Origin of the sequence: Photobacterium kishitanii (genome assembly GCF_003026355.1) — a bacterium.
GTDB lineage: Bacteria > Pseudomonadota > Gammaproteobacteria > Enterobacterales > Vibrionaceae > Photobacterium > Photobacterium kishitanii.
This window is the reverse complement of record NZ_PYON01000019.1, coordinates 1-57671: the sequence shown is the minus strand read 5'-3', so window position 1 is coordinate 57671 and position 57671 is coordinate 1. Positions and strand designations below refer to the sequence as shown.

General features: G+C 42.9%; 55 protein-coding genes and 1 riboswitch (1 of these 56 running past the window's edge). Of the genes, 18 read left to right on the top strand and 37 right to left on the bottom strand.

Annotated elements, in window-relative coordinates:
* Positions 1 to 446, bottom strand: the 5' portion of a protein-coding gene (locus tag C0W29_RS17665; protein WP_045045549.1) for a YifB family Mg chelatase-like AAA ATPase. 1087 nt of this gene lie to the left of the window's left edge; only the first 446 of its 1533 coding nucleotides appear in the window; the start codon lies at positions 444 to 446; the stop codon falls past the left edge of the window.
* Positions 447 to 839: 393 nt separating this feature from the next.
* Between C0W29_RS17665 and ilvG the strand changes: the two genes are divergently transcribed.
* The 5 genes from ilvG to ilvA all read left to right on the top strand — a co-directional run bounded on the left by ilvG (position 840) and on the right by ilvA (position 7162).
* The gene (gene ilvG, locus C0W29_RS17660) at positions 840 to 2486 is read left to right on the top strand and encodes an acetolactate synthase 2 catalytic subunit (RefSeq protein WP_045045550.1); all 1647 of its coding nucleotides are present in this window, start codon (positions 840 to 842) and stop codon (positions 2484 to 2486) included.
* Between the two features lie 2 nt (positions 2487 to 2488).
* Positions 2489 to 2737 (top strand): acetolactate synthase 2 small subunit, encoded by a 249-nt coding sequence (gene ilvM, locus C0W29_RS17655; RefSeq protein WP_036789065.1) that lies wholly within the window; start codon positions 2489 to 2491, stop codon positions 2735 to 2737.
* Positions 2738 to 2754: 17 nt separating this feature from the next.
* Positions 2755 to 3690 carry a branched-chain-amino-acid transaminase gene (gene ilvE / locus C0W29_RS17650; RefSeq protein ID WP_173425454.1) on the top strand — a complete coding sequence of 312 codons (936 nt, stop codon included), beginning with the start codon at positions 2755 to 2757 and terminating at the stop codon, positions 3688 to 3690.
* 72 nt (positions 3691 to 3762) lie between these two features.
* The gene (gene ilvD / locus C0W29_RS17645; RefSeq protein WP_045045551.1) at positions 3763 to 5604 is read left to right on the top strand and encodes a dihydroxy-acid dehydratase; all 1842 of its coding nucleotides are present in this window, start codon (positions 3763 to 3765) and stop codon (positions 5602 to 5604) included.
* Between the two features lie 4 nt (positions 5605 to 5608).
* On the top strand, positions 5609 to 7162 hold the full coding sequence (ilvA, locus tag C0W29_RS17640) for a threonine ammonia-lyase, biosynthetic (RefSeq protein ID WP_045043574.1): 1554 nt from the start codon (positions 5609 to 5611) through the stop codon (positions 7160 to 7162).
* A 50-nt stretch (positions 7163 to 7212) separates the two neighbouring features.
* On the opposite strand, the gene C0W29_RS17635 is transcribed toward ilvA, so the two are convergent.
* The 21 genes from C0W29_RS17635 to C0W29_RS17535 all read right to left on the bottom strand — a co-directional run bounded on the left by C0W29_RS17635 (position 7213) and on the right by C0W29_RS17535 (position 27693).
* Complete coding sequence (locus C0W29_RS17635; protein ID WP_045043573.1) at positions 7213 to 7587, bottom strand: helix-turn-helix transcriptional regulator; 375 nt, start codon at positions 7585 to 7587, stop codon at positions 7213 to 7215.
* 300 nt (positions 7588 to 7887) lie between these two features.
* A complete protein-coding gene (glmS, locus tag C0W29_RS17630; RefSeq protein ID WP_045045552.1) occupies positions 7888 to 9723 on the bottom strand; it encodes a glutamine--fructose-6-phosphate transaminase (isomerizing) in 1836 nt (611 codons plus the stop codon).
* Positions 9724 to 9759: 36 nt separating this feature from the next.
* Positions 9760 to 10533: a DeoR family transcriptional regulator gene (locus C0W29_RS17625; RefSeq protein WP_045043572.1), complete on the bottom strand. Its 774-nt coding sequence runs from the start codon at positions 10531 to 10533 to the stop codon at positions 9760 to 9762.
* Between the two features lie 235 nt (positions 10534 to 10768).
* Positions 10769 to 12127: a bifunctional UDP-N-acetylglucosamine diphosphorylase/glucosamine-1-phosphate N-acetyltransferase GlmU gene (gene glmU, locus C0W29_RS17620; RefSeq protein ID WP_036789079.1), complete on the bottom strand. Its 1359-nt coding sequence runs from the start codon at positions 12125 to 12127 to the stop codon at positions 10769 to 10771.
* A 246-nt stretch (positions 12128 to 12373) separates the two neighbouring features.
* Positions 12374 to 12796 carry a F0F1 ATP synthase subunit epsilon gene (locus tag C0W29_RS17615; protein ID WP_036789081.1) on the bottom strand — a complete coding sequence of 141 codons (423 nt, stop codon included), beginning with the start codon at positions 12794 to 12796 and terminating at the stop codon, positions 12374 to 12376.
* Positions 12797 to 12813: 17 nt separating this feature from the next.
* Positions 12814 to 14220, bottom strand: a complete 1407-nt coding sequence (gene atpD / locus C0W29_RS17610) for a F0F1 ATP synthase subunit beta (protein ID WP_045043571.1) — start codon at positions 14218 to 14220, stop codon at positions 12814 to 12816.
* Positions 14221 to 14252: 32 nt separating this feature from the next.
* Positions 14253 to 15119, bottom strand: a complete 867-nt coding sequence (atpG, locus tag C0W29_RS17605) for a F0F1 ATP synthase subunit gamma (protein ID WP_036789085.1) — start codon at positions 15117 to 15119, stop codon at positions 14253 to 14255.
* 45 nt (positions 15120 to 15164) lie between these two features.
* A complete protein-coding gene (gene atpA / locus C0W29_RS17600) occupies positions 15165 to 16706 on the bottom strand; it encodes a F0F1 ATP synthase subunit alpha (RefSeq protein ID WP_036789087.1) in 1542 nt (513 codons plus the stop codon).
* Between the two features lie 16 nt (positions 16707 to 16722).
* The gene (atpH, locus tag C0W29_RS17595; RefSeq protein ID WP_036789089.1) at positions 16723 to 17256 is read right to left on the bottom strand and encodes a F0F1 ATP synthase subunit delta; all 534 of its coding nucleotides are present in this window, start codon (positions 17254 to 17256) and stop codon (positions 16723 to 16725) included.
* 16 nt (positions 17257 to 17272) lie between these two features.
* Positions 17273 to 17743, bottom strand: a complete 471-nt coding sequence (gene atpF / locus C0W29_RS17590) for a F0F1 ATP synthase subunit B (protein ID WP_045043570.1) — start codon at positions 17741 to 17743, stop codon at positions 17273 to 17275.
* A gap of 82 nt (positions 17744 to 17825) precedes the next feature.
* Positions 17826 to 18083, bottom strand: a complete 258-nt coding sequence (atpE, locus tag C0W29_RS17585; RefSeq protein WP_012551447.1) for a F0F1 ATP synthase subunit C — start codon at positions 18081 to 18083, stop codon at positions 17826 to 17828.
* Positions 18084 to 18149: 66 nt separating this feature from the next.
* Positions 18150 to 18953 (bottom strand): F0F1 ATP synthase subunit A, encoded by an 804-nt coding sequence (atpB, locus tag C0W29_RS17580; protein ID WP_045072187.1) that lies wholly within the window; start codon positions 18951 to 18953, stop codon positions 18150 to 18152.
* 8 nt (positions 18954 to 18961) lie between these two features.
* On the bottom strand, positions 18962 to 19351 hold the full coding sequence (locus tag C0W29_RS17575; protein ID WP_036789097.1) for a F0F1 ATP synthase subunit I: 390 nt from the start codon (positions 19349 to 19351) through the stop codon (positions 18962 to 18964).
* A gap of 176 nt (positions 19352 to 19527) precedes the next feature.
* Positions 19528 to 20427 (bottom strand): ParB/RepB/Spo0J family partition protein, encoded by a 900-nt coding sequence (locus C0W29_RS17570; protein ID WP_045043569.1) that lies wholly within the window; start codon positions 20425 to 20427, stop codon positions 19528 to 19530.
* 9 nt (positions 20428 to 20436) lie between these two features.
* Positions 20437 to 21231 carry a ParA family protein gene (locus tag C0W29_RS17565; RefSeq protein ID WP_036789099.1) on the bottom strand — a complete coding sequence of 265 codons (795 nt, stop codon included), beginning with the start codon at positions 21229 to 21231 and terminating at the stop codon, positions 20437 to 20439.
* Positions 21232 to 21247: 16 nt separating this feature from the next.
* Entirely contained in the window at positions 21248 to 21868 is a 621-nt protein-coding gene (gene rsmG, locus C0W29_RS17560) for a 16S rRNA (guanine(527)-N(7))-methyltransferase RsmG (protein ID WP_045043568.1), read from the bottom strand.
* Positions 21869 to 21878: 10 nt separating this feature from the next.
* Positions 21879 to 23768, bottom strand: a complete 1890-nt coding sequence (gene mnmG, locus C0W29_RS17555; RefSeq protein ID WP_045043567.1) for a tRNA uridine-5-carboxymethylaminomethyl(34) synthesis enzyme MnmG — start codon at positions 23766 to 23768, stop codon at positions 21879 to 21881.
* A 426-nt stretch (positions 23769 to 24194) separates the two neighbouring features.
* Positions 24195 to 24641, bottom strand: a complete 447-nt coding sequence (mioC, locus tag C0W29_RS17550) for an FMN-binding protein MioC (protein ID WP_045043566.1) — start codon at positions 24639 to 24641, stop codon at positions 24195 to 24197.
* Positions 24642 to 24993: 352 nt separating this feature from the next.
* Positions 24994 to 25761 (bottom strand): ABC transporter ATP-binding protein, encoded by a 768-nt coding sequence (locus C0W29_RS17545; RefSeq protein WP_045043565.1) that lies wholly within the window; start codon positions 25759 to 25761, stop codon positions 24994 to 24996.
* The gene (locus C0W29_RS17540; protein ID WP_045043564.1) at positions 25758 to 26798 is read right to left on the bottom strand and encodes a FecCD family ABC transporter permease; all 1041 of its coding nucleotides are present in this window, start codon (positions 26796 to 26798) and stop codon (positions 25758 to 25760) included. Before C0W29_RS17540 ends, C0W29_RS17545 begins: the two co-directional genes overlap by 4 nt.
* Positions 26776 to 27693 carry an ABC transporter substrate-binding protein gene (locus tag C0W29_RS17535; RefSeq protein WP_052671705.1) on the bottom strand — a complete coding sequence of 306 codons (918 nt, stop codon included), beginning with the start codon at positions 27691 to 27693 and terminating at the stop codon, positions 26776 to 26778. The genes C0W29_RS17540 and C0W29_RS17535 overlap by 23 nt, the downstream gene beginning before the upstream one ends.
* 140 nt (positions 27694 to 27833) lie before the next feature.
* Here C0W29_RS17535 and C0W29_RS17530 point away from each other — a divergent pair, with 140 nt between their 5' ends.
* Complete coding sequence (locus C0W29_RS17530; RefSeq protein WP_045045553.1) at positions 27834 to 28376, top strand: ATP:cob(I)alamin adenosyltransferase; 543 nt, start codon at positions 27834 to 27836, stop codon at positions 28374 to 28376.
* 62 nt (positions 28377 to 28438) lie between these two features.
* On the opposite strand, the gene mnmE is transcribed toward C0W29_RS17530, so the two are convergent.
* The 8 genes from mnmE to C0W29_RS17490 form a co-directional block, all read right to left on the bottom strand.
* On the bottom strand, positions 28439 to 29806 hold the full coding sequence (mnmE, locus tag C0W29_RS17525) for a tRNA uridine-5-carboxymethylaminomethyl(34) synthesis GTPase MnmE (protein ID WP_045045554.1): 1368 nt from the start codon (positions 29804 to 29806) through the stop codon (positions 28439 to 28441).
* A 115-nt stretch (positions 29807 to 29921) separates the two neighbouring features.
* Positions 29922 to 31562 (bottom strand): membrane protein insertase YidC, encoded by a 1641-nt coding sequence (gene yidC / locus C0W29_RS17520; protein ID WP_045045555.1) that lies wholly within the window; start codon positions 31560 to 31562, stop codon positions 29922 to 29924.
* Positions 31563 to 31564: 2 nt separating this feature from the next.
* The gene (yidD, locus tag C0W29_RS17515) at positions 31565 to 31822 is read right to left on the bottom strand and encodes a membrane protein insertion efficiency factor YidD (RefSeq protein WP_080159046.1); all 258 of its coding nucleotides are present in this window, start codon (positions 31820 to 31822) and stop codon (positions 31565 to 31567) included.
* Positions 31789 to 32145: a ribonuclease P protein component gene (gene rnpA, locus C0W29_RS17510; RefSeq protein WP_080888925.1), complete on the bottom strand. Its 357-nt coding sequence runs from the start codon at positions 32143 to 32145 to the stop codon at positions 31789 to 31791. Before rnpA ends, yidD begins: the two co-directional genes overlap by 34 nt.
* 15 nt (positions 32146 to 32160) lie before the next feature.
* Positions 32161 to 32295, bottom strand: a complete 135-nt coding sequence (rpmH, locus tag C0W29_RS17505) for a 50S ribosomal protein L34 (RefSeq protein ID WP_006233350.1) — start codon at positions 32293 to 32295, stop codon at positions 32161 to 32163.
* Between the two features lie 183 nt (positions 32296 to 32478).
* On the bottom strand, positions 32479 to 33216 hold the full coding sequence (locus tag C0W29_RS17500; RefSeq protein WP_065190881.1) for an amino acid ABC transporter ATP-binding protein: 738 nt from the start codon (positions 33214 to 33216) through the stop codon (positions 32479 to 32481).
* Positions 33213 to 33884: an amino acid ABC transporter permease gene (locus tag C0W29_RS17495; RefSeq protein WP_045045556.1), complete on the bottom strand. Its 672-nt coding sequence runs from the start codon at positions 33882 to 33884 to the stop codon at positions 33213 to 33215. The genes C0W29_RS17500 and C0W29_RS17495 overlap by 4 nt, the downstream gene beginning before the upstream one ends.
* Before the next feature lie 79 nt (positions 33885 to 33963).
* A complete protein-coding gene (locus C0W29_RS17490; RefSeq protein ID WP_045045557.1) occupies positions 33964 to 34719 on the bottom strand; it encodes an amino acid ABC transporter substrate-binding protein in 756 nt (251 codons plus the stop codon).
* A 474-nt stretch (positions 34720 to 35193) separates the two neighbouring features.
* On the opposite strand from C0W29_RS17490, the gene dnaA reads away from it, so the two are divergent.
* The 4 genes from dnaA to gyrB are packed head-to-tail and all read left to right on the top strand — an operon-like array spanning position 35194 to position 41214.
* A complete protein-coding gene (gene dnaA / locus C0W29_RS17485; RefSeq protein WP_045045558.1) occupies positions 35194 to 36591 on the top strand; it encodes a chromosomal replication initiator protein DnaA in 1398 nt (465 codons plus the stop codon).
* Position 36592: 1 nt separating this feature from the next.
* Positions 36593 to 37693 (top strand): DNA polymerase III subunit beta, encoded by a 1101-nt coding sequence (gene dnaN, locus C0W29_RS17480; RefSeq protein ID WP_036789126.1) that lies wholly within the window; start codon positions 36593 to 36595, stop codon positions 37691 to 37693.
* A 2-nt stretch (positions 37694 to 37695) separates the two neighbouring features.
* Positions 37696 to 38778, top strand: coding sequence for a DNA replication/repair protein RecF (gene recF, locus C0W29_RS17475; protein WP_036789128.1), 1083 nt, complete (start codon positions 37696 to 37698; stop codon positions 38776 to 38778).
* Between the two features lie 15 nt (positions 38779 to 38793).
* Positions 38794 to 41214, top strand: coding sequence for a DNA topoisomerase (ATP-hydrolyzing) subunit B (gene gyrB / locus C0W29_RS17470; protein WP_045045559.1), 2421 nt, complete (start codon positions 38794 to 38796; stop codon positions 41212 to 41214).
* Between the two features lie 98 nt (positions 41215 to 41312).
* Here the strand turns inward: gyrB and C0W29_RS17465 are convergent, their stop codons facing one another.
* The 3 genes from C0W29_RS17465 to glyQ all read right to left on the bottom strand — a co-directional run bounded on the left by C0W29_RS17465 (position 41313) and on the right by glyQ (position 45790).
* On the bottom strand, positions 41313 to 42563 hold the full coding sequence (locus C0W29_RS17465; RefSeq protein ID WP_045045560.1) for a valine--pyruvate transaminase: 1251 nt from the start codon (positions 42561 to 42563) through the stop codon (positions 41313 to 41315).
* A gap of 236 nt (positions 42564 to 42799) precedes the next feature.
* The gene (glyS, locus tag C0W29_RS17460; RefSeq protein WP_036789133.1) at positions 42800 to 44869 is read right to left on the bottom strand and encodes a glycine--tRNA ligase subunit beta; all 2070 of its coding nucleotides are present in this window, start codon (positions 44867 to 44869) and stop codon (positions 42800 to 42802) included.
* Positions 44870 to 44878: 9 nt separating this feature from the next.
* The gene (glyQ, locus tag C0W29_RS17455) at positions 44879 to 45790 is read right to left on the bottom strand and encodes a glycine--tRNA ligase subunit alpha (RefSeq protein WP_036789134.1); all 912 of its coding nucleotides are present in this window, start codon (positions 45788 to 45790) and stop codon (positions 44879 to 44881) included.
* Positions 45791 to 46073: 283 nt separating this feature from the next.
* Between glyQ and C0W29_RS17450 the strand changes: the two genes are divergently transcribed.
* The 3 genes from C0W29_RS17450 (at position 46074) to C0W29_RS17440 (ending at position 48015) form a co-directional block, all read left to right on the top strand.
* The gene (locus C0W29_RS17450) at positions 46074 to 46763 is read left to right on the top strand and encodes an OmpA family protein (RefSeq protein ID WP_045043559.1); all 690 of its coding nucleotides are present in this window, start codon (positions 46074 to 46076) and stop codon (positions 46761 to 46763) included.
* A gap of 100 nt (positions 46764 to 46863) precedes the next feature.
* Positions 46864 to 46968, top strand: a riboswitch (yybP-ykoY riboswitch).
* Positions 46969 to 47055: 87 nt separating this feature from the next.
* Positions 47056 to 47613, top strand: a complete 558-nt coding sequence (locus tag C0W29_RS17445; RefSeq protein ID WP_045043587.1) for a TMEM165/GDT1 family protein — start codon at positions 47056 to 47058, stop codon at positions 47611 to 47613.
* Between the two features lie 156 nt (positions 47614 to 47769).
* The gene (locus C0W29_RS17440; RefSeq protein WP_036789135.1) at positions 47770 to 48015 is read left to right on the top strand and encodes a hypothetical protein; all 246 of its coding nucleotides are present in this window, start codon (positions 47770 to 47772) and stop codon (positions 48013 to 48015) included.
* Positions 48016 to 48082: 67 nt separating this feature from the next.
* Here C0W29_RS17440 and tusA read toward each other — a convergent pair whose 3' ends face one another.
* Positions 48083 to 48331, bottom strand: a complete 249-nt coding sequence (tusA, locus tag C0W29_RS17435) for a sulfurtransferase TusA (protein WP_036789136.1) — start codon at positions 48329 to 48331, stop codon at positions 48083 to 48085.
* A gap of 139 nt (positions 48332 to 48470) precedes the next feature.
* Here tusA and C0W29_RS17430 point away from each other — a divergent pair, with 139 nt between their 5' ends.
* Positions 48471 to 48659, top strand: coding sequence for a hypothetical protein (locus tag C0W29_RS17430; protein WP_036789137.1), 189 nt, complete (start codon positions 48471 to 48473; stop codon positions 48657 to 48659).
* Between the two features lie 117 nt (positions 48660 to 48776).
* On the top strand, positions 48777 to 49718 hold the full coding sequence (locus tag C0W29_RS17425) for a LysR family transcriptional regulator (protein WP_045043557.1): 942 nt from the start codon (positions 48777 to 48779) through the stop codon (positions 49716 to 49718).
* Between the two features lie 85 nt (positions 49719 to 49803).
* Here C0W29_RS17425 and acuI read toward each other — a convergent pair whose 3' ends face one another.
* The 3 genes from acuI to fadB form a co-directional block, all read right to left on the bottom strand.
* The gene (gene acuI / locus C0W29_RS17420) at positions 49804 to 50784 is read right to left on the bottom strand and encodes an acrylyl-CoA reductase (NADPH) (protein WP_045045561.1); all 981 of its coding nucleotides are present in this window, start codon (positions 50782 to 50784) and stop codon (positions 49804 to 49806) included.
* Between the two features lie 194 nt (positions 50785 to 50978).
* On the bottom strand, positions 50979 to 52145 hold the full coding sequence (fadA, locus tag C0W29_RS17415) for an acetyl-CoA C-acyltransferase FadA (protein ID WP_045045562.1): 1167 nt from the start codon (positions 52143 to 52145) through the stop codon (positions 50979 to 50981).
* Positions 52146 to 52156: 11 nt separating this feature from the next.
* On the bottom strand, positions 52157 to 54334 hold the full coding sequence (gene fadB / locus C0W29_RS17410) for a fatty acid oxidation complex subunit alpha FadB (protein ID WP_045045563.1): 2178 nt from the start codon (positions 54332 to 54334) through the stop codon (positions 52157 to 52159).
* Positions 54335 to 54599: 265 nt separating this feature from the next.
* On the opposite strand from fadB, the gene C0W29_RS17405 reads away from it, so the two are divergent.
* Genes C0W29_RS17405 through hemG form a run of 3 tightly spaced genes read left to right on the top strand, consistent with a single transcriptional unit; the run spans position 54600 to position 57266 of the window.
* The gene (locus C0W29_RS17405; protein ID WP_036789142.1) at positions 54600 to 55226 is read left to right on the top strand and encodes a YigZ family protein; all 627 of its coding nucleotides are present in this window, start codon (positions 54600 to 54602) and stop codon (positions 55224 to 55226) included.
* A 47-nt stretch (positions 55227 to 55273) separates the two neighbouring features.
* Entirely contained in the window at positions 55274 to 56731 is a 1458-nt protein-coding gene (locus C0W29_RS17400; RefSeq protein ID WP_036789143.1) for a TrkH family potassium uptake protein, read from the top strand.
* A 10-nt stretch (positions 56732 to 56741) separates the two neighbouring features.
* Entirely contained in the window at positions 56742 to 57266 is a 525-nt protein-coding gene (gene hemG / locus C0W29_RS17395; RefSeq protein WP_045043554.1) for a menaquinone-dependent protoporphyrinogen IX dehydrogenase, read from the top strand.
* Positions 57267 to 57671 lie beyond the last annotated feature (405 nt).

The window sequence follows — 57671 nt, the reverse complement described above, 5'->3', positions numbered from 1 at the left end:
ACTAAAGCGACCTGATCACCATTTTGATCCGGCACAATTAAACAACGCTTGGCTTTCAATGCGGCCAATGCCGCCGGTAATGCACCTTTAACCGGTCGTAAATCGCCCGATAATGCCAGTTCACCAATAAACTCGTGCAGAGCTAATCGATCAGAGGGTATTTGTCCAGACGCCGCCAAAATTCCCAGTGCTATCGGTAAATCAAATCGACCCCCTTCTTTGGGTAAATCGGCAGGGGCTAAATTAACCGTAATTCGTCGCGACGGGAATTCAAATTGGGCATTAATAATTGCACTGCGGACTCGATCTTTAGCTTCTTTTACCGTCGTTTCAGGTAAGCCAACGAGAGTAAAACTCGGCATACCATTACTTAAATGTACCTCAACAGTTACTGGTGGGGCTTCAACGCCCACACAAGCTCGACTATGAACAATAGCAAGTGTCATTGATGACTCCACATTAGCTGGCAACTCACACCAGTGGGTTAATGAAATTTATCGAAGGTGTTACATCAAAGCTCCATTAATGCAGTGAGTTTGCCAATAAAACCACATTTTCTTCTTGTCATGTGACACAGATCTGTGTTACCACTTAGGTATAGCAACAACTAAACAATAAAAGTTGGACAATCATGCGCACAACTGCAACATCCCTAATACTCATTATTAACGTCATCGTGGTGATTATCTCACCGCGCAGGGGATTTGCAGGCGTAAATTAGCGCTACCAGACACAGCAAAGCCCCCGCACTGAGAAGTTCGGGGGCTTTTTTAAATCAACAAATTTAAATACAAAATCAGGATTGGTTTTCATTTTAGCCACACACGCAAGGAGCAGCGATGACAGGGGCAGAGTTAGTCGTACAAGCGCTGCAACAGCAGGGGATAAAAACTATTTTTGGCTATCCAGGTGGAGCAATCATGCCCATCTACGATGCGCTTTATGATGGTGGCGTTGAACATATTTTATGCCGCCATGAGCAAGGGGCAGCAATGGCTGCGATTGGAATGGCACGTGCAACCCAAAGTGTTGCAGTTTGTATGGCAACATCCGGTCCAGGAGCGACCAATTTAGTTACCGGCTTAGCTGATGCCCTCATGGACTCGGTGCCATTAGTTGCCATCACAGGCCAAGTTGCCAGCTCACACATTGGCACTGATGCTTTTCAAGAAATGGATGTGATTGGAATGTCATTATCCTGTACTAAACACAGCTATTTAGTCACAGACATTGATGAGCTCGCACCGACATTAGCCGAAGCCTTTGTGGTTGCTCAAAGTGGTCGTCCAGGACCGGTTATTGTTGATATCGCCAAAGATGTGCAATTAGCAACCGCACCAACGGCACTATTACCTACCATTACGCCACCACCATTACCGATTGCTGACACTGCCGCGATCACTAACGCACAACAATTATTACGCCAATGTCAGCGACCCGTCTTGTATGTCGGTGGTGGAGTACAAATAGCGCAGGCAACCACAGCACTACGCCAATTTCTCACCAACAACCCAATGCCTTCCGTCAGCACCCTTAAAGGCTTAGGCTCTGTCGCTCGCCATGATCCGCATTATCTTGGCATGCTGGGTATGCACGGCACCAAAGCAGCGAACCTTATTGTCCAAGAATCCGATTTATTGATCGTGGTTGGGGCGCGGTTTGACGATCGAGTAACGGGAAAACTAGATACCTTTGCACCACATGCTAAAGTGATCCACATTGATATTGATGCCGCCGAGTTTAATAAACTCCGCCATGCCAATGCTCCTTTGCGCGGCGATATTAAGCTGATTCTGCCGCAACTGAAACTCCATCAGGATATTAGCCGCTGGTTAACCCACAGCGAGCATTTACGTAAAATTGGTAAATGGCGCTACGATCATCCGGGTGAATTAATTTATGCGCCATTACTGCTAAAACAGCTGTCTGACATGATGCCCAATAACAGCATGGTATCGACCGATGTCGGCCAACATCAAATGTGGGCCGCACAACACATTCAACCTCGTGAGCCACAAAACTACATTACCTCCGCTGGACTTGGCACGATGGGGTTTGGTTTACCCGCAGCAATGGGAGCCAGTGTTGCTCGCCCAAATGATCAATCTATCTTAATCTCGGGTGATGGTTCATTTATGATGAATGTGCAAGAGCTTGGCACTCTTAAACGCCGTCAAATCCCCGTAAAAATGGTCCTGATTAATAACCAACGCTTAGGCATGGTGCGTCAATGGCAATCTCTATTTTTTGATGGCCGCCATAGCGAGACAATTTTGGATGATAATCCTGATTTTGTGATGCTGGCACGCGCATTTGATATTCCCGGTAAAACGATCACCCGCAAAGATGAAGTTGCGCCAGCACTGGCTGAAATGCTTGCTAGCGATAGCGCTTATTTATTACATGTGGTGATTGATGAAGAGCAAAACGTATGGCCCTTAGTACCACCGGGTGCAGCCAATCAAGATATGCTGGAGAACACTTAATCATGGATAGATATTTACTCGACATCAAAGCGCACGATAAGCCAGTATTACTTGAACGTATTTTACGCGTGATCCGCCATCGCGGATTTGTGATCAAAAAAGTGGATGCAACCCAAAATCACCATAGCAATATCGCCACTATAGCTATTATTGTCGATAGTGATCGTCCGATTAGCATTCTCATTAATCAAATAGAAAAACTCTGGGATGTAACCACGGTTACCACCTCACAAATCGACAATCTGGATTAAATTTAAGAAGGGAAATCATCATGGCAAACACAGCCGACTATATTTGGTTTAACGGTAAAATCGTTCCTTGGGCAGAAGCTAATGTGCACGTTCTTACCCATGCAATGCACTATGGCACCTCGGTTTTTGAAGGCATTCGTTGCTATAACACCCCTAAAGGGCCTGCGGTTTTTCGCCACCCAGAGCATATGCAGCGGTTACTTAATTCTGCCAAAATTTATCGTTTCCCAATCCCTTACAGCTGCGAGCAGCTAATGGAAATCTGCCGTGAAACCATTCGCGTCAATAAACTCGATTCAGCTTATATTCGTCCATTAGGCTATGTCGGTAACGTTGGTTTAGGTGTCTGCCCACCGGTTGATACTATTATGGATCTCATTGTCGCAGCCTTCCCATGGGGATCATATTTAGGTGAAGAAGCGTTAGAAAATGGTGTTGATGCGATGATTTCAAGCTGGAACCGCGCCGCACCAAACACTATTCCAACCGCAGCAAAAGCGGGCGGAAATTATTTATCATCACTACTTGTTGGCAGTGAAGCCCGTCGTCATGGTTATGCAGAAGGGATCGCGTTAAGTGTCGATGGTTATCTTTCTGAAGGTGCCGGTGAAAATATTTTCATTGTTCGTAACGGTATCCTGTCAACGCCACCGACAACCAGTGCTATTTTGCCCGGTATCACCCGTGACACCATCATCACCTTAGCGAAAGAGCGTGGTTATGAAGTCCGTGAAGAAAATATTGCTCGTGAAGCACTTTACCTTGCTGATGAAATTTTCATGACCGGTACTGCTGCTGAAATTGTCCCAGTACGTAGTGTTGACCAAATTACCGTCGGTGCAGGTAAACGTGGCCCAATCACCCAACAATTACAAGCCGATTACTTTGGTCTATTTAACGGCGAAACCGATGATAAATGGGGTTGGTTAGATTACGTTTACCCAACGAAGTAATACTACGTTGATTCACTTATAAATGGCTTCAGTCATCCATCTGATGGCTGACCTAAAAAGGATTTTATTGTTATGCCTAAGTACCGTTCAGCAACCACAACCCACGGCCGAAATATGGCAGGCGCTCGCGCATTATGGCGTGCAACAGGGGTTAAAGATGAAGATTTTGGTAAACCGATTATTGCAGTGGTGAACTCATTTACTCAATTTGTCCCCGGCCACGTCCACTTAAAAGATCTGGGTCAATTGGTCGCTGCAGAAATTGAGCAAGCTGGTGGTATCGCCAAAGAATTTAATACTATCGCCGTGGATGATGGCATTGCGATGGGTCACGGCGGCATGCTGTATTCATTGCCATCACGTGAATTGATTGCAGACTCCGTTGAATACATGGTTAATGCCCATTGTGCTGATGCAATGGTGTGTATTTCCAACTGTGACAAAATCACCCCGGGAATGCTAATGGCATCATTGCGTTTAAACATTCCGGTGATTTTTGTTTCTGGTGGACCAATGGAAGCAGGAAAAACCAAGCTTTCAGAGCAGGTGATCAAACTTGATTTGGTTGATGCGATGATCCAAGGTGCTGATCCTAGCGTTTCTGACGAGCAAAGTGAGCAGATCGAACGCTCTGCCTGCCCAACCTGTGGTTCATGTTCAGGGATGTTTACTGCTAACTCAATGAACTGTTTAACCGAAGCCTTAGGTTTAAGCCAGCCCGGTAATGGTTCAATGCTCGCGACACACGCTGATCGTGAGCAGTTATTCATTAATGCTGGTAAACGCATCGTGGCACTCACTAAACGCTACTATGAGCAAGATGATGCCACTGCCTTACCGCGTAATATTGCCAATAAATTAGCCTTTGAAAATGCGATGGCACTTGATATTGCGATGGGCGGTTCCAGTAATACCGTATTACACTTATTAGCAGCCGCCCAAGAAGGTGAGATTGATTTCACCATGGCGGACATTGACCAAATGTCACGCCGCGTACCACAGCTGTGTAAAGTTGCCCCTTCAACCCCTAAATATCATATGGAAGATGTTCACCGAGCGGGTGGGGTTTACAGTATCTTAGGTGAACTCGATCGCGCCGGATTATTCCATAACCAATGTCATAATATTTTAGGTGAAACCTTTGCTGATAGTCTGCGCCATTACGACATTATCCAAACCCAATCACCAGCGGTAAAAGATTTCTTCCGCGCCGGTCCTGCAGGTATTCGTACCACCAAAGCATTTTCACAAAATTGTCGCTGGGATACTTTAGATGACGATCGCCAACATGGCTGTATTCGTAGCAAAGAATTTGCCTTTAGCGATGAGGGTGGACTGGCAGTATTGTCTGGCAACATGGCTATTGATGGCTGTATTGTTAAAACAGCAGGTGTTGATGAAAGTTGCTTAACCTTCACCGGACCCGCGGTAGTTTTTGAAAGCCAAGATACCGCTGTCGAAGGCATTCTCGGCGGTAAAGTCAAAGCTGGTGATGTCGTCGTAATTCGTTATGAAGGTCCAAAAGGTGGCCCTGGCATGCAAGAAATGCTCTACCCAACCACTTATTTAAAATCAATGGGACTTGGTAAAGAGTGTGCCTTGATCACCGATGGTCGTTTCTCCGGCGGTACTTCAGGATTATCAATTGGTCACGTATCACCAGAGGCGGCCAGTGGCGGTACTATCGGCTTAATCAATAATGGCGATATGATTGCGATTGATATTCCCAACCGTAGTATCAACCTACTCGTCGATGACACCACCCTTGCTTGTCGTCGTACTGATGCCGATCAACGTGGCTGGAAACCTGTCGATCGGGTGCGTCAAGTATCATTAGCCCTGAAAGCTTATGCCAACCTTGCCACCAGTGCCGATAAAGGTGCAGTGCGCGATAAATCCAAGCTAGAAGGATAATCTGATGGCCGAAGTGAAACCTGTCAGCGAGCAATACTTACTTAGCGGTGCAGACTATCTGCGCAATATTTTACGCGCGCCTGTCTATGAAGTCGCGCAAGTCACCCCACTGCAAAGCCTGACTCGCCTCAGTGCTCGCATCGGCAATCATGTGCAACTAAAGCGAGAAGATCGCCAACCAGTGCATTCGTTTAAGCTGCGTGGTGCGTACAACATGATGACCCAACTCACTGAGCCTCAACGCCAAGCAGGCGTCATTGCAGCTTCTGCAGGTAATCATGCCCAAGGATTAGCATTATCAAGCCAAAAACTGGGGGTCAATGCTACCATCGTGATGCCGCGCACCACACCCGATATTAAAGTTGATGCTGTACGTGGTTTTGGCGCTAATGTGGTATTACACGGTAATAATTTTGACGAAGCTAAAATTCATGCCGAAATGTTAGCCCAGCAACATGGCTATACTTTTATTCCACCCTTTGATCATCCGGCCATCATTGCTGGACAAGGCACCATAGGTATTGAATTGGTGCAACAAAATGGTCACCTTGAATATGTCTTTGTCCCTGTTGGCGGCGGTGGCTTAGCGGCAGGCGTCTCTGTACTGTTAAAACAACTGCTACCGGAGATTAAAGTTATCGGCGTCGAGGCTGAAGATTCAGCCTGTTTAAAAGCAGCCTTTGATGCTGGCCAACCGGTTACACTGGATCAGGTAGGAATGTTTGCTGATGGCGTCGCAGTAAAACGTATTGGCAGCGAAACCTTCCGGTTATGTGAACAATATCTCGATGATGTGATCACGGTTAGCAGTGATGAAATTTGTGCCGCAGTCAAAGATATCTTTGAAGATACGCGTGCAATTGCTGAACCATCAGGGGCGTTATCGCTTGCCGGTCTCAAGAAATATGCCGAGCAGCAACAATTACAACAGCGACAATTAGCCGCTATTTTATCTGGTGCTAACCTTAATTTTCATGGCTTACGTTATGTCTCTGAGCGGTGTGAATTAGGAGAAAAACGCGAAGGATTATTAGCAGTGACTATTCCTGAGCGTCCAGGGGCATTTCTAGAATTTTGTCATCTTATTGGTGGCCGTGCCGTGACTGAATTTAACTATCGTTATAATGATGCCAAACTAGCCAATGTGTTTGTTGGGGTACGTTTAATTCAAGGCCAGCAAGAACTTGAGCATATTATTGCGGATCTGCGCAAAGGCGGTTATCCGGTGATGGATTTATCTGATGATGAGATGGCCAAAGTTCATGTGCGTTATATGATCGGCGGCCGACCATCAAAACCATTACAAGAACGATTATATAGTTTTGAATTTCCAGAATATCCTGGCGCATTAACTAAGTTTCTATCGACCTTAGGCAGCCAATGGAATATTAGTTTATTTAACTATCGCAACCATGGCGCTGATTATGGCCGCGTATTATGTGGTTTTGAATTAGCTGATCATGATCTGCTATCGTTTACCAGTCACTTGCGTAAACTGGGTTATCATTGGCAAGATGAAACTGATAACTGTGCTTATAAGTTCTTTCTCGCTCAATAACAACATTCAACATAATAAAAATATCAAGCAGCCCTAGTGCTGCTTTTTCATTATTTGCGTTGCGTAAATGTACGAGTATATTCCGCCATAAATTGTGCTAATTGAATGCTCTGCTGTAAAATAATTTGGCGTGCTGAATGCGGTAAACAGCCAAAACACTGCACTAATTTATCGATCTCTTCTTTATATTCACTCTCAATAATGTCTACCCCTGAATCACCATAAATGAACCACGTTAATGGTCTTTCGGTTAACTCAGAAATCTCAACCAATAACCGTACCTTAGGCTCAGTTTTACCGGTTTCTAAATCTAAATAGGTTTGACGTGCCACTTTCAATTGCTGTGCCATATAAACTTGAGTTAAGCCTTTCCATTCACGGGCTTCTTTAATCCGTACTGCCATCTCTTGTTTACGATCTGCCATCATTTACTCCACAAAACCTGTTATCAGCATTAGTACTAATAACAACCCTTGCAGATGACACGCCAAGTTTTTTAACCCATGATGGCGCTAAAATCAGACAATTACCCTTTTAATTAATATCTTTTTTTTATTTTGAATTGCAGTTCGTCATTTTTGAGATCGTCATTTCTATTTCGCAAAAAAACGTTCTCAATGCCAATATAACTAGACTTAACCCGCGATCCCAATCGTACAAAAAAAGGTGCCATTGCTGGCACCTTTTTTATTAAATAAATCTACGCTAAAAAACAATCTAAACGATTATTCAACCGTTACTGCTTTAGCAAGATTACGCGGCTGATCAACATCAGTCCCTTTAATCAATGCCACGTGATATGCCAATAACTGCATCGGAATGGTATAGAAAATCGGCGCAATAATTTCATCAACTTTTGGCATAGTAATGATCTTCATACCATCACAATCGTCAAAACCAGCTTCATTATCAGCAAAGACATATAACAGTCCTCCACGAGCGCGAACTTCTTCAATGTTTGACTTTAATTTTTCAAGTAAATCATTGGTAGGGGCTACAACAATCACCGGCATTTCAGCATCAACGAGTGCTAATGGGCCATGCTTAAGCTCACCCGCGGCATACGCTTCAGCGTGAATGTAAGAAATTTCTTTAAGTTTTAATGATGCTTCAACAGCAATCGGATAAAACTCCCCACGCCCTAAAAATAGCGCATGCTGTTTATCGGCAAAATCTTCTGCTAATGCTTCAATCGGCTTATCAAACGCCAATGCTTTTTCAATTTGAGCCGGAAGCTGCTGCAATGCAGCCACAATTTGTTGTTCTTGCGCTTGATCGATTGTTGCTTGTTGTTTACCTAGCGCAGTAACTAACATCAACAATGCCACCAGCTGAGTAGTGAATGCTTTAGTCGATGCAACCCCAATTTCAGCTCCAGCACGAGTCATAAAGGCTAAATCAGATTCACGTACTAATGATGAACCCGCCACGTTACAGATGGTCATCGCGGCCATATAGCCTTTTTGTTTAGCAAGGCGGAGAGCTGCTAATGTATCGGCTGTTTCACCCGACTGCGACAAGGTAATCAATAAACTATTTGGTCGCGTAACAAACTTGCGGTAACGAAACTCTGAGGCTATTTCAACATCGCAACTGACACCGGCTATTGATTCAAACCAGTACCGTGCCACCATGCCAGCATTATATGAGGTACCACAAGCAATGATCTGAATATGTTCAACTTTATCGAGGATCTTATTGGCATCACTGCCAATTGCTTCGATGATCACACGATCATTACTGATACGGCCTTCCATGGTGTTGATCAATGCACTTGGCTGCTCAAAGATCTCTTTTTGCATATAATGCCGATATTGACCTTTATCGGCGGCATCATGCTCAACCGTCGATTCACTCACCGCTCGCTCAACGGCTTGGCCATTGTGATCAAACACTGCAATGTTACGTCGAGTGACTTCAGCCACATCACCTTCTTCTAAGAACATAAATCGGCGGGTAACGTTTAATAAAGCCAATTGATCAGAGGCAATAAAGTTTTCACCGACCCCTAATCCGATCACTAACGGGCTCCCAGAACGAGCAACCACAACCCGTTCAGGATCACGACAATCCATTACAACCGTTCCGTATGCACCTTGTAATTGCAGTACCGTTTTTTGTACTGCCGCTAACAGACTAGCTGCAGAGCGCAATTCCCAATCAACTAAATGTGCAATCACTTCAGTATCAGTTTGCGAACTAAAGACATAGCCTCGCTCTTGCAATAACTCCCGCAATTGTTGATGATTTTCAATAATACCATTATGTACTAATGCAATATGTTGGCCTGATATATGCGGATGAGCATTCGCTTCTGAAGGCTCGCCATGGGTTGCCCAACGAGTATGTGCAATACCAGTGCCGCCGCTTAAAGGCGTACTTTCAACTGCATCAGCTAAGGCTTGTACTTTGCCCAACCGACGTACACGCTGTAATGTATTGTTGCTATCCACAATCGCAATACCTGCGGAGTCATAACCGCGGTATTCTAAACGACGTAAACCTTCAATTAGAATTTCAGCTACATCACGTTGCGCTACGGCACCCACTATCCCACACATAATAATTCCTTTACCATTGCTTTGGTTATCTTGAGGTTATACTGTTACGGCAGCACGAATCACTCGTACCCCATGTTGTTCTATACTGGCTTTATCGGTATCACTTAACCCCTCATCGGTAATTAAGGTACTGATCCCTTGCCAAGCTAATTCAAGGTTAGGAATTTTACGGCCTACCTTATTTGATTCGACCATCACCACCACTTCACGTGACACTTCAGCCATGACCCGACTCAAACCCATTAATTCATTAAACGTGGTAGTACCACGCTCGACATCAATCCCATCAGCACCAATAAATAGCTGATCAAAGTCATACGACCGTAAAACTGATTCAGCGACTTGGCCTTGAAATGATTCGGAATGCGGATCCCAAGTACCACCAGTCATTAATAACGTCGGTTCATTTTCAAGTGCATTAAGGGCATTGGCGACATGTAAGGCATTGGTCATCACGATCAAGCCTTGCTTACCTCCCAATAGAGAGATTAATGCAGCAGTCGTACTGCCACTATCGATAATAATTCGATGATGATCGCGAATTTGCTGAGCAGCGGCTTGAGCAATAGCTAACTTACACACTGAAACTTGCTCAGTTTGTTCAGTTGTAACAATTTCACTCGGCATTGCAATCGCACCACCATAGCGGCGCAGCAATGAGCCAGTGATCTCTAATGCGGCAAGATCCTTACGGATAGTGACTTCTGAAGTGGAAAAGTGATGCGCTAAAACATCAACGCTAACCTCACCTTGCTCACTAACCATAACGGCAATAGCATGGCGACGTTGCTGAGTATTACGTTTCGACATGAATGTTAAACAACACAATAAGTTTCGATTTGAAACTAGTATAGCGTTAGTAAAAAGGATTCTGCAATACCATTACAATAATTTTCATCACAAAATAATCCAGTATGGGGATAATCTAATCGCAGCTAAAACTCACGACTATGACTAAAAATTAGCCATAAAAAAAGCAGAGCTTACGCTCTGCTTAACAATATTAAGGTCTTTAAACTGACATTTTTTCAGTTATAGAATAAGACTATTTTTTAGTTGGGCGTTTCCAACCTTTGATCGTACGTGCAGGCGTACGAGTGATCACTAGCTCATCTTCACCGATATTACGGTTAATGGTTGAACCTGCGCCAATCGTTGCACCAGCAGCCACTTTAACAGGCGCAATTAACTGCGTATCAGAGCCAACAAACACATTATCGCCAATTTCAGTTTTAAACTTATTAGCACCATCGTAGTTACAAGTAATGGTACCCGCGCCAATATTTACATTAGCACCAATGTCTGCATCACCTAAATAACTAAGATGTCCGGCTTTAGAGCCTAAACCTAAACGTGCTTGCTTCATTTCAACGAAATTACCCACATGCGCTTGTGCCATCAATTCAGCACCTGGACGTAAACGGGCAAATGGGCCAACAGTACAGGCTTCACCAACGGTAGCCCCTTCGATAACACTGTAAGGACTGATAATACTATTATCATCAATCTCACAGTTTTTCAGTACACAACCGGCACCGATAATAACGTTATCACCAATACTAACACTGCCTTCAATGATAACATTCACATCGATTTCAACATCGGTACCACACTGTAGTGAACCACGTAAATCAAATCGAGCAGGATCACGTAACATTACGCCTTGCTCTAATAAACGCTCAGCTTGCATACTTTGGAACGCACGCTCAAGACGCGCAAGTTGAACGCGGTTATTTACCCCTTCAACTTCAATTGCTAACGCAGGGTGAACAGCTTCAACAGCACGGCCTTCGTTATGAGCAATTTCAATAATATCTGTCAGGTAATATTCACCCTGAGCATTCTCATTTTTAAGTGAAGATAACCAACGTTTAAGATCACCACCGTTAGCAACCATCACCCCGGTATTGATTTCTTTAATTAGCTTTTGCTCTTCCGTGGCATCTTTTTGCTCAACAATCGCAACGACTGGACCATTACGGCGCACAATACGACCGTAGCCCGTTGGATCATCAAGTACCACGGTCAGTAATGCAATCCCGCCATCAGGTTGTGCATCAAGTAAGTTCTCTAACGTTTGCGCACTGATTAACGGCACATCACCGTACAAAATTAATGCTTTCTCATCATCGGCAAGATTCGGCACTGCTTGGTTAACCGCATGTCCAGTACCAAGTTGTTCCGCCTGTAGTACCCAATTAACATTTTCTTTGGCTAATACTTGCTGCATGGTATCGCCACCATGACCATAAACAAGGTTGATGCTACTTGAGCCGATATCATTACAAGTATCAATTACATGTTTAACCATTGGCTTACCAGCAAGAGTATGAAGTACCTTGGGTAAGTTAGAGTACATACGGGTGCCTTTTCCCGCGGCAAGAATCACAGCACTAAAGCTCATGATGAATATTCCTCTGAACGCATATATGGTTTGTATATCCCTATTGTACCTGTAGATGCACATAGGTTTAAGGTGAACTGTGTATTTTAACTAAAAAATAACCAAGTAAAAAACTCCGTATAAACAAGTTTTATTTATACATAATCAAAAAGCAACCATTAGACTATCTAACATATGTTATTGTTATTAATCATATAAAAAAAGCGACCCTAAGGTCGCTTTTTATAATGCAGTCATTAAATATGATTAACGTAGACGTTTGGTCAATTCAATAACGCGTAGCTGAGCAATTGCTTTTGCTAGATCACTGGCTGCTTGGGCAAAATCGATATCGCCATGCTGATTATGAATTCTTTCTTCAGCTTGGCGCTTTGCTTCTTCAGCTTTCGCAGTATCTAAATCAATACCACGAATAGCGGTGTCAGCAAGTACGGTTACGATACCAGGCTGTACTTCAAGCATGCCGCCAGAAATGTAAATAACATCTTCTTCGCCACCTTGCTTGATAATACGTACCATACCCGGAGTAATCGCACTCAACAACGGCGTGTGACCGGCATGAATACCCAGTTCACCTTCGCTACCTGTTACCTGAATACTTTCAGCGCGGCCAGAAAACAAACGTTTCTCAGCACTAACTACATCCAGATGAAAGGTTATCGCTGCCATATTGCCTCCTAATTAGCTTACAGTTTTTTGGCGTTTTCTAATACGTCTTCAATCGCACCACAGTACATAAATGCCTGCTCTGGGATATCGTCGTATTCACCGCCTAAAATACCTTTAAAGCTACGTAACGTATCTTTAAGTGATACGTAAATACCAGGCGAACCGGTAAATACTTCTGCTACATGGTAAGGCTGTGTAAGGAAACGTTCAATCTTACGCGCACGAGATACAGCTTGCTTATCTTCTTCAGATAGCTCGTCCATACCTAGAATTGCGATGATATCTTTCAGCTCTTTATAACGCTGTAGTAAACTTTGAACGCCACGCGCAATGTCGTAATGCTCTTGACCTACTACCAAAGGATCAAGCATACGTGATGTTGAGTCCAATGGGTCGATCGCAGGGTATAGACCTAGCGATGCGATTTGACGCGATAGTACAACTGTTGCATCTAAGTGAGCAAAGGTTGTTGCTGGTGATGGGTCAGTCAAGTCATCGGCAGGTACGTATACCGCCTGCACTGAGGTGATAGAACCAGACTTAGTTGATGTGATACGCTCTTGCAGCACACCCATCTCTTCAGCCAATGTTGGCTGGTAACCTACCGCAGAAGGCATACGACCCAATAGTGCTGAAACCTCGGTTCCTGCTAGGGTGTAACGGTAAATGTTATCGATAAATAACAGTACGTCACGACCTTCATCACGGAAACGCTCAGCCATAGTCAAACCAGTCAAAGCAACACGTAGACGGTTACCTGGAGGCTCGTTCATCTGACCGTAAACCATCGCTACTTTTGATTCTTCAGGCTTCTCAAGGTTAACAACCCCAGCTTCCTGCATTTCAAAGTAGAAATCGTTACCTTCACGCGTACGCTCACCCACACCGGCAAATACCGATAGGCCTGAGTGTTGTAGGGCGATGTTGTTGATAAGTTCCATCATGTTAACGGTCTTACCTACACCAGCACCACCAAATAGACCGATTTTACCACCCTTAGCAAACGGACAAATAAGGTCAATAACCTTAACGCCTGTCTCTAACAGTTCGGTTGCATTTGATTGTTCTTCGTAGCTTGGCGCTGGACGGTGAATAGCGTAACGCTCTTGCTCACCGATTTCACCACACTCATCAATGGGTTGACCTAGAACGTTCATGATACGTCCTAGTGTTGCCGTACCCACTGGTACTTCAATAGGGCGGCCTGTATTTTCTACAGACAAACCACGACGTAAGCCATCAGAAGTACCCATTGCGATACCACGCACAACACCGCCACCAAGTTGCTGCTGAACTTCCAGTACTAATGTACCTTTTTCTTTCGCATCAACATGTAGGGCATCATATACTTTGGGTACAGAGTCCTGTGGAAACTCTACGTCGACTACTGCACCAATGATCTGGACGATCTTACCTGTAGCCATCGTTAATCCTCTAAACTTATTAATTCTTTGCCTTAAACAGCAGATGCACCAGAAACGATTTCTGATAGTTCTTGTGTGATCGCCGCCTGACGGGCTTTGTTATACACAAGTTGCAAGTCATCAATCAGATCACCTGCGTTATCTGTTGCAGCTTTCATTGCTACCATTCGTGCCGCTTGCTCACTGGCAAGGTTCTCAACCACCCCTTGATACACTTGTGATTCAACATAACGAACCAATAAAGCATCAAGTAAAGGTTTTGGCTCGGGCTCATAAATATAATCCCAAGAATGGCTGCGCTGCATCTCTTCGTCTTCTGACTTAGGCAAAGGCAACAATTGATCAATCACCGGTTCTTGAACCATGGTATTTACAAACTTGTTGTATACCAGGAACAAGCGATCTAATTGACCTTCATCATATTTCTTCAGCATTACGCCAACAGTACCGATCAGCTCATCAACCGTTGGTGAATCACCAAGGCCTGATACTTGAGCCGTTACGTTGCCGCCGTAGTTATTAAAAAAGGCCGTTGCTTTCGCGCCAATTAACGCGAGATCAACGTCTGCACCTTTTTCAGACCAGGTCTGCACATCGTTAATGGCTTTTTTAAACAAGTTAATGTTCAAGCCACCACACAAACCACGATCTGTAGAAACAATGATGTAACCGACGCGCTTGGCTTCACGCTCTTCGAGATAAGGATGTTTATACTCAAGGCTACCAAGGGCGATGTGACCGATCACTTTGCGCATAGTTTGTGCATATGGACGTGATGACTCCATCGCTTCTTGCGTTTTACGCATTTTAGAAGCTGCCACCATTTCCATCGCTTTAGTGATCTTCTGTGTATTTTGAACACTACCGATCTTATTACGAATCTCTTTTGCGCTGGCCATCGTCACTCTCCGTTAGAAGGTGATCGCTAAGCGATCACCAACCAATTACCAAGTTTGGGTCGCTTTGAAATCTTGCAGCAGTTTCGCAAACTGCGCTTCGATATCATCGTTGTAAGCACCCGTTTCATCAATTTGAGCTACTAACTCAGCAAATTGACCTTTGGCAAATGAAAGCAACGCAGCTTCGAAATCAGCTAACTTAGCAAGTTCAACATCGCTCAAGTAGCCTTTTTCGGCAGCAAAAATAACAATAGCTTGCTCAAATACAGACATTGGCGAGTATTGCTTTTGCTTCATCAACTCAGTCACTTTCTGACCGTGATCAAGCTGCTTTTTAGTTGCATCATCAAGGTCTGACGAGAACTGAGCAAACGCAGCTAGTTCACGGTACTGTGCTAGGGCAGTACGGATACCACCTGAAAGCTTCTTGATAACTTTAGTTTGGGCAGCACCACCTACACGCGATACAGAAATACCTGGATCAACCGCTGGACGAATACCAGCATTGAACAGTTCTGTTTGTAGGAAGATCTGACCATCGGTGATAGAGATAACGTTAGTCGGTACGAATGCCGATACGTCACCAGCTTGAGTTTCAATGATAGGTAGCGCAGTCAAAGAACCGGTTTTACCTGTCACTTCACCGTTCGTAAATTTCTCAACGTAGTGCTCACTAACACGTGATGCACGCTCAAGAAGACGAGAGTGAAGGTAGAAAACATCACCAGGGAATGCTTCACGACCTGGTGGACGTTTTAGCAATAGTGAGATTTGACGATAAGCAACAGCTTGTTTAGACAAGTCATCGTATACGATCAGTGCATCTTCGCCACGGTCACGGAAATACTCACCCATTGCACAACCTGAGTAGGGTGCAAGGTATTGTAACGCAGCAGCTTCTGAAGCTGATGCAACCACAACAATAGTATTTTCCAATGCGCCGTGCTCTTCAAGTTTACGAACTACGTTCGCAATCGTTGAAGCTTTCTGGCCAATAGCCACATACACAGAGTAGATACCAGAATTTTTCTGATTAATGATGGCATCGATAGCCATCGCGGTTTTACCCGTTTGGCGGTCACCGATAATCAACTCACGCTGACCACGACCGATAGGGATCATCGCATCAACTGCTTTGTAACCAGTTTGAACTGGCTGATCAACAGATTTACGATCGATTACACCTGGTGCAATTACTTCAACAGGAGAGAATGTCTCTGTTTCAATTGAACCTTTACCATCAATAGGCTGACCTAGGGTGTTAACAACACGCCCAAGTAGTGCAGGACCAACCGGTACTTCAAGAATACGACCAGTACCGATTACCTTCATGCCTTCTTGTAGTGAAGCATAAGGGCCCATAACTACCGCACCTACAGAGTCACGCTCAAGGTTAAGTGCTAAGGCGAACAGTCCGCCTGGTAGTTCAATCATTTCACCTTGCATTACGTCAGCAAGGCCATGGATTCGAATAATACCATCGCTTACAGAAACGATAGTACCTTCGTTACGCGCTTCACTTACAACGTTGAAATTTTCAATACGTTGTTTGATCAGTGCGCTAATTTCCGTGGAATTAAGTTGCATGCTCCAATTCCCCAAATCAAGACAGCAAAGTATCGCTCAGACGGTTCAATTTTCCCCGTACAGAGTTATCGATAACAAGGTCTCCAGCTCTAATTACGACCCCAGCAATCAGGGTCTCGTCTACACTGCAGGTCAACATCACTTTACGTGCTAAACGCTGCTCAAGTTTGGCGCTGATCGCATCTAACTGGTTTTCATCAAGAGCGATGGCAGATATCACCATGGCTTCGATGGTTTTTTCATGCTCATGTTTCATCAGCATGAATTCACCACAGACATCAGGTAGCGCATTGAGGCGTCCATTAACAGCCATAACTTTAATTAGGTTATGACCGAATTCGTCGAGTTGCTCACCGCATACTGAAACAAAAATTTCAGCAAGCTTGTCAGCGGCATAGCCACTATCAAGAATATCTTGCATAGTGTCATTGTTTGCCACAGCGCCAGCAAAAGTTAGCATTTCTGCCCACTGTGCTAGTTCGCCTTTCTCGACCGCAAAGTCAAATGCTGCTTTAGCGTAGGGGCGTGCGATAGTAGTCATATCCGACATGTGCTTGCCCCTTTAATTACAGTTCTGCAGTGAGTTTGTTAAGAATATCATTTTGCGCTTCCACATCGATGGAGCGACCAATGATCTTCTCAGCGCCAATCACAGCTAGAGTTGCAACTTGTTTTCTTAACTCATCACGAGCACGATTACGTTCAGCTTCAATTTCAGCCATACCTTGAGCAAGAATTTTCTCACGCTCAGCTTGGGCTTCAATTTTAGCGTCATCGACAATTTGAGCTTTACGCTTATTTGCCTGTTCAATCAGCTCACTCGCGGCGCGTTTCGCTTCTTTCAATTGATCAGAAGCATTAGCTTGTGCAAGGTCCAGGTCTTTGGCAGCGCGATCTGCTGCTGCCAAACCGTCAGCAATTTTTTTCTGACGTTCTTCAATCGCTTCCATAATTGGCGGCCATACATATTTCATGCAGAACACGACAAATAAGAAGAAAGCGATAGCCTGACCCAGCAAAGTTGCATTCATATTCACAACGCATCTCCTTAAAAAGGGTTGCTAGGGTCCATTTACTCTGGAGTCAGCCTTCTTGAGAAAGGCTGATCACAGCGGTTTATTAGCCAGCTAGTTGGCCAACAAATGGGTTTGCGAATGTGAATAGCAACGCGATTACGATACCGATCATTGGTACCGCATCCAATAGACCTGCGATGATGAACATCTTAACTTGCAGCATTGGCGCCATTTCAGGTTGACGTGCAGCGCCTTCAAGGAATTTACCACCAAGAATTGCGAAGCCGATCGCTGTACCAAGGGAAGCAAGACCTACAATAATGCCCACGGCAATTGCAGAAAAGCTTAGTAAAGTTTCCATCACTATCTCCAGTTTATAGTTGTCGGCTAAAGTGCCAATAAAAAATATAAAATTTACAAATAATCGTTAATGATTGTCTTCATGTGCCTGAGACAGGTACACAATAGTTAACATCATGAATACGAATGCTTGAATTGTAATGACCAGGATGTGGAAAATAGCCCACGGTACCGAGCCTAGCCATTGAGCCCACCACGGCATCAACGCCGCGATAAGAATAAACACCACTTCACCAGCAAACATGTTACCGAATAAACGCATCCCTAATGAAATAGGCTTCGCAATTAGCGATACCACTTCAAGAAGCAGGTTAAACGGAATCATAATTGGGTGATTGAACGGGTGAAGAGCCAGTTCTTTAGCAAAGCCGAGCAGACCTTTCACTTTGATGCTGTAGTAAATCATCAATGCGAATACGCCTAACGCCATTGCCATAGTGATGTTAACGTCAGCACTTGGAACCACTTTCAAATAAGGGATCCCAACACTTTGTGCGGCATACGGAAGAAAATCAATTGGCACTAGGTCCATGATGTTCATCAGTAAAATCCAACAGAAAATGGTTAGTGCTAACGGAGCAACAAGTGGATTGCGGCCATGGAAAGTATCTTTAACGTTGGTATCAACGAATTCAACTACCATTTCAACAAAACATTGTAACTTACTTGGTACTCCTGATGACGCCTGTTTTGCTACCTTACGAAATACCCATAAAAAGAATAATCCGGTCAGAACAGAAAAAACAAGGCTGTCGATATTTACCGTCCAGAAACTACCTTCACTCACTAAACCGAGTTTGTCTGTCGACAGGTTAGTTAAGTGGTGGGTTATGTAGCTTGACGGCGTTAGCGCTTCACCTGGCGCAGCCATAACTCATCCTATTTGTTGTTGTTAATGAATAAAACCGGTCCAAAAATATTAATACCAAGAACCAGCAAATAGGTTAGTTGGAGGGGAACAAGTTCCACCCCTTTATACAGGTAAGCTGCGGCAAAAAGGATGACTGTTATGAGGATTTTTAGCACTTCTCCGCCATAGAATGACGCCATGACTAATCGTGCCTTCCTGGCACCACTATACATAAACGCACACATAGCAAACACGGTATTGGCAATTACAAAAATACCACCACCGATAAGTGCAGAGATTCCCCAGTCAACATTGACAGCGAAGACTGCCGTTAATGCCGTAGCAACTACGACGCCAGATTGTAGTAACAGCAACCGTTTTGCCAACTGGCGTCCCGGTTTCACTAGCGCCGATACCATGTATTCGTTCCTCGAGTCCATTCCACGACACATGAGTGCAGGGAAATACAGCGAAAATTATACGGCTGAATAGATTGAATGCAATCTTATTGCAGCAAAAAAAACATTTATATTTTACAACAAAATAACCTAATCACCATCGAGTAATTTTCTAATCAAAAATTACCGCGACTAGATCACAGTTCGTGGCCTAACATTGCAAGAATTTGCGCTAGTTTATCTTGTTGGTCGAAATTAATAACAATTTTACCTTTACCATTTTTATTTTGATTAATGGCAACTTTGGTACCAAAACGCTCACTCAAACTTAATTGCAATGCAACAGTTTGTGGTTGCGGTACCGACTTCGCTGCTGGCGCAGTTGGATTTAACAGTGTTTTGACTAGCTTTTCAGCCTCGCGCACAGTTAACAACTTATTGATGATGATTTGTGCTGTAGCTAACTGTTGCTGATCATCTAAGGCCAATAAAGCCCTTGCATGACCCATTTCCAACTGTTTTTGTTCAACCAGTTGTTTGACAGAATCAGACAATTGATTTAATCGCAGTAAGTTAGAAACCGCGGCACGAGATTTACCCACAGCGTCAGCAACCTGCTGATGAGTTAATGAAAACTCTTGCTGTAGACGCTCTAAAGCACGTGCTTCTTCAATCGCATTAAGATCTTCGCGTTGAATATTTTCAATCAGTGCAATGGCAACAGTGGCACGATCATCAACATTTTTAATGATACAAGGCACAACCTCTAACCCAGCTTGACGGGCAGCTTGCCAACGACGTTCACCGGCAATAATTTCATAACGTTGATTATCAAGACGACGTACAACAATCGGCTGAATAATGCCTTGAGCACGAATTGAGTCCGCTAACTCAGTCAGTGCATCAGCAGCCATTGCTTTACGGGGTTGATATTGACCTGAAGTAAGCGCTGTAACTGCAATTTGGCGTAGTTCACCATCGATTGCAGCTTGTTGTGCAGCATGCTCATCACTCTGTTGTTTCTTAGCTTGAGCAACATTGCTGGTGGCTAATAGGGCATCAAGGCCTTTGCCCAAGCCTCGTTTATTGAAATTCATGGAAAACCTTTACGCTTCAACCTGAGTGGCTTGCAGTGCTAATTCATCACGGCGAATCATTTCACCTGCTAGCGCTAAATACGCCTTAGCACCACTGGAATATTTGTCATAATACATTGCTGGGCGACCATGACTTGGCGCTTCAGCAAGGCGTACATTTCGTGGAATAACAGTACGATATACTTTATCACCGAAATGCTTTTTAAGTTGCTGTGATACTTCATTAGAAAGTCGATTACGCGGATCAAACATGGTCCGTAACAAACCTTCAATTTTAAGATCACTATTAACCACTGCGGTTAATTTACTGATGGTATCCATCAATGCTGTTAAACCTTCAAGAGCAAAGTATTCACATTGCATTGGTACTAATACCGAGTCTGCAGCAGTCATTGCGTTGATAGTTAACAAGTTTAATGATGGTGGACAATCAATAAAAATATAATCGTAATTATCACGCACCGAAGCCAACGCATTACGTAACCGCGTCTCGCGAGCAAACACTTCCATCAGTTTAATTTCAGCAGCGGTAACATCACCATTAGCGGCTATCAAATGATAGCCACCCGTGGTTTCGTTAATAACAACCTGATTAAAAGGAGTTTCATCAACCAAAAGATCATAAGCGGTGGCTTCGACTTGGTATTTGTCGACCCCACTGGCCATGGTAGCGTTGCCTTGAGGATCAAGATCGATCACTAATACTTTACGCTGAGTAGCAGCCAATGAAGCAGCCAGATTGACACACGATGTTGTTTTACCAACACCACCTTTCTGATTTGCAACAGCTATGATTCTTCCCACAAAAAAACCTCAACAATTAATCTTTGGCCGTCAAGACTACTAAATGACGTTCGCCTTCGAGGTCAGGAACGTGCAAAGATTTAACCTCAACGACAGTACACCATTCAGGGAGCTCTGAAGCTTCATCCTGATGGTACTGACCTTTAAGTGCGAAAAATTGACCGCCTTGTTTTGGCAAATGGTGGCACCAATTGACCATGTCTGACATTGAGGCAAAAGCACGGCTTAATACCGCGTCAAAACCTTCACCTGGATCAAATTCTTCAACACGACTTTGTACTGCGGTGACATTGGTAATTTTTAGCTCATGGATCACTTGGCGAATAAATCGAATCCGCTTGCCTAAACTATCAAGCAGAGTAAACGATTTATCCGGACACATAATGGCTAATGGGATCCCTGGTAATCCAGGCCCAGTACCAACATCAATATAACGTTCACCATCTAGATACTGGCTCACCACAATACTATCCATAATGTGTTTAACTAACATTTCATTAGGATCACGTACTGAAGTCAGATTATACGCTTTATTCCATTTGTGCAGCAGTTGCACATAACCAATCAATTGATCAAGTTGTTGTTCTGTGACCTGTAATTCAGTTTGAGCGATAAGTTGTATTAAACGTTGTTTCATTATCTAGCCCTTATTCGCCTTTTTTAAGCAAACCGTGTTTTTTCAAATATACCAATAACAATGAAATTGCCGCTGGTGTAATACCTGAAATACGTGATGCCATACCAATAGATTCTGGTTTAACATCATTAAGCTTAATCACCACTTCATTCGATAAGCCTTTCACCAAACTGTAATCAAGATCAAACGGTAATTTAGTGGTCTCATGACGTAATGATTTTTCTACTTCATCACGTTGACGATCAATATAACCCTGATACTTAATTTGCGTTTCAACTTGCTCACGCGCTTCAATATCTTCATGAGCCGGCGCAAAAGTTTCAATACTGGTTAATTGCTCATAGTTCACTTCTGGACGGCGAAGAAGATCTTCACCATTGGCTTCACGAACGATCGGTGACTTAAGGATCTTATTCAAACTTTCAATATGATCCGAATTTGGATTAACCCAAATATCTTTCAAACGTTGGCGTTCTTGTTCCATATTTTCTAGTTTTTGATTGAAACGCGCCCAGCGCTCATCATCCACTAAACCCAATTCACGTCCCATTGGAGTTAAACGTAAATCGGCATTATCTTCACGTAACAACAAACGGTATTCTGCACGAGAAGTAAACATACGGTAAGGTTCTTTGGTACCAATGGTTGATAGGTCATCAATCAATACACCCATATAGGCTTGATCACGACGTGGACTCCAACCTTCTTTGTCTTGCGTTTGCAGTGCAGCGTTCATACCAGCCATTAGGCCTTGAGCTGCCGCTTCTTCGTAACCGGTAGTACCGTTAATTTGTCCCGCAAAGAACAGACCATCAATGTATTTATTTTCAAAGGTTTGCTTCAGGTCTCGCGGATCAAAGAAATCATACTCAATCGCATAACCTGGACGCATAATCGTTGCGTTTTCAAAGCCTTTCATTGAACGAACAATTTGCATTTGAACATCAAATGGAAGACTGGTAGAAATGCCGTTCGGATAAAGTTCATTGGTTGTTAAGCCTTCAGGCTCAATGAAAATTTGGTGACTATTTTTATCCGCAAAACGCATTACTTTATCTTCAATTGATGGGCAGTAACGCGGGCCAATACCTTCAATCACACCTGCATACATTGGGCTACGATCGAGGTTATTACGAATAACCTCATGGGTACGCTCATTGGTGTAAGTGATAAAACATGGAATTTGACGTGGGTGATCCGATTTCTTACCCATAAACGAAAACGTTGGGGTCGGGTTATCACCGTGCTGGGTTTCAAGCACACTAAAATCGACACTACGGGCATCAATACGTGGTGGAGTACCTGTTTTTAAACGATCCACGCGTAACGGTAGTTCACGTAAACGGTCAGCCAATGCATTTGATGCTGGATCACCAGTACGACCACCGCTGTAATTTTCTAAACCGATATGGATTTTACCACCAAGGAATGTTCCTACGGTTAATACCACAGCCTTGGCGTGGAATTTTAATCCCATTTCTGTAACCACGCCTGTTGCGCGATTATTTTCAACAATTAAATCTGTCACAGCTTGTTGGAAAATCATTAAATTTGGCTGATTTTCTAATACGTTACGTACTGCTGCTTTGTAAAGTGCACGGTCAGCTTGTGCACGTGTTGCCCGTACTGCTGGGCCTTTGGAAGAGTTGAGAGTACGGAACTGAATTCCGCCTTTGTCGATGGCACGTGCCATCAAGCCACCAAGGGCATCAACTTCTTTAACCAGGTGTCCTTTCCCGATCCCGCCGATAGCTGGGTTGCACGACATTTGGCCCAACGTATCGATATTATGGGTCAACAGTAAGGTTTTTTGTCCCATCCGGGCTGCTGCCAGTGCCGCTTCTGTACCGGCATGACCGCCACCCACAACGATGACATCAAATTTTTCCTGGTAAAACATGAAACTTCCTCAGGTATTTAAATAGCCAGTGAGTTAACTCGAGCAAAGGGACGACATTCTATCCTGTTTCTTGGCAAGAGAGAATCTTTCATAAAGATCATTTGATCGACGATTTACTCTGTTTAAATATATATAAGATCTTTTTAAAGAGATCTTCTGTTAGATCTACTATTAGGATCCACTGATCGTGTGGATAACCGCTAAATGATCCTTATGATCATGCATTTAAGGAAGATCATTTGCTGTGGAGTAGCTTGGATCTTCCTGATAGTATGCTGGGATCAAAATAGCTACTTATACACAGGGGGTCGGGACTCTATAAGTTATTAAATGGATAACTATGGGTTGATCACCGTTTAGATCTATAGTTATCCACAGAGAAAAGCATTAAATAGGATTATTTATTGAGTAACTATTGACCGTTTTTTAACCGTTAAGGTAAGTTTGCCACTCTTCAAACCAGATTTCTGCTGGTTCTTCAGGTACTGGCGTCATTGATACATCAATATCAAGTCGCTCAGCGATTGCCGTTGCACCTAATTGTAGTAATAAAGCCTCAATATTTTTGCCTGCCGCACAAAAAGTGTCGTAATTGCTATCTCCAAGGCCAATCACAGCGAACTTGAGCTGTTTAAGCGCTGGTTGTTGTTGCTTGAGGGCATTGGCAAAGGCGATAAAATTATCTGGATAATCACCAGCACCATGAGTCGAACAAATAATCAGCCAAATAGTATCTTGGTTTAGCTGTGACAACGCCGGTTGGTTGACAATATCAGCTTGATGGCCTTGGGCTGTTAATAGTTCAGCTAAATGATCGGCGACATATTCGGCACCACCAAGGGTACTGCCGGTGATCAGAGTAATAGTTGACATAATTATCCTCAGAGTAGGCGTTTCGATGGGATCATCGTATGAAGCGTAAATATCAGGCTGAGATTGTACTGAGATCAAGCCCTATAAAGATAGCCTTTATGGCATAACTGAGCCGTTTTATTCACTGAAAGGCTATTTTTTTTATCCACCAGCGAATAATGGGGGTAAGCGCGGGAAAAAATGTGGGTATTTAAGCCTAAAAGTAAGTAATTATAATGACTAACAAGATCATGATAAGAGAATGACATTAATGATGGTTATTTTTAATGATGATCTTACCCACATGATCCCCTTATTGTTTGCACAAGCTTATGATCATGGTTATTTGTGATCCCAGCGCTGATCGCAAAGGTTAAATGATCTGATGTCGTTGCGGTAAAATAAGGAGTTTTTGCGTGTCTGGGTGGTGAGTAACACTGACGTGGTGATGATAAAGCGCGGTGATTTGTTGCGGAGTTAATACTTTGCTTGGGGTATCTAGTGCGATTTGTTGGCCGTGTTCGAGCAATAATAATCGATCACAAAACGTAATCGCCGTGTTGAGGTTATGAATGGCAATTAGTGCACTTTTACCTTGTTGGCAATGATGGCTAAGAATATTTAGTAGTAGTGATTCATGGCCAATATCAAGACTTGCGGTTGGCTCATCCAGTAGCATTATAGCGGCATTTTGAATTAATAAGCGTGCAAAATGAACCCGCTGTTGCTCACCTCCTGAAAGCTGATTGATTGGTCGATTTAATAATTCATTTATCTGTAACTGATTAATAATATTATTTATTTCTTGTTTTGATACTATGGTTGATTGCTGATGACCATAATAAATAATGTCTCTAACTAAAAAACCAAAGGCAGGTTCAGTATGTTGGGGTAAATAACTTAAACGTTGAGCCCGCTGTTGATGGCTATAACGATTAAGTGGTTGTTCAAATAAACAGATGCTGCCATGGCTTGGGGTTATATAACCACTGAGACATTTGAGGAGGGTGCTTTTACCGGCACCGTTAGGGCCAATAATACCGACTAACTCACCAGGGTTTATAGCAAAGTTAATATTCTGCAGTAATGGTTGTGATCCTTGGTGGTAACTTAGCTGGTTGACGGTAAGTGGCGGGATCATGATTGTAATCCTTTATATTGGCTGCGTATTAATAGGATAATAAAATAGATCCCCCCAATAATGGCGGTAATAATCCCTGTTTTTAATTCATTTGGCGCAATAACTGTACGGGCAATAAGATCACAGCTTAGAAGGAACATTGCGCCAAATAGGGCTGAAAATGGCAGTAAAATACGATTATTAGGGCCAACCAGTAAGCGTGCTAGATGTGGCACGATTAAACCAATAAAGCCAATTGGGCCAGCGACAGCAATTGCCATTGCTGTAAGTAAAGTGGTTAATAGTAGTAATAACCTGCGGCTGCGGCGAACGTTGATCCCCATTCCATGCGCATTTTGCTCACCGAGGGCGAGTAAATTTAAGGTTTGGCCATGACGCAATAATACCCAAGCAGCAATAATTATTATTGGCGTTGGCCACAATAATTGTTGCCATGTACGCGCGTCTAATCCGCCCATAGTCCAGAACACAAACTCGCTCACTTCATATTGTTGAGCGGTTAATAGTACTCCCATGGTTAGTCCTCCTAACAAGCTTGATACTGCTAGTCCGGCTAAAATAATAAACAATCCATGCTGCTGAGTTTGACGTGCAATTAAATACACGATAGTAGCAGTAGTTAAAGCCCCAATGGCTGTCACTAAGGGTAATAACGCTGGATTGACCATGGTTAAGCCACTGACAATAGCGACAACTGCAGCAAAACTACTACCAGCACTAATGCCTAGTATATCGGGGCTGGCAAGGGGATTTCTGAACAAGCCTTGGCTACAAGCACCGGCTAATGCTAATGCACTCCCAGCCAATATTGCCGCACAAGCACGTGGTAAACGGATCTGTAATATGATCGCTGAAACTAATGGGTGTTGTTGTTGTGCTAACGTTTCACCACCGTGGAGGTAACTGACAAACATTGCAAAAATATCATTAATAGGGATGGCGACAGAGCCGAGACTAAGGTAAAGCATTAATAACAGTAATAATCCGATTAATGCGACGATGCCCTGTAGCGGTTTAATGTATTGATGGCTGAGCATGAGGTTGATAAACCTTATGATTAAGGTAGATGATAGCATCGGCAATATATTGGCTATCGGTTGAGCGCAGTGAATGCGGCAAACTAATAACGCGGCGATCACGAATAGCGGTTAAGGTTTGCAGTGCAGGATCATGCAGTAATTGTTGTTTAAAGCCATCACTATCGGCACCAGGAATAATAATAACATCGGGATTAAGGCTTAATAGTTGCTCTTTAGCGATCGGCACTTGGCCGAATTTATCACCACTGGTATACGCAATTACATTTTTGAGCTGAGCGTGGCTGATAATAGTATTGATGGTGGAGTTATGATTGCTGGATGCGCCCCACGGAGTGTATTCAATAGCGGTTAGCTGTTTTTCTGGAATAATAATTTGCTGTTTAAGTTTCTGCTTCATCGTTGCAACTACTGCGGTAGCTGCAGTGGTTTTATTAACCAGTTTTCCTACTAATAAAATATTTTTTTCAATATTTTGCAGGCTGTAAACCGTTTTAATCACAAACACCTTGATGCCTGCAGCACGTAATTGGGCTATTTTAGGGCCGTCACTCCAGCTTGCAACCAACACTAAATCGGGGTGTTCAGCAATAATACGTTCGACATTAAGATCGCGTAACGGTAATGAGGCAGGGATTTGATCAGCAATGATAGAATAAGTCTCATCTTTACTTAGTCGACTTAAACTGGTGATATTTTTTAGCGGTAATAATGCCATTAATACCTGATCACTAAACATGCTTTTAGAATCAACTCGCGTCGGCATTTTGGGTAATGTTACCGCATGCTGACTGGCATCAATTATAGTGATGGGATAAGAGGTTTCGGCACTCAAGCAGATTGAACTACTACATAAGCAGCCAATAAAAAATAAATTTTTAAGTAGTCGGTACATAATTTTCCATATGCAGCAGATGGTGAACTTGCATCATCCTTGGCAAGCAAATTTTGCGCACATAGTTAGCGATTTTGGCAGCGCTGTCAATGACAGTCTGCGGTTCGAATTAGTCTTATTTGGTAAGGACGAATAAAGTAATGGTATTAAAGTTTTCTGGCGATATTGACGAGCTCGCTTATCCATTCATTTTTGAAGATTCACCCTTGTGTGATTTTGAAATTCTCACCGACGAATTGTGTACTTATGTCGGGTTAGCGATTTCACAACTAGACGATGGGGAAGTGCAGCAATCATTAATCTGGTTGCAGCCACGTATTTTTCATTTAAATGGTTCTATTCGAGGTAAATGCGGTATTTTTGAAGCTGATATTAGTAAGCTCAAAGCGGATTACCATTATTTTCGCAGCCAAGTTAGCGATAATAATAAGCGTTTTGTATTACCACGTGGTGTTGGGCCGGTGGTGCAATTACATCAATGCCGTAGTTTAGCGAAGAAAGTTGTGCGGCAATTGGTTAAAGTCGATGCTGTCGGTAAAAAAGTGCCATCAACATTGCCAAGATTCAGTAATTTGTTGGTGAATTATTTGTTTGCGTTAACGCGGGTACTTAATCAGCAGGCGGGGATTGAAGAGCCTGAATATATCAGCATAAATTATCCTAAGCCCGAAGCTAAAAAATAATAAAAAACGTCACATATCAATAATATGTGACGTTTTTTAAGTGTTAGCAGTAAGGTTAGTGATTACTTACCGATACAGAACGAAGTAAAGATACGTCCCAGTAAATCATCCGATGTAAACTCACCAGTGATCTCACTTAAGTGCTGCTGAGCTAGACGTAATTCTTCTGCTAGGATTTCCCCTGCCATAAAGCCTTCTAGCTGTTCTTTACCGATCTCTAAATGTTCAGCCGCACGCTCTAGAGCATCTAAGTGACGACGGCGCGCCATAAAGCCCCCCTCAGTCGTACCAGCAAATCCCATACATTGCTTTAGATGTTCACGTAACTCATCAATACCGTCGCCTGTACGCGCTGAGAGGCGGATTACGGTTGAATTGTTAACGTCACTGATTCCTGTTGCTTCACCGGTCAGTTCAGCTTTATTACGAATGACCGTTAAGCCCATGTTAGTCGGTAAACGTTCAATAAAGTCAGGCCAGATATCTTTGGGATCGGTGGCATCGGTGGTGGTGCTATCAACCATGAACAACACCCGATCGGCATGTTCAATTTCATCCCATGCGCGTTCAATACCAATGCGTTCTACTTCATCGGTCGCTTCACGTAAACCTGCGGTATCAATAATATGTAATGGCATGCCATCAATGTGAATATGTTCACGTAAAACATCACGGGTGGTGCCAGCAATATCGGTCACAATTGCGCTGTCTTTACCTGATAAAGCATTTAAGAGGCTTGATTTACCGGCATTAGGACGACCAGCGATCACCACTTTCATGCCTTCACGCATGATAGCGCCTTGGTTGGCCTGTTTACGCACATCTGCAAGACGAGTCATGATGGCATTAAGATCACCACTGACTTTACCATCAGAAAGAAAATCTATTTCTTCTTCAGGGAAATCAATTGCTGCTTCAACAAAAATACGTAAATGAATTAATGCTTCAACTAACTCATTCACTTTATTTGAGAACACACCTTGTAGTGATTTAAAGGCACTTTTAGCGGCTTCTTCTGAGCTGGCATCAATTAAGTCAGCAATGGCTTCCGCTTGAGCTAAATCAAGCTTATCGTTCATAAATGCACGCTCAGAGAATTCACCTGGGCGCGCTGGACGAATGCCATCAATATTAAGAATGCGACGGATCATCATATCCATCAATACCGGGCCGCCGTGACCTTGTAGTTCTAACACATCTTCGCCGGTGAATGAGTTAGGGCCTTTAAAAAATAGCGCGATCCCTTGATCGAGCGCGGTACCATCTTCATTTTTAAATGGCAGGTATTCGGCATAACGGGTTTTTAACTCTCGGCCAGCAACGGCTAGTGCTACTTCTTTCGCTTTAGGACCTGAGACGCGAATGATGCCGACGCCGCCACGGCCCGGTGGTGTTGCTTGCGCAACGATAGTATCGATATGTTGATTCATAACCTTGGCTTTGCTTAAAAATGACTTGATGATTGTAAACTAGAGTGAGGGTTTACGCCTAATTTCGCCTATAAAAAAGGCGACCCTAAGGTCGCCTTTTATTCACAGTGAGAGCTTATTTAGCTTTGCTGTGTAAACCTTTTTTCTCCAACGCGCGGAAAATAATGGTTTGTTGAATCAGAGTAACAACGTTTGATACTAGCCAGTAAAGTACTAGACCAGATGGGAACCATAGGAAGAAGAAAGTAAACATAACCGGCATAAAGGTCATGATTTTCTGCTGCATTGGATCCGTTACCGTTGATGGGCTGTTCTTCTGGATAAGGAACATTGATACACCCATTAGGACTGGTAGGATGTAGTACGGGTCTTGTGCTGATAGATCCTGAATCCAACCGAAGAATGGCGCATGACGCAATTCAACTGATCCCATTAGTGCCCAGTATAGTGCAATGAAAATTGGCATCTGTAGCATGATAGGTAAACAACCACCCAGTGGGTTTACTTTCTCTTTTTTGTACAGTTCCATCATTTCTTGGCTTTGACGTTGACGGTCATCACCTAAACGCTCACGCATCGCCTGAATCTTAGGCTGTAGCATGCGCATTTTCGCCATTGAGGTGTACTGCGCTTTTGTTAGTGGGTACATAGCACCACGAACAATTAGCGTTAGGATGATGATTGCTACACCCCAGTTACCAACAATACCGTGAATGAAAGAAAGCAATTTATGCAGTGGGCTAGCAATGAACCATAACCAACCGTAATCAACAGTTAGGTTTAGGTTAGTTGCTGTTGCTGCCATTTCTTTTTGCAGCTTAGGACCAAGCCATAGTGTTGCTTTGATTTCTTTAGTTTGACCAGGAGCAACAGTCTCTAGCGGCATACGTACGCCGATGTAACCTACACCATTGTTATCGCTGCTGTAGACTTGAGATGTCTGATCTTTGCCATCACGAGGGATCCATGCTGATACGAAGTAGTTCTCCATAATAGCAACCCAGCCGTCATTCGCTGACTGGTTAAGATTTTTCTCTTTGATGTCATCAAAACTGTATTTTTTGTATTTAGTATCGTTAGCTGAGTATGCTGCACCGTTGTAGGTGTGCATTGCCATGCCTTGAATACCGCCGCCACTTTTGCTTTCTAGGCGGTGACGTAGCTGAGCGTACATTTGTACTTTCGCTGGCTTGTCAGTTTTGTTGTCGACTGTGTAATCAACATTAACCGCATAATCGTTGCGTTTGAAAACGAATGTTTTGATGTAGCTAATGCCATCTTTAGTAAATGTCATTGGTACACGTAGTTCGTTTTGATCTGCTGCCATCACAAAGTTTTTCGCAGCAACAGTGTATTGTGCGCGGCCGTGTGTTGGTGAATCTGAACCGTTAGTTCCAATTAAGCCTGACTGCGCAATATAATCACGGCCATCAGTATCACTTAATAAAACAAACGGGTCTTTAGAACCGAGAGTGTTGTCGTATTTGAGTAGTTTGGCATTGATAACATCACCACCAAGCGTGTCGACTGTTAATTCCAGTACATCCGTTTTAATGGTAATTAAGTTAGTTGAAGTTTTCTGGTCAGTCAGTGGCTGATTATCACTTGAATGTGATGGAATGCCACTATTGTTATTGACTTGCTGCGCTACATCCGGCTTCGTTGGTTGCTGGTTTTTGTCGCCATGCCATTGCTGAAATAGCAAGAATGAGACAAACAGTAGGGCAATTAACAGAATATTACGTTGGGAACCCATGGTTAATGTTCTCTGTCGTTATGCTTGGTTGGCGGAACGGGGTCGTAACCACCGTCATTTAAAGGGTGACATTTTAATAGACGTTTCGCCGCTAACCAACAACCTTTTCGCGCTCCATGCGTTTTTACAGCTTCGATCGCATATTGAGAACATGTAGGGGTGAACCGACAGCGTGGCCCAAGAAGCGGGCTGATTGCCAGTTGGTAAAAGCGGACTAGTCTTACGACTAGCCACGCGACGGGCGAGACAGGCGATGCCATAACTTATCTAACAACGTAAATAGTTCTTCGTTACTCAAATCATTGGCTGATTTCTTGGCAATGACTACGAAGTCACAGGCTGGAAGCTGATGTTGTTTTAAACGGAAACTTTCGCGGACAACACGTTTGAAGCGGTTTCTGTCGACAGCAGTTTTAATCTGTTTTTTTGGAACAGCCAGACCGAGACGGGGGTGGTCGAGTTCATTAGAACGGGCAAGAATAGTCAAGTGAGGAGAGCCAGCACGATGAGCTTGCTGGAAGACAGTTTTGTAATGTTCGGGAGTTAACAAACGTAACTCCCGAGAAAAAGCGTACTTATTCAAAATAATCGTCGATGATTACTTAGAAAGACGCTTACGGCCTTTAGCGCGACGTGCATTGATTGTTGCACGACCGTTCTTAGTTGCCATACGAGCACGGAAGCCGTGACTACGCTTACGCTTAAGAACAGAAGGTTGGAATGTGCGTTTCATGGTTTTACCTTAAATTAACTGATCAGTTTTTAAGTTTGTTAGATGTAATTGGCCATAATTGGTCAATTACCACGAACAAAGAGGCGGAATTGTAATCACTGACTAACAAAGAGTCAATAATTATACCCACATCTAATGACGGGCGCTGCATTATACGTTTTATAGCGCGAAGTTCAAGGATCCTTATTGGATCCCTATTTGAGTTAAAAAAGCCTTTAGTCGCGGATCGTTAGGGTGATTAAAGATCTGCTGCGGTGGCCCTTGCTCTACAAATTGACCGTCGGCCATGAAGATCACTCTATCCGCAACTTCGCGTGCGAATTGTAATTCATGGGTGACGATCAACATTGTTTGTTGTTGTTGCGCTAATTGTTTGATCAGGTTCAGTACTTCATTGACCCATAATGGATCTAACGCTGAAGTCGGCTCATCAAGTAATAATAATTCGGCATCTAATGCCATAGCACGACCAATGCCAACTCGCTGTTGTTGGCCACCAGAAAGAGCGGCTGGGTAGCTATGTGCTTTATCGGCTAAGCCTATATCTGTCAAAATGCTCAGTGCGCGTTGTTGAGCTTGCTGGTTATCGAGTCCTTTAACAATCCGTAACCCTTCACTGATATTTTGTTGGGCAGTGAGATGATTAAATAAAGCGTAGTTTTGAAAAACAAACCCAGTTTGGCGTCGAAGTGCCAATATTTCATTTTTTTTAGGTTGCTGGCAATTAACGTCGATATCATTAATGGTGATAGTGCCGCTGTCGGCACTATCAAGGTAATTAAGGCAGCGTAAGAAGGTTGATTTACCGGTGCCTGAAGGACCAATAATCGCGACAATCTCACCTTTATTAATGCAGAGATCAAGATCGCTAAAAACAGTGTGCTCGCCAAAACGTTTAGTAAGTTTTTTTATGTTAATCATCGTACATAGGCCCTGTCTAAACGCGTTTCAGCTAGCTGTTGTAAGCGAGTAAGCACTATCACTACAGCCCAGTATATTATTGCAACAGCAAGGAATGCTTCAAAGAATTTAAAGCTGGATGAAGCTTCCATTTGTGCTTTGGCCATAATTTCAGGTACCCCAAGCGTAAATGCGAGTGAGGTGGATTTGATCATATCAATAAAGTAATTCATTAATGATGGTAATGCGATGCGAGTCGCTTGTGGCAATATAATTCGACGCATGGTTTGCCATTCAGTCATCCCTATTGCGAGACTCGCTTCGCGTTGACTACGATCAACGCCAATAATGGCAGCACGAATACTTTCAGCCATGTAAGCTGCAAAATGGAGGCTAAGCCCAATAACGGCAGCGCTAAAAGCATCTAAGCCGACTAAATCTGGCATCACCTGCGGTAAGCCGTAATAGAGTAAAAATAGTTGTACTAATAACGGTGTGCCACGAAAGAAACTAATATAAAGCTGAGTCAGAGGATTCAGCAGTGGTAGTCGGTAAATGCGGATTAAGGCCAGAATTAACCCAAGTAGTAAAGCAAAAATAGCCCCAAGCGCGGCCATAGATAATGTCGTTGGTAGGTATTTCAACAAAATAGGCATCAACGACAGCATGTAATTAAAATCAAAACCCATAATGGTGATCCGTTGTACTGATTATGCAAATGTAAATCGAGATCCACCATCGAGTTTCATTGTCGATGGTGGAACAGAATTATTGGGTGATATCGCTATGGAACCATTTAGTTGAAATTGCCGCCAAAGTGCCATCATCACGCATGGCAGTTAATGCTTTATTTACCTGTTGTTGCAATAATTTACCTTTGGCATTATTTAAAAATGGCCATGCATTCTCAATGGTTGCAAACGGTTTGCCTGCTAATTGTAACGGTAGCGGCTTACTGTTAATGATCGCCACGGATGATAAACGATCCATTACAAATGCATCTGTACGTCCTAAAGCCACATCCTGCTCAATACCACTGTCATAAGTTTTGATATTAATTTTATCGGCATTAGGTAATTTGCGTAGTAGCTGTTCGTAGTTTGAACCCAGATTAACGCCAACGGTTTTACCATTTAAATCGGCAGGTGAGTGGATGGTCGTATTACCTTTACGAACCACTAACTGTGCACCGTCAATCACATAAGGTTGGCTGAATAAAAATTTAGCTTGGCGGGCAGGGGTAATCGTAATTTGGTTAGAAATAGTATCAATACGACCAGTTTCTAATTGACCAAATAAGCCAGAGAAGCTCGCTGTTACAAATTCAACGTTATAGTCATTGCGTTGGCCAATTTCATGCCAAAGGTCGACTTCAAACCCTTGTAATTTATCTTTACTGACAAAAGTAAACGGAAAATAACGACCAGACATACCCACTTTAACTGTGGTTGCAGCCATTACACTGGTGGTTGTACAAGCAAGCAGTGTACTTGCAATCACGATGGGTTTTATCCAGTTTTTCATTCGGTATTTTCCTGACCTTTATAGGACTTTATTTGGTGAGGCCATCCTACCTTGGTATTAAATGATAAAGATAATAATTAACAGTTATTTGAAATAACCATTTGTTTGGCAAGCGACATATTACTCTTCAATAGCATGCTTTTTTCGGCATAGAAATAGCGTGTGATGACCATAAAGGTTACCCACAACGATAGGTTTTCCCTGTGGATGATAATTGGTGGTGATAAAATGGCCATTATTTAGTAAAAACAGCATTAAACGGGCAATGAAAGACTTATCTTTGTGATTGCTGTGTTAATATAGTTGTGGGTAAAGGCAGGTTAAATTGTGCTGATCTTGCATTTTATTGTGCGATCCATGTGCATAAGTTCGATCTTATTCACTGGATCTGCGATCTCTTTACTGGAGATCCTTGTTCAGCGCGTATAAAATTATCTTCCTTTTATGTTTTGTTTATTCAGTGTGGAGTCTACCTTGTCATCTTCGCTATGGTTGCAGTGCCTTCAACGCCTTCAGGAAGAACTCCCTGCGACAGAATTCAGTATGTGGCTGCGTCCGCTTCAGGCTGAGTTAAATGATCATACCTTGACATTATTTGCCCCTAATCGGTTTGTGCTTGATTGGGTGCGCGATAAATATCTTAATAACATTAATCGTCTGCTTAATGAATTTTGTGGTGCTGATGCGCCGAGTTTACGGTTTGAAGTCGGTAGTAAACCTCTTTCTGCACCGCCACAGCCCGTTGCGCCACCGGTATTTACCTTGCCGCAATCAAGACCTCGTACTGAACCTGAGCCAATGCGCTATGAGCCTGCGCCTTCTCCGGTGCAAAACGAATCGCCAGGAGGCTACCGGTCTAATGTTAACCCTAAACATAATTTTAATAATTTTGTTGAAGGTAAATCTAACCAATTAGGACTCGCAGCTTGTCGGCAAGTGTCTGACAATCCAGGCGCTGCCTATAATCCATTATTTTTATATGGTGGTACGGGTCTTGGTAAAACGCACTTATTACATGCTGTTGGTAATGCCATTGCGAATCGTAAACCCAATGCAAAAGTGGTTTACATGCATTCTGAGCGATTTGTGCAAGATATGGTGAAAGCACTGCAAAATAATGCGATTGAAGAATTTAAGCGTTATTACCGCAGTGTTGATGCGCTATTAATTGATGACATTCAATTTTTTGCCAATAAAGAACGTTCTCAAGAAGAATTTTTTCATACCTTTAATGCTTTATTAGAGGGAAATCAGCAAATCATTCTAACGTCAGATCGTTATCCTCGTGAAATTAACGGGGTTGAGGATCGACTAAAATCGCGATTTGGTTGGGGATTAACGGTTGCTATTGAACCGCCTGAGCTGGAAACACGCGTTGCTATTTTAATGAAGAAAGCTGAAGATCATAATATTCGACTGGCTGATGAAGTCGCTTTCTTTATTGCAAAGCGTTTACGTTCTAATGTCCGTGAATTAGAAGGGGCATTGAATCGGGTTATTGCTAATGCTAATTTTACTGGTCGTGCAATCACGATTGATTTTGTGCGTGAAGCCCTACGTGATTTACTCGCATTGCAAGAAAAGCTAGTAACGATTGATAATATTCAGAAGACAGTTGCCGAATACTATAAAATAAAGATGGCAGATATGCTGTCGAAACGTCGTTCTCGTAGTGTTGCTCGTCCGCGTCAAATGGCGATGGCATTAGCGAAAGAGCTGACAAACCACAGTCTTCCTGAGATTGGCGATGCCTTTGGTGGTCGCGATCATACTACCGTGCTCCATGCTTGTCGTAAGATCGAGCAGCTACGTGAAGAAAGCCACGATATTAAAGAAGATTATTCAAACTTAATTAGAACGTTGTCGTCTTAATATGAAATTTACTGTTGAACGTGAACATTTATTAAAACCTTTACAGCAGGTCACTGGTGCATTAGGTGGCCGTCCGTCATTACCGATTTTAGGTAATATTCTGCTGCAAGTTGAAGATGGATGCTTGTCGATGACAGGTACTGATCTTGAAGTGGAATTGATCGCTAAAATCGCATTGGAAGGCGATTTTGAAGCCGGTGCTGTAACGGTACCGTCACGTAAATTTTTAGATATTTGCCGTGGTTTGCCTGATAGTGCCACCATTGCGGTGATCTATGAAGGTGATCGGGTTTTAATTCGCTCTGGTCGTAGCCGTTATACCTTAACGACGTTACCTGCAGCTGATTTTCCTAATATCGAAGATTGGCAAAGTGAAGTTGAGTTTACCCTTGAACAAGGGCGTATGCGTCAACTGATCGATAGCACCCAGTTTTCAATGGCAAACCAAGATGTGCGTTACTATCTTAATGGGATGCTATTTGAAACCGATGGTCAAAATTTGCGTTCTGTTGCGACTGATGGTCACCGAATGGCGGTATGTGCGATTAATACTGGCCATGATTTACCCACTAAACAAATTATTGTACCGCGTAAAGGGGTACTTGAATTAGTGCGTTTATTTGATAATCCAGAATCATTGGTGAATATTCAAATTGGTCACTCGAATCTGCGGGCAACAGTAGGTAACTTTGTCTTTACCTCCAAGCTGGTTGATGGCCGTTTCCCTGATTATCGTCGCGTGATGCCACAAAATAGTACTAAATTTGTCGAAGCTAACTGTGATGATATGCGTAAAGCATTTGCGCGAGCTGCTATTTTGTCGAATGAAAAGTTCCGTGGTGTCAGAGTCGGTTTATCTAATGGCGAAATGCGGATCACTGCGAATAATCCAGAACAAGAAGAAGCTGAAGAGTTTCTTGATGTTGACTATCAAGGTGACAGTTTAGAGATTGGTTTCAATGTCAGTTATGTGCTTGATGTATTAAACACCCTTAAGTGTGATCAAGTGCGGTTGTCACTTTCTGACGCCAATGCACCTTCATTAATTGAAGATGCGACTAATGATGAAGCGATGTATGTTGTAATGCCAATTAGATTGTAATTATGGCTCTTACTCGGTTATTAGTGCAGGATTTTCGTAATATTGCTCAGTGTGATATTGCGTTAGCCAGTGGTTTTAATTTTTTAGTTGGCGCCAATGGCAGCGGCAAGACCAGTGTCCTTGAAGCAATTCATTATTTAGGACATGGGCGCTCATTTCGTAGTCATTTAACCAGTCGTGTTATTCGCCATGAGCAGCAACAGCTATTTATTCATGGTCGAGTCACTGATAGCAATGATCTCATTTTACCGGTGGGGATCAGCAAGCAGCGCGATGGTACCACTGAAGTTAAAATTGGCGGTGAAGGTAATCAGAAATTAGCCCAACTCGCACAGATTTTACCGCTGCAGTTAATTACCCCCGAAGGGTTCGATTTATTAATCGGCGGCCCTAAATTTCGACGGGCTTTTATTGATTGGGGTGTGTTTCATGTGGAGCCAAAGTTCTATAATGCATGGAGCCGTTTGAAGCGACTGACGAAACAGCGTAATGCATTATTAAAGCAAGCACGTAGTTACCGTGAACTCAGTTATTGGGATCAAGAACTCGCGTTACTTGCTGAACAAATTAGTGTGTGGCGTCAAGATTACATTAATGCCGTTAAGATCAAAGCGGCTGAAATATGTCAGGTGTTCCTACCTGAATTTGATATCCAGCTCGGTTTTTACCGTGGCTGGGAAAAAGAGACACCGTATGCTGAGCTGCTACAACGTAATTTTGAACGTGACTGTCAGCTTGGCTATACCGTAAGTGGGCCGCACAAGGCTGATTTACGGATTAAAGTTGCTGGAACACCGGTTGAGGACGTATTGTCCCGCGGTCAGTTAAAGTTAATGGTGTGTGCATTGCGTTTAGCGCAAGGTTTACATCTAACTGAGGCCACCGGCAAACAGTGTATTTACCTAATTGATGATTTTGCTTCCGAATTGGATAGCCATAGGCGAGCGTTGCTTGCGCAGCGATTAAAGGAAACTAACGCCCAAGTGTTCATTAGTGCTATTAGTCGCGAGCAAGTGGTTGATATGCTTGATGAAAGTGGTAAGTTGTTCATGGTTGAACACGGTAAGATAACACAGGATAATTAAAGCGAGAGTAACTCAATGTCCAACAATTACGATTCATCAAGCATTAAGGTGCTTAAAGGCCTCGATGCGGTACGTAAGCGCCCAGGGATGTACATCGGTGATACTGATGATGGTACTGGCTTGCACCACATGGTTTTTGAGGTTGTCGATAACTCTATCGATGAGGCTCTTGCTGGTCACTGTGAAGATATCATTGTTACGATTCACGAAGATGGTTCGGTTTCTGTAAGCGATGACGGTCGTGGTATTCCGACTGAACTTCACGAAGAAGAAGGCGTGTCAGCAGCTGAAGTTATCATGACTGTACTCCACGCTGGTGGTAAGTTCGATGATAACTCTTACAAAGTGTCAGGCGGCCTTCATGGCGTAGGTGTTTCTGTTGTAAACGCCTTGTCAGAAAAAGTTGAGCTAACCATTAACCGTAAAGGTCATATTCACCAGCAAAGTTACCATCATGGTGTGCCTGATGCACCATTAGCCGTTATTGGTGATACTGATAAAACCGGTACCCGTTTACGTTTCTGGCCAAGTGAAGAAACTTTTACTAATAACCTTGAATTTCAATACGAAATTCTAGCTAAACGCCTCCGTGAATTGTCATTCTTAAACTCTGGCGTATCAATTCGATTGATCGATGAGCGTGAAGAAGGCAAACAAGACCACTTTATGTATGAAGGTGGTATTCGCGCGTTTGTAGAACACTTGAACCGCAATAAAACGCCAATTCACCAGAAAGTATTCCACTTTGATAGTGAGCGTGAAGATGGCATTACTGTTGAAGTGGCAATGCAGTGGAATGACGGTTTCCAAGAGGGCGTTTACTGCTTTACCAATAACATCCCTCAACGTGATGGCGGTACTCACTTAGCCGGTTTCCGTGGTGCACTAACCCGTACTTTAAATACCTTTATGGATAAAGAAGGGTATTCAAAGAAAGCCAAAGCGGCAACGTCAGGTGATGATGCTCGTGAAGGTCTAGTGGCGGTTGTTTCGGTTAAAGTGCCAGATCCTAAGTTCTCAAGCCAAACTAAAGATAAGTTGGTATCAAGCGAAGTGAAAACGGCGGTTGAATCAGCAATGAATGAGAAGTTTGCTGAGTTCTTATTAGAAAGCCCAGCCGATGCAAAAATCATTTGTGGCAAAATTATTGATGCTTCTCGTGCTCGTGAAGCCGCGCGTAAAGCACGTGAAATGACTCGTCGTAAAGGCGCATTAGATTTAGCCGGCCTTCCTGGTAAACTTGCTGATTGTCAGGAAAAAGATCCTGCACTATCTGAACTTTACATAGTGGAAGGGGACTCTGCTGGCGGTTCAGCCAAGCAGGGACGTAACCGTAAAAACCAAGCTATTTTGCCGCTTAAAGGTAAAATTCTTAACGTTGAAAAAGCCCGTTTTGATAAGATGTTGTCTTCGCAAGAAGTGGCAACGCTGATCACAGCAATGGGCTGTGGTATTGGTCGTGACGAGTACAACCCTGATAAGTTGCGTTACCACAATATCATCATCATGACCGATGCCGATGTCGATGGTTCGCACATTCGTACGTTACTATTGACTTTCTTCTACCGTCAAATGCCTGAGCTTATTGAGCGCGGTCATATTTATATTGCGCAGCCACCACTTTACAAAGTGAAGAAAGGTAAGCAAGAGCAATACATCAAAGATGACGAAGAGATGAACCAATACCAAACAGCATTGGCATTGGATAATGCATCACTGTTTGCGAATGATGGTGCTCCTGCAATGACAGGTACTGCTCTTGAAGGTTTGGTAACTCAGTACAATGCTGCTATCAAACTGATTGAGCGTATGAGCCGTCGTTACCCAGCATTAATGCTTAATGAGTTGGTTTACCAACCGCGTTTAAGCACTGAAATGCTAGCAGATAGCGCGCAAGTTGAAGCATGGTTAACAACTTTAACTGTTGCTCTTAATGCGAAACAGTCAGGTGAGAGCCAATTCACGTTCGAAGTGTTACGTGACGAAGAGAATAATGTATTCTTACCTAAAGTTGTGGTTCGTACTCACGGTGTTGACCATGAGTATCCGTTAAGTTTCGATCTACTTAATTCAAAAGAATACGCTAAGTTAGCTGACTTATCTGAAGCGCTTGACGGTTTATTAGATGAAACGGCCTTTGTTCAACGTGGTGAGCGTAAGCAACCAATCGCAAGTTTCAAAGAAGCATTAGAGTGGCTTAATAAAGAATCACGTCGTGGTCTTTCTTTACAGCGCTATAAAGGTCTGGGCGAAATGAACCCGAACCAGTTGTGGGAAACAACTATGGATCCTGAAGTTCGCCGTATGCTGCAAGTGACGATTCATGATGCTGTTGCAGCTGATGAGTTGTTTACTTGTTTGATGGGTGATCAAGTTGAACCGCGTCGTAACTTCATTGAAGAGAACGCATTAAAAGTAGCAAACCTTGACGTGTAGTTTGTCATTAGGTTAATACTTATAAAAACGCCGCTATTATTAGCGGCGTTTTTTTATGTGATATTTTTTATTTGTTTGTCAGTAGGGCAGGGTTACGATTAACCTTCGGCATAAGCTCGAGTTATTTCTTCAGCGATCATTTTTATCCCTTGTTCCATCTTCTCATCACTTTGGACATAGTTCATGCGTAAGCATTGCTGACTATGCGACCATGGCTTAGCTAAACCAATAAAGAAATATTCACCAGGTACAATTAACACTCCTCGTGCTTTTAAACGTCGATAAAGCTCTTTAGTCGAAATAGGTAATTGGTTACACCATAGCCATAGGAATATTGCCCCTTCAGGTTTATGGATTCGAAACCGTTCATCAGTAATATAACGTTGTAATAGACTAACAGCATGCTGTGCTTTACGTTGATAAAAGGGTCGAATTACTTCATGGCTTAAGCGTAATAAGTCATTGCGGCTAATTAATTTGTCGGCAATGGCTGGACCTAAGCTGCCTGGTGCAAGGTTGATAATGCCATTGATATTAGTGAGTGCTGTAATGATTTCTTTATTGGCGATCACAATCCCGCAGCGAATACCCGGTAACCCTAGTTTGGATAAGCTCATGCATAAAATAGTATTGCTGTTCCAAAATGGAGTGACATCAGCAAAAATAATATCAGGGAAGGGCATGCCATAAGCATTGTCGATAATCAGTGGAATATTGTGCGCTTGTGCGAGGGCGTCGAGCTGCTTAATTTCGTCATCGGTGAGTACATTGCCGGTGGGGTTGGTTGGCCGTGACGCACAAATTGCACCAATACTGTCATCAATAACCAATTGACTAAAATCAATGTGATATTTAAACAGCCCATCATTCAGCAAACTGATCGTCGGTTGATAAGAGATAAACATATCATCATCAAGTCCAGCATCGGCATAGCCAATATACTCAGGCGATAACGGTAATAGGATTTTCTTATTGACACCATGGCGACATTTACCCGCCAATAAATTAAACAAATTAAAGAACGCGCTTTGACTACCATTGGTAAGGGTAATATTTTCACTACTGATGTCCCAACCATAGTGCTGCTTGAGGAGTGCGGCAAGGGCAGTAATAAAACGGTCTTTTCCTTGAGGGCCATCATAATTGGTAATTGAATTCGTCAGCTCACCAGTCGCTGCCATATCAACCAATAGCTGATTGAAATAATCGACCATCGCTGGGATTTGGGCTGGGTTACCACCGCCAAGCATAATGGCATTGGGGTTAGTTAAACCATCATTTAGATCATGCATTAATTGAGTAATGCCAGAATCGCCAGCGAATTTATCGCCAAAGACAGAAAATTCCATGGTGCTATTGACCTCTATATCAGTGCTGAGTTTAGCACTTGTAAAGCCCGCTATGTCTGACGGGGAATAGCTCAAAATACCTGATTGCCATTTGAAGCGAAAGCCTTAGTTAGTGTCTATGGTGGTGGTCGGCTGTGTTGAATGTTTCACGTGGAACAGTTTAAATTATAAAACTCGGGTTATAAAAAAACCACGCCGAAGCGTGGTTTGTCATTATTCTGCAGCGGTTATAACAGTTACTTTTGTAGTAATGAAATATCGGCTACTTGTAAGAACTGGTTACGCAGTAGGTTAAGCAGTGCCAGACGGTTAACTTTAAGTTGTTCGTCTTCCGCCATAACCATCACGTTATCAAAGAAAGCATCAACAGGTTCGCGTAGTGATGCTAGCTCTGTTAGTGCTTGCTGGTAATCTCCAGCAGCAAAGACAGGTGCTAGGGTTGCTACAACTGCTGCCACTTTTGCGGCTAGATCTTTTTCTGCAGCTTCCACTAATAAGCTATTATCAACTGTTGTTGGTAGCTCACCATCGAATTTCGCTAGAATATTACCCACACGCTTATTTGCGGCTGCTAGTGATTCAGCTGCGTCTAAGTCACGGAAATGACTTACCGCTTTAACTCGCTTATCAAAGTCAGCTGGTTGTGTTGGGTGCATCGCTAGCACAGCTTGAATAACATCAATGCTGAAACCTGCGTCTTGATACCAAGCGCGGAAGCGACCCAGCATAAATTCAATCACGTCTGAATCAACATTAGCGTTAGTTAGCTTATCACCAAAGAGTGAGTGTGCTTTAGCAACTAAATCAACTAGGTCAAGTTGGTAACCATTTTCAACGATGATACGTAGCACACCAAGAGAAGCGCGACGTAATGCAAATGGGTCACTGCCTTTTGGTGCTTGGCCAATACCAAAGATACCAACGATAGTATCTAGTTTGTCAGCCATCGCTACTGCAGATGATACGCCAGTGCTTGGAAGTTGATCGCCAGCAAAACGAGGCATGTATTGCTCGTTCAGTGCTAGTGCAACATCTTCAGCTTCGCCGTCATGACGTGCGTAGTGCATGCCCATCACGCCTTGAGTCTCAGTAAACTCAAACACCATTGAGGTCATTAAGTCACACTTAGCTAGTAGACCTGCGCGTTTAGCATTAGTGACATCAGCACCGATCTTCTCTGCAATGTAGCCTGCAAGTTCAGTGATACGATCAGTTTTATCTTTAATTGTACCAAGTTGCTTTTGGAAGATAGCTGTCTCAAGTTGAGGCAGACGATCAACTAACTTGCTCTTAAGGTCAGTATTAAAGAAGAACTCAGCATCTGCTAAACGAGGGCGAACCACTTTCTCGTTACCCGAGATAACTTGGCTTGGATCATTAGAGATGATGTTCGATACGAAGATGAACTTAGGTACTAGCTTGCCTTCAGCATCGTAAACAGGGAAGTACTTTTGGTCACCTTTCATGGTGTAAACCAAAGCTTCAGAAGGAACCTTTAAGAACTCTTCTTCAAATGAAGCGGTTAGTACTACCGGCCATTCAACCAGTGAAGTTACTTCTTCAACTAACTCATCATCAAGATCAGCAATACCGCCTACAGCCTCAGCAGCTTTTTTAGCATCAGCCAAAATAATCGCTTTACGGGTTTCGTAGTCGGCCATTACTTTGCCGCGCTGTTCTAAGATAGCAGGGTACTGATCAGCATTATCGATGGTAAATTCAGCTTCACCCATAAAGCGGTGACCGCGAATAGTACGTGCTGAAGCAACACCTAAAATAGTGCCTTCAATCAGCTCATCACCTAATAGCATCGTTAGTGTTTTCACTGGACGAATGAATTGGGTGTCTTTGTCACCCCAACGCATTGGGCGTGGGATAGGCAATTTAGCCAACGCTGCTGCTGCAAGTTCAGGCAGTAATGTTTGGGTTGGTTGACCTGTTACTTGTTGCTTGAATAGGAGCCATTCACCTTTATCGGTAACCATGCGCTCAGCTTGATCAACCGTAATACCATTACCACGAGCCCAGCCTTGAGCTGCTTTAGTTGGATTACCATCAGCATCAAAAGCCGCCGCGATAGCAGGACCGCGTTTTTCAACCACTTTGTCAGGTTGATTTTCAGCAAGTGCTGTTACTTTAAGTGCTAGACGACGCGGTGCCGCATACCACTTAATACCTTGGTGAGGTAAATCAGCAGCTTTTAGTTCTGCTTCAAAGTTGGCTGCGAACGCTTCAGCTAGAGTGCGAAGTGCCTTCGGTGGCAACTCTTCAGTACCTAGCTCAATTAAGAAATTCTTATCTGTCATGGCTATCCCTTACTTATCTTTTTTACACATTGGGAAGCCAAGTGCTTCGCGTGATGCATAGTAAGCTTCAGCTACTTGTTTGGTTACGTTACGAATACGTAGAATGTAACGTTGACGTTCAGTCACTGAGATTGCTTTACGAGCATCAAGTAAGTTGAAGGCATGGGCTGCTTTCAAAATACGTTCGTAAGCAGGTAATGGCAGTGGCTGCTCAAGTGCTAATAGCTTCAGTGATTCTTTCTCGCACTGGTCAAAGAAAGTAAATAGGAAATCAACATCAGCGTGTTCAAAGTTGTAAGTTGATTGCTCAACCTCATTTTGATGGAAGATATCACCGTAGGTTACTTTACCTAGGGGACCATCTGTCCAAACTAAGTCATAGACTGAGTCAACGTTTTGAATGTACATCGCTAGACGCTCAATACCGTAAGTGATTTCGCCTGTAACAGGTTTACACTCAAGGCCGCCAACTTGCTGGAAGTAAGTGAACTGCGTTACTTCCATACCGTTAAGCCAAACTTCCCAGCCAAGACCCCAAGCACCCAAGGTTGGGTTTTCCCAGTTGTCTTCTACGAAACGGATGTCATGTACTTTGGTATCAACACCTAGTACTTCTAATGAGCCTAAGTACAGTTCCTGAATATTATCTGGAGACGGCTTAAGCATTACTTGGAACTGATAGTAGTGCTGAAGACGGTTAGGGTTTTCACCGTAACGACCGTCGGTTGGACGGCGAGAAGGTTGTACATACGCTGCTGCAATTGGTTCTGGACCTAGAGCTCGTAGACACGTCATTGGGTGCGAAGTACCTGCGCCCACTTCCATGTCAAGAGGTTGCACAATAGTACAGCCTTGTTGGCCCCAGTAATCCTGCAGCGCGAGGATCATGCCCTGAAAGGTTTTAATATCGTATTTCTGCATTGTCAGCTTCGCGAGATTAGTGGATGAAAAGATTAATTATCCAGTATACCTTGCCTGCTCTGAGGCGAGTAGGGGCAGTGGCTGTTTTTTATCCATCTGGAGCTTGTTTTGATATAATTCCCATTATTGATGCTGATTTTTAGCTAATCTTTGACATTATTTTGATGGCGTAAATGTAAAGGTTGATTACAATAACTATAAGAGATATTACCTCGAAAGCCTTTCGAGGTAATTTTTAGCATACCCTCGATGATTTGATCGAGCAGATAGGTCTTGAAATAAGATGGTAAATAAACAAGTAATGACGTCAAAAACTTGGGTGCGTGCAGCCGTAATTTCTGTTGTGGCAGCAATCACAATGACAGGTTGTTCTACTGTTAACCCTTACACGGGTGAAAGCCAAACAGCGAAAGGTACCGGTGGTTCAATTATTGGTGCGTTAGCCGGAGCTGCAATTGGTATTGCTTCTTCAAGTAAGCATGATCGCGGTAAAGGTGCACTTATTGGTGCTGCATCTGGCGCTGCATTGGGTGGCGGCATTGGTTATTACATGGATGTACAAGAAGCTAAACTGCGTCAGCAACTAGCTTCTTCAGGTATTAGTGTTACTCGTAATGGCAATAACATCATTTTGAATATGCCAAATGAAATTACCTTTGGTGTTGATCAGTCTTCATTAAATGGCCGTGCGATGGAAGCGTTACATAATGTAGCGTTAGTTGCTAAACAGTACCCTAAAACTCAACTTAACGTATTAGGCTTTACTGATAGCTCAGGTGCAGCAGCTTATAACCAGCGTTTATCACAAGTACGTGCTGGTGAAGTGGGTAACTACCTTATTCGTCAAGGTGTTGATGCTAATCGCGTAGTTTCTCAAGGACGCGGTGAAAATAGTCCTGTTGCCACTAACAGTACTTCACAGGGTCGTGCACAAAACCGTCGTGTAGAGATTATTCTATCTCCACTAGGTTAATTTATATTTAGTCTTTTAAAACGGCGAGCTTTGGCTCGCCGTTTTTGTATTTACTAAAAGATAAGTAATGGTTAGATTTCGTCATTTTTTTTGTTAATATACCCATTCCTTTGGGGAGTAGCCTCTCGCAGCTTGCGAGATAATTATCAACATAATCGAAGCAAAATCTTCGTGGTAATTATGATTTATCCAACGCGATAAATTTGGCAAGACCAACGGCAAACAGCACAAACCGGGGTGGGAGTGTATGTTTGCTATTGGTATAAATTATTCCCGCCCCAGAGAGCATGTTGTGAGTGTTTTAGCTGTTTCCATTGCCTCTGTCGCCTTAGCTGAAATAGGTGACAAGACCCAACTTTTATCGTTGCTACTGGCTAGCCGATACCGAAAACCAATCCCTATTATTGGTGCTATTTTTTTAGCCACGATTGTTAATCACGCATTAGCTGCATGGCTCGGTGTGGCAATTGCTGACTATTTAACCCCTGATATTTTAAAATGGGTATTAGTCGTGAGCTTTGTGCTAATGGCAGGGTGGATTTTAATTCCTGATAAACTTGATGATGACGAGACGTTATCGAATCGAGGTCCGTTTATCGCCAGTTTTATTGCTTTCTTTATCGCGGAGGTTGGTGATAAAACGCAAATAGCGACGACTATGTTAGGAGCTAAATATCATGACGCCTTAATGTGGGTTGTCGTCGGAACAACAATTGGAATGCTGTTAGCCAACGTTCCAGTCGTGTTGATTGGTAAGTTCTCAGCGAACAAAATCCCGCTAGGTCTTATTCGTAAAGTTACAGCCATATTATTTGTGTTATTAGCTATTGCTGCTGGCTTTGGAATGTAGTTTCACATGAAACTATTCATAAAAATATTTGTAAGTTGAAGGTTTTGTTTCATCGTAATAAATTGTGATGTCGACATAATACCTACTGAGTGATGCGTGCTAGAGTAGTTATAAATAAGCATAATTCATTTGTTGGTCTTTATTGCTGGAGGGAGTATGGCTCGATTTCTTGCGATTTCACCTAAAAGTCAGTGTTGGTTATTTCACTTGGCGTTGATACTTAATATTTTAGGTATGGCGTTAACAGACATGTGGTTACCTATGGTGGTCGGGGCTATCATAACAGCATATCTCGCGGTAGATTCGTTAGTGAGATTACGTTATGTCTTACCATTGAAAAAAGAAATACGTGATTTACGCCATGAACTTGAAGTAATACGTCACAACAGAGATGATGTTTAGTACGTTTGCAGAATGATAAAAAAAGCAGCCTTTGGGCTGCTTTTTTGTTTAAACAAGGAATCTGGGTCTAGTTATTGCCTTTTTTGATCAAAAAGCGATACGGCACGCTTTCTGTATCTGCAGCGAGTAGGGTGTGATCCATAAAGCGACAAAAGCTTGGAATGTCGCGGGTAGTGGATGGATCATCAGCAACGACTAATAAGGTATCACTAGCTGCCATTTTCCTCACAGTTTTGCGCACCATCATTACTGGCTCTGGGCAACGTAGGCCTTGAGCATCGAGGCTATGGGTCGGATTTTCAAAAATTGCAGTCATAATTTACACGTATTATTGTAGACGTTGTGATCATACTGATGGATAAGAATTAATCAATAAGGCTTGGCAAATCAAGATAAATTGTGTAACGTTATTAACAATACATTAACTTTTCTTTCTAATGGATTAGGGGGATATTATGTTGACATCAATTGACCGCGTAATGATTTATGCCGTGTTGTGTATTATTTCATTTAGTACCATCATGCTAACCAGCCATTATTCAACAGGTCTATTCGCTATTGGTGGCTTACTTGCTGCTATTATTGGTTTATGGGTTGAACTTACTGATAAAAGTGAATTGGAACAACAAAAAAATCAGCGTTAGTACTGGTTTATGATGCAAGATATTTAATGTTCCCGCTGTAAAAGGTGGGATTTTTTTTAGCTATCCCGCCATAATGTCGCCATGTAGGATTAATTTTCAGCGTTAGAGAAGTACAACATGGAGCTCGAAGAAGTTTACCGTCGTGACTTAAATTTGCTGGTTGCGTTAAAAGTGTTATTGGATGAGTGCAGTGTTAGCCGAGCTGCGGTAAGGCTTAACTTAAGCCAATCAGCAATGAGTAGAGTATTAGGACGATTACGTGATTTACTTGGGGATCCGTTGTTTACTCGCCAAGGGCAATCATTATTGCCGACTCAGCGAGCGTTGGAATTAAATGAACAATTAAATGAACCGCTGGAATCATTACGAATATTATTGACCCCCAGTGATTTTGAGCCTGCAGCTTGTGAGCAAACGTTTAAGATTGCCACCACGGATTATGCAATGCAGACTATTTTGCCATTTGCATTACCCCGTATTTATCAAGAAGCCCCTCATCTTTCATTAGAGTTTAGTCCGCTACAGCATGATAATTTGTTGTCGCAGTTAACCTCGGGGGGGTGTGATATGGCAATTTGTCGCCCAAGTGCTGAAATGGATCCGTTGTGTCATCAGCTATTAGGCTTAGTGAGTGTTTTTTGTTTAGTTAGTCAGAATCATCCGCTCGCAAATAAACCGCTTACATTTCAGGATTACCTTAGTTATCCGCATGCGATGATTGCCGTTAGTGATGGTGTTAAGGCGTTACTTGATGAGCAGCTGCGTGGTCATCCTCAACCGAAAATGGTGTTACGGGCTTATCATTTAGAGGCTGCATTAGCAATTATTGAGCAGATGCCTTTAATCATCACGGTACCAGCTGATTTGGCGTATTTAGTGGCTGAACGTTACCAATTAATTGTAAAGCCATTACCATTTGAGTTTAAGCCATTTGATTATTCATTATTATGGCATGCGCGCTGTGAGCATTCAGCATCACAGATATGGTTGCGTAATATTATTAAAGAAGAGTGTGGTCGACTGATTAATTCTCGCGTTCATGATATTGGCTTATTGTAGCTTAATGGTTTTGAGTAAATAAAAAGGCCAGCACTTGGCTGACCTTAATCATTAACTACAACAATAATATTTTATTGCGTAATCATTACAGTTTAATCACTACTCGACCGGTAATTTGACCATTGGTAATTGCTTCTGCACATTCTGCAACTTGTTCAAGCGTTACTTCACGACATGCTTGTTCAAAGTAGCTTGCTGGAAGTAATTCAGTCAGACGTTGCCATGCTTGTTGACGTTTTTCAAATGGACACATTACTGAATCGATACCTTGCAGACGTACATTACGTAGAATGAAAGGCATTACTGTCGTTGGTAAATCAAAACCGCCAGCAAGACCACAAATAGCGACTGCGCCGTTATAGCTAATTTGGCTCAGAACTTTTGCTAATACTTTACTGCCCACAGTATCAATCGCGCCGGCCCATAATTGCTTATCAAGTGGACGAGCAGGTTCTTCAAAAACACTACGATCAATAATAGTGGTTGCGCCTAGTTGTTTTAGTAGTGGACCATTAGTTTCAGCGCGACCTGTTACTGCTGCTACCTTATAGCCTAATTGTGCCAATAAGGTTACAGCCACTGAACCCACACCACCGCTAGCACCTGTTACTAAAATTTCGCCAGCATCAGGTGTTACACCTGCATCTACAATCGCTTGTACACATAACATTGCGGTTAAGCCAGCAGTACCGACCATCATGGCTTGTTTGCCATCAAGGTTAGTCGGTAATGGTACTAACCAATCAGCTTTAAGACGGGCTTTTTCTGCCATGCCACCCCAATGGCCTTCACCTACGCCCCAACCCGTAAGTACAACTTTATCGCCAACGTGGTAGCGATCATCACTTGATTCTGCCACCGTACCCGTTAAATCAACCCCTGGAACCATTGGGAATTGACGCACAATACGACCTTTACCGGTAATTGCTAAGCCATCTTTGTAGTTTAATGAAGAGTAATCGACATCAATTAATACATCACCTTCAGGTAATTCAGATGTTGCTACTTGGCGAATAGTTGCTAGTGTTTTTTTATCTTCTTGTTCTAATACTAGTGCTTTAAACATTGCAATACTCCGGAAAAATCATGGTTAGCAATCAATATAGGATTGAGTGTAGACGGCTTATCTCTATGAAGAAAATGAAACTTACTCATTTAATCTATGTGTAAGTTGCATGTCTTATATTTCATTATATGCCAATAGCAACACCGTTTATATTGGAGTGAATATTGACGCGCTCCAACCATACTTGAATGTAATTATTCGATGCGCTCAAAGATAGTCGCAATGCCTTGCCCTAAACCGATACACATAGTCGCTAATCCAAAGCGAGCTTGTTTTTGTTCCATAAGATTTATCAAGGTGGTTGAAATACGCGCGCCAGAACAGCCCAGTGGATGGCCGAGTGCGATAGCGCCACCATTGAGGTTTATTTTTTCATCGAGCTGATCCATTAATCCTAGCGCTTTAATGCATGGCAACGTTTGGGCAGCAAACGCCTCATTGAGTTCAATGACGCCAATATCATGCAAGTTTAACCCTGCCCGTTGCAATGCTTTCTGTGTAGCAGGTACTGGACCAAACCCCATTAGTGATGGCTCACAACCAGCAATTGCCATGGCTTTAATACGGGCGCGAATGGTTAAGCCTAATGCTTGTGCTTGTCGTTCATCCATTATTAACATGGCAGCTGCACCGTCAGATAATGCCGATGATGTTCCCGCGGTGACAGTACCATTAATAGGATCAAAGATAGGTCGTAATTGGCTTAAAGCTGCAACGGTTGTTTCGGGGCGTATAACTTCATCAGTAGTATACTTTCTCAAAACACCATCATTGTCATGGCCTTCCGTTGCGAAAATTTCATTCGTAAACCGTCCTTCAATCGTGGCTGCGTGGGCGAGGTGGTGCGAGCGCGCGCCAAATTGGTCTTGTTGTTCACGGCTGATGTCATATTTTCTTGCGAGCATTTCTGCTGTGAGTCCCATCATCGCTGCCGCTTTGGCAACTGTTTTCGATAGTCCTGGATGAAAATCAACACCGTGATCCATTGGAACATGGCCCATGTGTTCAACGCCGCCAATTAAACAACTTTGAGCATCGCCGACCATAATCGCGCGAGTGGCATCATGCAGTGCTTGCATTGATGAGCCGCAGAGACGATTAACGGTCGTGGCACCAACAGTGGTTGGAATACCCGCTAGTAGGGCTGAATTGCGGCCAATGTTAAACCCTTGCTCTAAGGTTTGTTGAACACACCCCCAATAAATATCTTCTAGATCATTCGGGTCTAATTGTGGATTACGACTCAGTAACCCTTGCATTAAGTGCGCTGATAAATCTTCAGCACGAACCTGTCGAAATGCGCCGTCTTTTGAGCGTCCCATTGGAGTACGGATACAGTCAACAATCACAACGTTATTCATAATGAAGCTCCTTAATGGTGGGTCATCGTGACCGCAGTCGCTGTAGGATAATAGTGCTCATCGGCGGCGGCTTTGGCTCTTAATCCGTCAGGTACCTGATATAACGGCCCGAGTGATTGATAGCTATCTGCTAACGCGACGTAATTGGCTAAACCTATATGCTCTAAATAACGGAACACACCACCTCTAAATGGAGGAAAACCTAAACCGTAGACCAAAGCCATATCAGCTTCTGCTGGAGTGGCGATAATCTTTTCTTCTAAGCAGCGCACGACTTCGTTGATCATTGGGATCAGCATTCGGTCTGTGATCGTGGTGCTATCAAATGATGTTGGTGCTGCTGCAATCGGTGCCAGTAAGGTTGCGGTTTGTGGATCAAATGCTTTTTTTGGTTTGCCTTTTTTATCAAGGCTGTAATTAAAAAAGCCGGCTCCTGTCTTTTGACCGAAGCGTTGTTGTTGATATAACACATCAATCGCATCTGTATATTGTTTTGCCATGCGTTGCGGAAAGCCTTGTGCCATGACTTTTTGGGCATGATGAGCTGTATCAATCCCAACCACATCTAATAAATAAGCCGGCCCCATTGGCCACCCAAAATCAGCTTCCATGATGTTATCAATCTGGCAGTAATCACCGCCATCACGTAGCAGTAAACTAAACGCTGCCAGATAAGGAAATAAAACGCGATTAACAAAGAAACCGGGGCAGTCATTGACGACGATCGGCGTTTTTCCCATTTTCGCGGCATAAGCGACAACTCGAGCAATGGTTTCATCGGAGGTGTGTTGGCCGCGAATGATTTCAACTAATGGCATTTTGTGGACGGGGTTAAAAAAATGCATGCCACAAAAGTTTTGTGGTCGTTGTAATGATGTGGCGAGTAAATTAATCGGGATTGTTGAAGTATTAGAAGTGATCACTGTGGTATCAGTCACCTGTTGTTCAACCTCGGCCAGTACGGCTGCTTTTATGGTTGGGTTCTCAACCACCGCTTCAATAACGACATCGACTTGCTGAGTATCGGAATAGGTCAGCGAAGGGGTAATCATCGCTAATGTTGCCGCCATCTGTAAGCCATCAATGCGACCTCGAGTGAGCTTTTTATTGAGTAACTTCGCCGCTTGCTGCATTCCCAGTGTTAAGGCATCGGTAGTGATATCTTTCATTATGACAGGAACATGGTGAGTGACAGATTGATAGGCAATACCGCCGCCCATGATCCCAGCACCTAGCACCATTGCTTGTTGTGTGGTTGGTGCTGTTTTTATGGCTTGTTTAGCGTGATTTTTTAGATATTGATCATTAAGGAATATCCCTACTAATGATTGAGCGACATTGGTTTTAGCCAGTTTGATAAAGTGGTTGTTTTCGATAGTAAGTGCCTGCTCACGTTCACAGGTTGCAGCTGTTTCAATTGCGGTGATTGCTGCCATCGGTGCGGGATAATGTTTACCGGCAATGTTAGCCACCATTGCTTTAGCGGTAGTAAAACTCATGAGGGCTTCAGTAGCATTTAAACGTAGTGGTATTTGTTTTTGATATCGACGTTGTTGCCAGTCTAGATCACCCTTAATGGCTTGTTTAACCATGCTCAATGCCGCTGTTGGTAACATATCGGTGGCAACGACTGCATCGATTAAACCGAGACTTAAAGCGGCAGCCGCTTTTTTATCTTTGCCGGTAGTAATAACCTCCATGGCGTTATCTGCGCCAATTAAGCGCGGTAAACGTACTGTGCCCCCAAAGCCTGGCATGATGCCAAGTTTAGTTTCTGGTAATCCAATGCGAGCTTGATGATCTGCAATTCTAAAATCGGTAGCTAAAATACATTCACAGCCACCACCAAGTGCGTAGCCATTTATCGCAGCCACAGTTGGAACGGGTAAATCTTCAAGTTTATTAAAGATAGTGTTGGCGTGATGAAGCCATTGTGACAGTTGATCGGCTGGTAGAGAGAATAAGCCTAGAAATTCAGTGATATCTGCACCAACAATAAAACTGGCTTTGGTTGAACGTAAAATTAAACCTTTGAGATTGGGTTGTTGATAAAGCGCATCAAGTGCCAGATTAAAGCTTTCAAGGGTTGCGAGGTCGAATTTATTGACAGGGGATGGCGCCGCAAAAATAAGTTCAGCAATGCCATCTTCGAGGTAATGGACTGAGAGTGTTTCACCGTGGTAAATCATGTTCTATCTCCATATATTCCATTCTATGACGGATTAGGTGTGATTTAACTGGTTTGACCTGTAGTGGTTAATGTTTAGTCTGAACCGCAATGCGTACAAATTCAATAATTAATTTAAACATTTGTTTAACATTGCTAGCTGGTGCATCATCTTTAATACAATAATTCGAATAGTGACATCAGTTGTAGGCAATAATTAGCATTGCTTTAGTGGTAATAGGAATATGTTATCCTGCCACTCTTTTATTGATGATGGGATATGTTTTATGTCAACTTCTGAGCCTTATTTAATCCCACTGCAACCAGTGATTTTTGAAGAAGAAATTAAGAAAAGCCATTTTATTACTTACTTGGCACACACAGCCTCGATTGAGGCTGCTAAACAGTTTATTGGCGAAGTAAAGTCAGCCCATTCAAATGCTAATCACCACTGTTGGGGATTTGTTGCTGGTAGACCAACAGATTCAATGTCGTGGGGCTTTAGTGATGATGGCGAACCGTCGGGTACGGCAGGTAAACCAATATTGGCTCAATTAACGGGTTGTGGTGTCGGTGAACTAACGGCAGTTGTCGTGCGCTATTTTGGTGGTATCCATTTAGGCACTGGTGGGTTAGTTAAGGCCTATGGCGGTGGTGTACAACAAGCATTAACGTTACTGACCACACAACAAAAGATCATCATCAGTGAGTTGTTTTTATGTTGTGATTATAATCAAATATCATTAGTTGAAGCATTATTAGGTGAATATAACGGCACTCAACTTAAAGCCGATTATGGTCAACAAGTAAGTATGCACTTAGCACTTGATAGTCGAATAGTGACTGAGTTTAGTACCAAACTCATTAATCGAAGTGGTGGGCGAATCATCGCAACATCAACGCCAGATAGTTAACCACTATTTATTTTTTATGTATTTTCAGATGAGGGCCGATTAAGGCCATGCAGTTTCGTTCAATTACTCGTATCGTCGGGCTATTGCTCGCTCTATTTAGTGTAACCATGTTAATTCCCGCATTGGTAGCTCTGATCTACCGCGATGGTGCGGGATTTCCTTTTGTGGTGACGTTCTTTCTATTGCTAGCGGGAGGCTCATTATTATGGTTTCCTAACCGTTACCAACGGCATGAATTAAAAGCCCGTGATGGTTTTTTAATTGTAGTGTTATTTTGGGGGGTAATAGGCAGTGCGGGTGCGGTGCCTTTTCTATTATCTAAAAATCCAGACTTATCAGTTGCTGACTCCTTTTTTGAATCATTTTCTGCACTGACAACAACAGGGGCAACGGTCATTGTTGGTCTTGATCATTTACCGAAAGCGATTTTATTTTATCGGCAGTTATTGCAGTGGTTTGGCGGTATGGGGATCATCGTATTAGCTGTCGCGATATTACCGGTATTAGGTGTCGGTGGTATGCAGTTATACCGCGCGGAAACACCAGGACCGGTAAAAGACAGCAAGATGACGCCACGCATTGCCGAAACCGCGAAAACGTTGTGGTATATATATTTAGCATTAACCATTGCTTGTGCGTTAGCTTTTTGGCTGGCGGGTATGAGTGGTTTTGATGCCATATCCCATAGTTTTTCAACGATTGCGATTGGGGGATTCTCAACTCATGATGCCAGTATCGGTTATTTTAATAGTCCTACTATTAATATGATCACGGTGTTTTTTCTCTTAATATCCGCTTGTAATTTTTCGCTTCACTTTGCTGCGTTTGGTAATGGCAATATAAATCTCAAAACTTATTGGCGAGATCCTGAGTTTCGCGCGTTTTTTGTGGTGCAATTTATTTTATTTGCGATTTGTTTTGGGGTGTTATTAAAGCATCATTCTTACGACAGTTCTTTTGATGCCTTTGATCAAGCATTGTTCCAAACCGTATCTATATCGACTACCGCTGGATTTACCACTACTGGCTTTTCTGATTGGCCGTTATTTTTACCTGTTTTACTGTTGTTCTCTTCTTTTATAGGAGGCTGTGCCGGTTCGACTGGGGGCGGCATGAAAGTTATTCGAATGTTGTTGCTGTCATTACAAGGGGTGCGAGAGTTAAAACGCTTGGTGCACCCTCGAGCGGTGTACACCATTAAGTTGGGGAATAAAGCGTTACCGCAACGGGTGGTTGATGCGGTGTGGGGTTTCTTCTCTGCTTACGCGCTGGTATTTGTGGTGTGTATGCTAGCACTGATTGCGACAGGCATTGATGAGTTAACCGCTTTTTCTGCAGTGGCTGCCACCCTCAATAATTTAGGACCTGGTTTAGGTGAAGTTGCAGTACATTTTGGTCAAGTAAATGATTCAGCGAAATGGATCCTCATTATTGCTATGCTATTTGGTCGTTTAGAAGTATTTACATTATTAGTTTTATTTACGCCGACCTTTTGGCGCAATTAAAGGAGCGATCATGGAAAAGGTGTTATTACTGCATTCTAGCTGTGAAGGACAAACGATTAAAATCCTTAACCATATAGAGCAGGACTTAGGTGAGCAGTATCAATGTGAATATGCTGATATTCATCTAGAACCAAAAATTGATTTTAGTGGTTATGATCGCGTACTTATTGGCGCTTCTGTTCGTTATGGACATTTAAATAAAAAGCTTTATCAATTTATAGATCGTAACCTTGAGAATCTTGAGCAAGCAAATGTGGCTTTCTTTTGTGTTAATTTAACGGCGCGTAAAGAAGGTAAAGATACCCCTGCTACTAGTGCTTATGTGAAGAAGTTTTTATTGAAGTCGCCGTGGCACCCTAAAATGATGGCTGTGTTTGCGGGCGCATTACGTTATCCACGGTATAACTTTTTTGATCGCACCATGATTAAGCTGATAATGAAGTTAACCGATGGTGAAACAGATACAACTAAAGAAGTTGAGTATACAGATTGGCAAAAAGTGTCTAATTTTAGCCAACAATTTAAGGCGCTATAATCGTATTATTGAACGCTTTGTTTGCTTTTTGATCTAACGAACTATTTTTATTGATAAATAGCATCAAACTAGTTGCGATGACGGCAGTTGTCTTTATACTGCTGCTCTATCGAAACAGTGAGCGACTTATAAATAAGACGTTATGCTTCAATCGATTGGATAATGAGCCAGATGAAATAAATTTAAAAAAGTGGTTGACACTTTATGTTATTTCGCTAGAATGGCCGTCCACTTCAACGAAACGATTAAGCTGTTAAATGCTTAGTGAATCGAAGAAGAATGTTCTTTAACAATTTGACCATGCAATCTGTGTGGGCACTCACTGAATAGTTAAGTCGAAAGATTTATCAATAAACTGAGTGACCAAAACAAAATGACGCAAGTTATTTTGGCACAGTTATTTAA

Coding starts and splice junctions, on each gene's coding strand:
- C0W29_RS17405 (WP_036789142.1), top strand. CDS start 54,600: ATGTCAACTTCTGAGCCTTATTTAATCCCACTGCAACCAGTGATTTTT.
- C0W29_RS17495 (WP_045045556.1), bottom strand. CDS start 33,884: ATGGGTTTTGATTTTAATTACATGCTGTCGTTGATGCCTATTTTGTTG.
- glyQ (WP_036789134.1), bottom strand. CDS start 45,790: ATGCAGAAATACGATATTAAAACCTTTCAGGGCATGATCCTCGCGCTG.
- C0W29_RS17400 (WP_036789143.1), top strand. CDS start 55,274: ATGCAGTTTCGTTCAATTACTCGTATCGTCGGGCTATTGCTCGCTCTA.
- atpB (WP_045072187.1), bottom strand. CDS start 18,953: ATGGCTGCGCCAGGTGAAGCGCTAACGCCGTCAAGCTACATAACCCAC.
- C0W29_RS17545 (WP_045043565.1), bottom strand. CDS start 25,761: ATGATCCCGCCACTTACCGTCAACCAGCTAAGTTACCACCAAGGATCA.
- atpE (WP_012551447.1), bottom strand. CDS start 18,083: ATGGAAACTTTACTAAGCTTTTCTGCAATTGCCGTGGGCATTATTGTA.
- C0W29_RS17625 (WP_045043572.1), bottom strand. CDS start 10,533: ATGTCGAAACGTAATACTCAGCAACGTCGCCATGCTATTGCCGTTATG.
- acuI (WP_045045561.1), bottom strand. CDS start 50,784: ATGTTTAAAGCACTAGTATTAGAACAAGAAGATAAAAAAACACTAGCA.
- C0W29_RS17440 (WP_036789135.1), top strand. CDS start 47,770: ATGGCTCGATTTCTTGCGATTTCACCTAAAAGTCAGTGTTGGTTATTT.
- yidC (WP_045045555.1), bottom strand. CDS start 31,562: ATGGGTTCCCAACGTAATATTCTGTTAATTGCCCTACTGTTTGTCTCA.
- dnaN (WP_036789126.1), top strand. CDS start 36,593: ATGAAATTTACTGTTGAACGTGAACATTTATTAAAACCTTTACAGCAG.
- yidD (WP_080159046.1), bottom strand. CDS start 31,822: ATGGCATCGCCTGTCTCGCCCGTCGCGTGGCTAGTCGTAAGACTAGTC.
- glmS (WP_045045552.1), bottom strand. CDS start 9,723: ATGTGTGGGATAGTGGGTGCCGTAGCGCAACGTGATGTAGCTGAAATT.
- mnmG (WP_045043567.1), bottom strand. CDS start 23,768: ATGTTTTACCAGGAAAAATTTGATGTCATCGTTGTGGGTGGCGGTCAT.
- C0W29_RS17530 (WP_045045553.1), top strand. CDS start 27,834: ATGGTATTAAAGTTTTCTGGCGATATTGACGAGCTCGCTTATCCATTC.
- C0W29_RS17570 (WP_045043569.1), bottom strand. CDS start 20,427: ATGAATTTCAATAAACGAGGCTTGGGCAAAGGCCTTGATGCCCTATTA.
- C0W29_RS17450 (WP_045043559.1), top strand. CDS start 46,074: ATGGTAAATAAACAAGTAATGACGTCAAAAACTTGGGTGCGTGCAGCC.
- ilvG (WP_045045550.1), top strand. CDS start 840: ATGACAGGGGCAGAGTTAGTCGTACAAGCGCTGCAACAGCAGGGGATA.
- mnmE (WP_045045554.1), bottom strand. CDS start 29,806: ATGAATCAACATATCGATACTATCGTTGCGCAAGCAACACCACCGGGC.
- mioC (WP_045043566.1), bottom strand. CDS start 24,641: ATGTCAACTATTACTCTGATCACCGGCAGTACCCTTGGTGGTGCCGAA.
- ilvD (WP_045045551.1), top strand. CDS start 3,763: ATGCCTAAGTACCGTTCAGCAACCACAACCCACGGCCGAAATATGGCA.
- rpmH (WP_006233350.1), bottom strand. CDS start 32,295: ATGAAACGCACATTCCAACCTTCTGTTCTTAAGCGTAAGCGTAGTCAC.
- glmU (WP_036789079.1), bottom strand. CDS start 12,127: ATGAGCTTTAGTGCTGTGATTCTTGCCGCGGGAAAAGGCACCCGTATG.
- hemG (WP_045043554.1), top strand. CDS start 56,742: ATGGAAAAGGTGTTATTACTGCATTCTAGCTGTGAAGGACAAACGATT.
- recF (WP_036789128.1), top strand. CDS start 37,696: ATGGCTCTTACTCGGTTATTAGTGCAGGATTTTCGTAATATTGCTCAG.
- C0W29_RS17500 (WP_065190881.1), bottom strand. CDS start 33,216: ATGATTAACATAAAAAAACTTACTAAACGTTTTGGCGAGCACACTGTT.
- C0W29_RS17535 (WP_052671705.1), bottom strand. CDS start 27,693: ATGTACCGACTACTTAAAAATTTATTTTTTATTGGCTGCTTATGTAGT.
- ilvM (WP_036789065.1), top strand. CDS start 2,489: ATGGATAGATATTTACTCGACATCAAAGCGCACGATAAGCCAGTATTA.
- fadB (WP_045045563.1), bottom strand. CDS start 54,334: ATGATTTACCACGGTGAAACACTCTCAGTCCATTACCTCGAAGATGGC.
- glyS (WP_036789133.1), bottom strand. CDS start 44,869: ATGACAGATAAGAATTTCTTAATTGAGCTAGGTACTGAAGAGTTGCCA.
- gyrB (WP_045045559.1), top strand. CDS start 38,794: ATGTCCAACAATTACGATTCATCAAGCATTAAGGTGCTTAAAGGCCTC.
- C0W29_RS17425 (WP_045043557.1), top strand. CDS start 48,777: ATGGAGCTCGAAGAAGTTTACCGTCGTGACTTAAATTTGCTGGTTGCG.
- C0W29_RS17635 (WP_045043573.1), bottom strand. CDS start 7,587: ATGGCAGATCGTAAACAAGAGATGGCAGTACGGATTAAAGAAGCCCGT.
- C0W29_RS17490 (WP_045045557.1), bottom strand. CDS start 34,719: ATGAAAAACTGGATAAAACCCATCGTGATTGCAAGTACACTGCTTGCT.
- C0W29_RS17540 (WP_045043564.1), bottom strand. CDS start 26,798: ATGCTCAGCCATCAATACATTAAACCGCTACAGGGCATCGTCGCATTA.
- atpG (WP_036789085.1), bottom strand. CDS start 15,119: ATGGCCAGCGCAAAAGAGATTCGTAATAAGATCGGTAGTGTTCAAAAT.
- atpD (WP_045043571.1), bottom strand. CDS start 14,220: ATGGCTACAGGTAAGATCGTCCAGATCATTGGTGCAGTAGTCGACGTA.
- C0W29_RS17615 (WP_036789081.1), bottom strand. CDS start 12,796: ATGGCAGCGATAACCTTTCATCTGGATGTAGTTAGTGCTGAGAAACGT.
- ilvA (WP_045043574.1), top strand. CDS start 5,609: ATGGCCGAAGTGAAACCTGTCAGCGAGCAATACTTACTTAGCGGTGCA.
- rsmG (WP_045043568.1), bottom strand. CDS start 21,868: ATGAAACAACGTTTAATACAACTTATCGCTCAAACTGAATTACAGGTC.
- fadA (WP_045045562.1), bottom strand. CDS start 52,145: ATGAATAACGTTGTGATTGTTGACTGTATCCGTACTCCAATGGGACGC.
- C0W29_RS17430 (WP_036789137.1), top strand. CDS start 48,471: ATGTTGACATCAATTGACCGCGTAATGATTTATGCCGTGTTGTGTATT.
- C0W29_RS17575 (WP_036789097.1), bottom strand. CDS start 19,351: ATGGTATCGGCGCTAGTGAAACCGGGACGCCAGTTGGCAAAACGGTTG.
- atpH (WP_036789089.1), bottom strand. CDS start 17,256: ATGTCGGATATGACTACTATCGCACGCCCCTACGCTAAAGCAGCATTT.
- atpA (WP_036789087.1), bottom strand. CDS start 16,706: ATGCAACTTAATTCCACGGAAATTAGCGCACTGATCAAACAACGTATT.
- tusA (WP_036789136.1), bottom strand. CDS start 48,331: ATGACTGCAATTTTTGAAAATCCGACCCATAGCCTCGATGCTCAAGGC.
- C0W29_RS17465 (WP_045045560.1), bottom strand. CDS start 42,563: ATGGAATTTTCTGTCTTTGGCGATAAATTCGCTGGCGATTCTGGCATT.